General features: G+C 54.9%; 61 protein-coding genes, 1 pseudogene and 2 riboswitches (2 of these 64 only partly in view). Of the genes and pseudogenes, 15 read left to right on the top strand and 47 right to left on the bottom strand.

Features of this window, described 5'->3' with window-relative positions; translation table 11 throughout:
* The 3 genes in view from ACAF76_RS17750 to ACAF76_RS17760 are tightly spaced (at most 11 nt apart) and all read left to right on the top strand, a layout consistent with a single transcriptional unit that may run on beyond the window.
* Positions 1-338, top strand: the final stretch of a protein-coding gene (locus tag ACAF76_RS17750) for an ammonium transporter (RefSeq protein WP_421617009.1). The gene continues 997 nt to the left of window position 1, outside the view; only the last 338 of its 1,335 coding nucleotides appear in the window; the start codon falls outside the window, past its left edge; its stop codon occupies positions 336-338.
* Complete coding sequence (locus ACAF76_RS17755; protein ID WP_421617010.1) at positions 313-1,401, top strand: DUF294 nucleotidyltransferase-like domain-containing protein; 1,089 nt, start codon at positions 313-315, stop codon at positions 1,399-1,401. The genes ACAF76_RS17750 and ACAF76_RS17755 overlap by 26 nt, the downstream gene beginning before the upstream one ends.
* An 11-nt stretch (positions 1,402-1,412) precedes the next feature.
* Entirely contained in the window at positions 1,413-2,147 is a 735-nt protein-coding gene (locus ACAF76_RS17760) for an exonuclease domain-containing protein (protein WP_421617011.1), read from the top strand.
* Positions 2,148-2,225: 78 nt separating this feature from the next.
* On the opposite strand, the gene ACAF76_RS17765 is transcribed toward ACAF76_RS17760, so the two are convergent.
* The 10 genes from ACAF76_RS17765 to ACAF76_RS17810 form a co-directional block, all read right to left on the bottom strand.
* A complete protein-coding gene (locus ACAF76_RS17765) occupies positions 2,226-2,948 on the bottom strand; it encodes an MOSC domain-containing protein (RefSeq protein ID WP_421617012.1) in 723 nt (240 codons plus the stop codon).
* An 18-nt stretch (positions 2,949-2,966) separates the two neighbouring features.
* Complete coding sequence (locus ACAF76_RS17770) at positions 2,967-3,767, bottom strand: NAD kinase (protein WP_421617013.1); 801 nt, start codon at positions 3,765-3,767, stop codon at positions 2,967-2,969.
* 140 nt (positions 3,768-3,907) lie between these two features.
* Positions 3,908-4,309 carry a YugN family protein gene (locus ACAF76_RS17775; RefSeq protein ID WP_421617014.1) on the bottom strand — a complete coding sequence of 134 codons (402 nt, stop codon included), beginning with the start codon at positions 4,307-4,309 and terminating at the stop codon, positions 3,908-3,910.
* Between the two features lie 140 nt (positions 4,310-4,449).
* Entirely contained in the window at positions 4,450-5,349 is a 900-nt protein-coding gene (locus tag ACAF76_RS17780; RefSeq protein ID WP_421617015.1) for a hypothetical protein, read from the bottom strand.
* 102 nt (positions 5,350-5,451) lie between these two features.
* Complete coding sequence (gene thiO / locus ACAF76_RS17785) at positions 5,452-6,552, bottom strand: glycine oxidase ThiO (RefSeq protein ID WP_421617016.1); 1,101 nt, start codon at positions 6,550-6,552, stop codon at positions 5,452-5,454.
* 107 nt (positions 6,553-6,659) lie between these two features.
* A riboswitch (TPP riboswitch) is annotated at positions 6,660-6,775 on the bottom strand.
* A gap of 73 nt (positions 6,776-6,848) precedes the next feature.
* Complete coding sequence (locus ACAF76_RS17790) at positions 6,849-7,091, bottom strand: excisionase family DNA-binding protein (RefSeq protein WP_421617017.1); 243 nt, start codon at positions 7,089-7,091, stop codon at positions 6,849-6,851.
* Positions 7,051-8,430, bottom strand: a complete 1,380-nt coding sequence (locus tag ACAF76_RS17795; protein ID WP_421617018.1) for a glucose-6-phosphate isomerase — start codon at positions 8,428-8,430, stop codon at positions 7,051-7,053. The genes ACAF76_RS17790 and ACAF76_RS17795 overlap by 41 nt, the downstream gene beginning before the upstream one ends.
* A gap of 57 nt (positions 8,431-8,487) precedes the next feature.
* The gene (locus tag ACAF76_RS17800; protein WP_421617019.1) at positions 8,488-8,670 is read right to left on the bottom strand and encodes a hypothetical protein; all 183 of its coding nucleotides are present in this window, start codon (positions 8,668-8,670) and stop codon (positions 8,488-8,490) included.
* Between the two features lie 49 nt (positions 8,671-8,719).
* Entirely contained in the window at positions 8,720-8,884 is a 165-nt protein-coding gene (locus ACAF76_RS17805; RefSeq protein WP_421617020.1) for a hypothetical protein, read from the bottom strand.
* Positions 8,881-9,156: a DUF3886 domain-containing protein gene (locus ACAF76_RS17810; RefSeq protein WP_421617021.1), complete on the bottom strand. Its 276-nt coding sequence runs from the start codon at positions 9,154-9,156 to the stop codon at positions 8,881-8,883. The genes ACAF76_RS17805 and ACAF76_RS17810 overlap by 4 nt, the downstream gene beginning before the upstream one ends.
* 91 nt (positions 9,157-9,247) lie before the next feature.
* On the opposite strand from ACAF76_RS17810, the gene sspK reads away from it, so the two are divergent.
* Complete coding sequence (gene sspK / locus ACAF76_RS17815) at positions 9,248-9,379, top strand: small acid-soluble spore protein K (protein WP_421617022.1); 132 nt, start codon at positions 9,248-9,250, stop codon at positions 9,377-9,379.
* 28 nt (positions 9,380-9,407) lie between these two features.
* Here sspK and ACAF76_RS17820 read toward each other — a convergent pair whose 3' ends face one another.
* Positions 9,408-10,241: a glycosyltransferase family 2 protein gene (locus ACAF76_RS17820; protein ID WP_421617023.1), complete on the bottom strand. Its 834-nt coding sequence runs from the start codon at positions 10,239-10,241 to the stop codon at positions 9,408-9,410.
* Positions 10,242-10,410: 169 nt separating this feature from the next.
* On the opposite strand from ACAF76_RS17820, the gene ACAF76_RS17825 reads away from it, so the two are divergent.
* The 4 genes from ACAF76_RS17825 to ACAF76_RS17840 all read left to right on the top strand — a co-directional run bounded on the left by ACAF76_RS17825 (position 10,411) and on the right by ACAF76_RS17840 (position 13,923).
* Positions 10,411-10,767, top strand: a complete 357-nt coding sequence (locus tag ACAF76_RS17825; RefSeq protein WP_421617024.1) for a DUF3905 domain-containing protein — start codon at positions 10,411-10,413, stop codon at positions 10,765-10,767.
* Positions 10,768-10,885: 118 nt separating this feature from the next.
* Positions 10,886-11,185, top strand: a complete 300-nt coding sequence (locus tag ACAF76_RS17830; protein ID WP_421617025.1) for an iron-sulfur cluster biosynthesis family protein — start codon at positions 10,886-10,888, stop codon at positions 11,183-11,185.
* A gap of 33 nt (positions 11,186-11,218) precedes the next feature.
* Positions 11,219-12,334: a site-2 protease family protein gene (locus tag ACAF76_RS17835; protein WP_421617026.1), complete on the top strand. Its 1,116-nt coding sequence runs from the start codon at positions 11,219-11,221 to the stop codon at positions 12,332-12,334.
* A gap of 245 nt (positions 12,335-12,579) precedes the next feature.
* Positions 12,580-13,923 carry a hemolysin family protein gene (locus ACAF76_RS17840; RefSeq protein WP_421617027.1) on the top strand — a complete coding sequence of 448 codons (1,344 nt, stop codon included), beginning with the start codon at positions 12,580-12,582 and terminating at the stop codon, positions 13,921-13,923.
* 58 nt (positions 13,924-13,981) lie between these two features.
* On the opposite strand, the gene ACAF76_RS17845 is transcribed toward ACAF76_RS17840, so the two are convergent.
* The 6 genes from ACAF76_RS17845 to atoS all read right to left on the bottom strand — a co-directional run bounded on the left by ACAF76_RS17845 (position 13,982) and on the right by atoS (position 20,737).
* Positions 13,982-14,980: a cation diffusion facilitator family transporter gene (locus ACAF76_RS17845; protein WP_421617028.1), complete on the bottom strand. Its 999-nt coding sequence runs from the start codon at positions 14,978-14,980 to the stop codon at positions 13,982-13,984.
* A gap of 50 nt (positions 14,981-15,030) precedes the next feature.
* On the bottom strand, positions 15,031-15,345 hold the full coding sequence (locus ACAF76_RS17850) for a DMT family transporter (protein WP_421617029.1): 315 nt from the start codon (positions 15,343-15,345) through the stop codon (positions 15,031-15,033).
* Positions 15,342-15,695: a DMT family transporter gene (locus ACAF76_RS17855; protein ID WP_421617030.1), complete on the bottom strand. Its 354-nt coding sequence runs from the start codon at positions 15,693-15,695 to the stop codon at positions 15,342-15,344. The genes ACAF76_RS17850 and ACAF76_RS17855 overlap by 4 nt, the downstream gene beginning before the upstream one ends.
* Positions 15,696-15,809: 114 nt before the next feature.
* Positions 15,810-15,908: riboswitch (guanidine-I (ykkC/yxkD leader) on the bottom strand.
* A gap of 88 nt (positions 15,909-15,996) precedes the next feature.
* Positions 15,997-17,322 (bottom strand): short-chain fatty acid transporter, encoded by a 1,326-nt coding sequence (locus ACAF76_RS17860; protein WP_421617031.1) that lies wholly within the window; start codon positions 17,320-17,322, stop codon positions 15,997-15,999.
* A 177-nt stretch (positions 17,323-17,499) separates the two neighbouring features.
* On the bottom strand, positions 17,500-18,912 hold the full coding sequence (locus ACAF76_RS17865; RefSeq protein WP_421617032.1) for a sigma-54-dependent transcriptional regulator: 1,413 nt from the start codon (positions 18,910-18,912) through the stop codon (positions 17,500-17,502).
* Positions 18,884-20,737 carry a two-component system sensor histidine kinase AtoS gene (gene atoS, locus ACAF76_RS17870; protein WP_421617033.1) on the bottom strand — a complete coding sequence of 618 codons (1,854 nt, stop codon included), beginning with the start codon at positions 20,735-20,737 and terminating at the stop codon, positions 18,884-18,886. The genes ACAF76_RS17865 and atoS overlap by 29 nt, the downstream gene beginning before the upstream one ends.
* A 136-nt stretch (positions 20,738-20,873) precedes the next feature.
* Here atoS and ACAF76_RS17875 point away from each other — a divergent pair, with 136 nt between their 5' ends.
* On the top strand, positions 20,874-21,335 hold the full coding sequence (locus tag ACAF76_RS17875; RefSeq protein ID WP_421617034.1) for a low molecular weight protein-tyrosine-phosphatase: 462 nt from the start codon (positions 20,874-20,876) through the stop codon (positions 21,333-21,335).
* A gap of 4 nt (positions 21,336-21,339) precedes the next feature.
* On the opposite strand, the gene ACAF76_RS17880 is transcribed toward ACAF76_RS17875, so the two are convergent.
* The 4 genes from ACAF76_RS17880 to ACAF76_RS17895 form a co-directional block, all read right to left on the bottom strand.
* Positions 21,340-22,146, bottom strand: coding sequence for an alpha/beta hydrolase (locus ACAF76_RS17880; RefSeq protein ID WP_421617035.1), 807 nt, complete (start codon positions 22,144-22,146; stop codon positions 21,340-21,342).
* 201 nt (positions 22,147-22,347) lie between these two features.
* On the bottom strand, positions 22,348-23,193 hold the full coding sequence (gene motB / locus ACAF76_RS17885) for a flagellar motor protein MotB (RefSeq protein ID WP_421617036.1): 846 nt from the start codon (positions 23,191-23,193) through the stop codon (positions 22,348-22,350).
* Positions 23,186-23,989 (bottom strand): flagellar motor stator protein MotA, encoded by an 804-nt coding sequence (motA, locus tag ACAF76_RS17890; RefSeq protein ID WP_421617037.1) that lies wholly within the window; start codon positions 23,987-23,989, stop codon positions 23,186-23,188. Before motA ends, motB begins: the two co-directional genes overlap by 8 nt.
* 111 nt (positions 23,990-24,100) lie before the next feature.
* Positions 24,101-24,832, bottom strand: a complete 732-nt coding sequence (locus ACAF76_RS17895) for a ZIP family metal transporter (protein ID WP_421617038.1) — start codon at positions 24,830-24,832, stop codon at positions 24,101-24,103.
* Positions 24,833-25,017: 185 nt separating this feature from the next.
* On the opposite strand from ACAF76_RS17895, the gene solA reads away from it, so the two are divergent.
* Positions 25,018-26,148, top strand: coding sequence for an N-methyl-L-tryptophan oxidase (gene solA, locus ACAF76_RS17900; protein WP_421617039.1), 1,131 nt, complete (start codon positions 25,018-25,020; stop codon positions 26,146-26,148).
* A 78-nt stretch (positions 26,149-26,226) separates the two neighbouring features.
* Here the strand turns inward: solA and ACAF76_RS17905 are convergent, their stop codons facing one another.
* The 4 genes from ACAF76_RS17905 to ACAF76_RS17920 form a co-directional block, all read right to left on the bottom strand.
* Positions 26,227-27,057 (bottom strand): protein-glutamine gamma-glutamyltransferase, encoded by an 831-nt coding sequence (locus tag ACAF76_RS17905; protein ID WP_421617040.1) that lies wholly within the window; start codon positions 27,055-27,057, stop codon positions 26,227-26,229.
* A 106-nt stretch (positions 27,058-27,163) separates the two neighbouring features.
* Complete coding sequence (gene metA / locus ACAF76_RS17910) at positions 27,164-28,078, bottom strand: homoserine O-acetyltransferase MetA (protein WP_421617041.1); 915 nt, start codon at positions 28,076-28,078, stop codon at positions 27,164-27,166.
* A 163-nt stretch (positions 28,079-28,241) separates the two neighbouring features.
* Positions 28,242-29,504: a Glu/Leu/Phe/Val family dehydrogenase gene (locus ACAF76_RS17915; RefSeq protein WP_421617042.1), complete on the bottom strand. Its 1,263-nt coding sequence runs from the start codon at positions 29,502-29,504 to the stop codon at positions 28,242-28,244.
* A 186-nt stretch (positions 29,505-29,690) separates the two neighbouring features.
* Positions 29,691-31,139 carry a nicotinate phosphoribosyltransferase gene (locus tag ACAF76_RS17920; protein ID WP_421617043.1) on the bottom strand — a complete coding sequence of 483 codons (1,449 nt, stop codon included), beginning with the start codon at positions 31,137-31,139 and terminating at the stop codon, positions 29,691-29,693.
* A gap of 140 nt (positions 31,140-31,279) precedes the next feature.
* Here ACAF76_RS17920 and ACAF76_RS17925 point away from each other — a divergent pair, with 140 nt between their 5' ends.
* Complete coding sequence (locus ACAF76_RS17925) at positions 31,280-31,936, top strand: MOSC domain-containing protein (RefSeq protein WP_421617044.1); 657 nt, start codon at positions 31,280-31,282, stop codon at positions 31,934-31,936.
* A gap of 68 nt (positions 31,937-32,004) precedes the next feature.
* Here the strand turns inward: ACAF76_RS17925 and ACAF76_RS17930 are convergent, their stop codons facing one another.
* The 4 genes from ACAF76_RS17930 to ACAF76_RS17945 form a co-directional block, all read right to left on the bottom strand.
* On the bottom strand, positions 32,005-32,577 hold the full coding sequence (locus ACAF76_RS17930; RefSeq protein WP_421617045.1) for a copper amine oxidase N-terminal domain-containing protein: 573 nt from the start codon (positions 32,575-32,577) through the stop codon (positions 32,005-32,007).
* Positions 32,578-32,591: 14 nt separating this feature from the next.
* The gene (locus ACAF76_RS17935; protein WP_421617046.1) at positions 32,592-33,842 is read right to left on the bottom strand and encodes a M56 family metallopeptidase; all 1,251 of its coding nucleotides are present in this window, start codon (positions 33,840-33,842) and stop codon (positions 32,592-32,594) included.
* A 9-nt stretch (positions 33,843-33,851) separates the two neighbouring features.
* The gene (locus tag ACAF76_RS17940; protein WP_421617047.1) at positions 33,852-34,220 is read right to left on the bottom strand and encodes a BlaI/MecI/CopY family transcriptional regulator; all 369 of its coding nucleotides are present in this window, start codon (positions 34,218-34,220) and stop codon (positions 33,852-33,854) included.
* A 220-nt stretch (positions 34,221-34,440) separates the two neighbouring features.
* Positions 34,441-34,767 carry a DUF1904 family protein gene (locus ACAF76_RS17945; protein ID WP_421617048.1) on the bottom strand — a complete coding sequence of 109 codons (327 nt, stop codon included), beginning with the start codon at positions 34,765-34,767 and terminating at the stop codon, positions 34,441-34,443.
* Positions 34,768-34,946: 179 nt separating this feature from the next.
* On the opposite strand from ACAF76_RS17945, the gene ACAF76_RS17950 reads away from it, so the two are divergent.
* From ACAF76_RS17950 to ACAF76_RS17960, 3 genes are all read left to right on the top strand, one after another.
* Entirely contained in the window at positions 34,947-35,777 is an 831-nt protein-coding gene (locus ACAF76_RS17950; RefSeq protein WP_421617049.1) for an undecaprenyl-diphosphate phosphatase, read from the top strand.
* A 128-nt stretch (positions 35,778-35,905) separates the two neighbouring features.
* Positions 35,906-37,261 carry a TrkH family potassium uptake protein gene (locus ACAF76_RS17955; protein ID WP_421617050.1) on the top strand — a complete coding sequence of 452 codons (1,356 nt, stop codon included), beginning with the start codon at positions 35,906-35,908 and terminating at the stop codon, positions 37,259-37,261.
* 84 nt (positions 37,262-37,345) lie between these two features.
* Entirely contained in the window at positions 37,346-37,807 is a 462-nt protein-coding gene (locus tag ACAF76_RS17960) for an NUDIX hydrolase (RefSeq protein ID WP_421617051.1), read from the top strand.
* Between the two features lie 90 nt (positions 37,808-37,897).
* Here ACAF76_RS17960 and ACAF76_RS17965 read toward each other — a convergent pair whose 3' ends face one another.
* From ACAF76_RS17965 to ACAF76_RS18050, 18 genes and pseudogenes are all read right to left on the bottom strand, one after another.
* The gene (locus ACAF76_RS17965; RefSeq protein WP_421617052.1) at positions 37,898-38,197 is read right to left on the bottom strand and encodes a DUF5316 domain-containing protein; all 300 of its coding nucleotides are present in this window, start codon (positions 38,195-38,197) and stop codon (positions 37,898-37,900) included.
* 13 nt (positions 38,198-38,210) lie between these two features.
* Positions 38,211-38,720, bottom strand: coding sequence for a YfiT family bacillithiol transferase (locus tag ACAF76_RS17970; protein WP_421617053.1), 510 nt, complete (start codon positions 38,718-38,720; stop codon positions 38,211-38,213).
* A gap of 93 nt (positions 38,721-38,813) precedes the next feature.
* The gene (locus ACAF76_RS17975) at positions 38,814-39,614 is read right to left on the bottom strand and encodes a carbon-nitrogen hydrolase family protein (RefSeq protein WP_421617054.1); all 801 of its coding nucleotides are present in this window, start codon (positions 39,612-39,614) and stop codon (positions 38,814-38,816) included.
* An 85-nt stretch (positions 39,615-39,699) separates the two neighbouring features.
* Positions 39,700-39,936 (bottom strand): annotated as a pseudogene (locus tag ACAF76_RS17980) (3'-5' exonuclease); the annotation flags it as partial.
* Positions 39,932-41,296, bottom strand: a complete 1,365-nt coding sequence (locus ACAF76_RS17985) for a M20/M25/M40 family metallo-hydrolase (protein ID WP_421617928.1) — start codon at positions 41,294-41,296, stop codon at positions 39,932-39,934. The gene ACAF76_RS17985 and the pseudogene ACAF76_RS17980, both read right to left, overlap by 5 nt.
* A 156-nt stretch (positions 41,297-41,452) precedes the next feature.
* A complete protein-coding gene (locus ACAF76_RS17990; protein WP_421617055.1) occupies positions 41,453-42,052 on the bottom strand; it encodes a response regulator in 600 nt (199 codons plus the stop codon).
* Positions 42,049-43,188: a sensor histidine kinase gene (locus ACAF76_RS17995; protein WP_421617056.1), complete on the bottom strand. Its 1,140-nt coding sequence runs from the start codon at positions 43,186-43,188 to the stop codon at positions 42,049-42,051. Before ACAF76_RS17995 ends, ACAF76_RS17990 begins: the two co-directional genes overlap by 4 nt.
* Before the next feature lie 71 nt (positions 43,189-43,259).
* Positions 43,260-44,315, bottom strand: a complete 1,056-nt coding sequence (locus tag ACAF76_RS18000) for a fatty acid desaturase (RefSeq protein WP_421617057.1) — start codon at positions 44,313-44,315, stop codon at positions 43,260-43,262.
* Positions 44,316-44,496: 181 nt separating this feature from the next.
* A complete protein-coding gene (locus ACAF76_RS18005; RefSeq protein ID WP_421617058.1) occupies positions 44,497-44,985 on the bottom strand; it encodes a cation:proton antiporter regulatory subunit in 489 nt (162 codons plus the stop codon).
* The gene (locus ACAF76_RS18010; protein ID WP_421617059.1) at positions 44,969-46,222 is read right to left on the bottom strand and encodes a cation:proton antiporter; all 1,254 of its coding nucleotides are present in this window, start codon (positions 46,220-46,222) and stop codon (positions 44,969-44,971) included. The genes ACAF76_RS18005 and ACAF76_RS18010 overlap by 17 nt, the downstream gene beginning before the upstream one ends.
* A 432-nt stretch (positions 46,223-46,654) precedes the next feature.
* Positions 46,655-48,121, bottom strand: coding sequence for an alpha-ketoglutaric semialdehyde dehydrogenase GucD (gene gucD, locus ACAF76_RS18015; RefSeq protein ID WP_421617060.1), 1,467 nt, complete (start codon positions 48,119-48,121; stop codon positions 46,655-46,657).
* Between the two features lie 26 nt (positions 48,122-48,147).
* Positions 48,148-49,641, bottom strand: a complete 1,494-nt coding sequence (locus ACAF76_RS18020; protein WP_421617061.1) for a tripartite tricarboxylate transporter permease — start codon at positions 49,639-49,641, stop codon at positions 48,148-48,150.
* Positions 49,642-49,658: 17 nt separating this feature from the next.
* Positions 49,659-50,114 carry a tripartite tricarboxylate transporter TctB family protein gene (locus ACAF76_RS18025; RefSeq protein WP_421617062.1) on the bottom strand — a complete coding sequence of 152 codons (456 nt, stop codon included), beginning with the start codon at positions 50,112-50,114 and terminating at the stop codon, positions 49,659-49,661.
* 15 nt (positions 50,115-50,129) lie between these two features.
* A complete protein-coding gene (locus ACAF76_RS18030) occupies positions 50,130-51,107 on the bottom strand; it encodes a tripartite tricarboxylate transporter substrate binding protein (RefSeq protein WP_421617063.1) in 978 nt (325 codons plus the stop codon).
* 19 nt (positions 51,108-51,126) lie between these two features.
* The gene (locus ACAF76_RS18035) at positions 51,127-52,296 is read right to left on the bottom strand and encodes a mandelate racemase/muconate lactonizing enzyme family protein (RefSeq protein WP_421617064.1); all 1,170 of its coding nucleotides are present in this window, start codon (positions 52,294-52,296) and stop codon (positions 51,127-51,129) included.
* A gap of 51 nt (positions 52,297-52,347) precedes the next feature.
* Entirely contained in the window at positions 52,348-53,271 is a 924-nt protein-coding gene (locus ACAF76_RS18040) for a dihydrodipicolinate synthase family protein (protein WP_421617065.1), read from the bottom strand.
* A gap of 73 nt (positions 53,272-53,344) precedes the next feature.
* Entirely contained in the window at positions 53,345-54,310 is a 966-nt protein-coding gene (locus ACAF76_RS18045) for a hydroxyacid dehydrogenase (RefSeq protein WP_421617066.1), read from the bottom strand.
* A complete protein-coding gene (locus ACAF76_RS18050) occupies positions 54,297-55,001 on the bottom strand; it encodes a GntR family transcriptional regulator (protein ID WP_421617067.1) in 705 nt (234 codons plus the stop codon). The genes ACAF76_RS18045 and ACAF76_RS18050 overlap by 14 nt, the downstream gene beginning before the upstream one ends.
* 357 nt (positions 55,002-55,358) lie before the next feature.
* On the opposite strand from ACAF76_RS18050, the gene ACAF76_RS18055 reads away from it, so the two are divergent.
* Positions 55,359-55,635: the start of a S66 peptidase family protein gene (locus tag ACAF76_RS18055; protein WP_421617068.1), read on the top strand. 647 nt of this gene lie beyond the right edge of the window; the window shows 277 of its 924 coding nt (coding positions 1-277); it begins with the start codon at positions 55,359-55,361; its stop codon lies beyond the right edge, outside the window.

A 55,635-nucleotide genomic window follows, 5' to 3' on the forward strand; every position in this document is an offset into this window, starting at 1 on the left:
GTGTGGCAGGGATTTGGGGGACATTGGCAAACGGATTGTTTGCTACCCCTGAGCTGGCCGAACAAGTCGGCGTAGGCGGCCCTGGCCTGTTCTACGGCGGCGGTTTTGCACAGCTTGGCGTTCAGGCGCTCGGCATTGTCGCTACGATGGTGTACGTCGGTATCGTCTCCTTTATTATCCTGTATGTACTGAAAGCTGTCATGGGTCTTCGAGTAACAGAGGAGGAAGAGGTGGTCGGCCTTGACATCAGCGAACACGGAGTCTACGGATACCCTGAAATCATGCAGTCCAACAGCAATCAAAAGAGCACAGGTGTCTCCTCTCACACTCTCTCCTGAGCAATTGCACCAAATCAAGCATGCCTCCAGTTTCCAGGAACTCGCTGCCCTGCGGCGACAGCTCCTGGACCTGGGGCACATCCAATCGCTCAAACGATCCGGAGAGCTGGCACCACTAGTGATCGTCGTCAATTTGATTCAAGACAACCTGATTCGGCAGGGTGTACACCTTTCCGTAAAAGAATTGGAGAAAAAAGGATTGGGAGGACCTCCCTCTCCTTTTGCTTTTCTCCAGTTTGGCAGCGGCGGGCGTTGTGAGCAGGCGTTTGTCAGCGACCAGGACAACGGATTGATCTACGAGCTGCCTCCCCACCTGAGCGAAGAAGAACAACAGCAGGTACACGATTACTACAACGTGCTGGCAGCGATGATCGTCCAGGGCCTGGAGGAAATCGGCTATCCCCCCTGCCACGGCAACGTCACCTGCGTGTCCAGGCGCTGGCGAGGCACTGTCGATCAGTGGGTGATGAAGCTGGAGGGCTGGGTCGCCAATCCGACCTGGGAACATGCCCGATACTTGCTGTTGGCTAGCGATGTTCGCGTGCTATACGGGGAGAATAGTTTGCTCATCCCGGTACAGGAGCGGTTTCGCCAGCTTCTGGCCAACAATCCTCTGCTCCTCGACCGGCTCGTCAGCAATACGCTGCACTACCGCGTCCCGCTCGGCCTGTTCGGCAGAGTCATCCCCGAGGTGCAGGGACGGTTCCGCGGGGCGATCAACCTGAAGTACGGCGTGTACCTGCCGATCGTCAATTGTGTCCGGCATTTTGCGCTGGCGCATGGAATCTTTGTCAGCTCTACGCTGGAGCGAATTAGCCTGCTTCGCGAACGCGGTATCTGGAGCACGAGCCTGTGCGACGAAGTAGACAACCTGTTTCGCCAATTGCTCGGGCTTCGCCTGGTTACGCCTCTGCACTGGGAGGACAGCCACTACGCCAGCTACAGCTACATCAAGCTGAAGGAATTGTCACCAGACACGACAACGATGGCACGAAGCGCGATGAAGCTGGCCATACGCCTGCAGCGCATGACAGCAAAGCTGCCGTCTGTCTTTAAGGGTTAGGGGGATTACTCATGGCAAAATGGGAGCTTTTCGGCCGCTTGTGGAACCTCAACAGGGAATCGGCAAGCAGAGCGAGCGAATGGGGAGCAGGCCCCATGGAAGCAGACAAACAGCATCTCGCGTACCTCCGCTCTTTGCACAAAGAAAGGCGCGAGGCAGACGCCGGCATCGACCTGCCGCTTCACGATCTCGAAGTGGTCGTCGTCGACCTGGAAACGACCGGGTTTTACCCCAATCACGGAGACGCGATCATCTCTATCGGGGCCGTGGCGATGCGTGGTGAAAAGCTGCTGCTGGGCGATTCCTTTTATACGCTCGTGAATCCGAACCGAACGATTCCCCCGCATATTACAAAGCTGACCGGGATCTCCAACGAGATGGCGGCAGACGCACCGGACCTCGTCACGTCCCTCTCTCGCTTTTTCCAGTATGTCGGGAATCGACCGCTCGTCGCCCACCATTCCCGGCATGAGCGCGAGTTTTTCCGCTCTGCTTTTTGGAAAATGGGGCGCCGGCCGTTCACCCATCGGACGCTGGATACGATGCTGTTGATCCGCTTGTTGAGCAGCCCGATCGGAAATGGTTCATTGGACGCCTTGTGCGCCATGCACGACATTCCGATCTCCCGTCGTCACCACGCCTATTGCGATGCTGTAGCAGCCGGAACATTGTGGGGGAAGTACCTGGTCAAGGCACAGGAGGCCGGGTATACCAACCTGCGGGAAGTATACGAACAACTGCGGTAGAGCAGGGAACAGGAAAAAGGCTGTAGTGCAGTCACACGGACTGCATTACAGCCTTTTTTTGCGGAGAATACGATTCTCCTAGTCTTCGGACACGTACACACTGTCTCCATGCGACACGGTTCCGGTAGCGACCACGGATGCGTAGACGCCGAACTGATTGCCGTTGCGCTGGTAGCACGCCTTCAGCACAGCCGGGTTTTGCTTTAGCGTGTCAGGGTCGACATTGACGTACATGCAGCGGTCACACGTCCTGTTGACCTGCAGCACTACGTCGCCGATCGTGAGCTGCTTGCCGATCCAGCGCTCCTCTGCAAAAGGCTCGTCTTCCTCCAGCACAATCAGCAGATTGCCGCGAAAACGGCGCGGATCGAGCGGATCGACTCCTGCAATGCGAGAGATTTCGCGTAAAGAGGCGTCCGTCACCACCAAGATGTGGTCTTCCCAGTTCTTCCCGCCTTCTTGCGGCGTGCTTTTCAGCGGAGTGACCGGCCTGCCAGCCGTCTCGCCGACATGTGCGAACAGCGACTCTCCCCAGTTGTGCAGGCTGCCGTCCGGCGCTTGTACGCGAACTGCCGGGTACTGGTCTTGTCCGTCTCCCTGCTCCAGCGTCGCATGATAGCCCAGCAGCGCAGGCACGACGTCGGCACTCAGGTACTTTCCATTGCGCGAATCGTCCAGAAAATAGTGGCTGCGATCGCCGTACAGTCCGAATTGGTCGACCTGGCACTCTGGCAGTTGCTCTCCGCGCATCGCCTTCACCGGGTGACGAAAAATGCCCTGGATGCTCCCCACTTTTTTCACGATATCCCCTCCCCCTTGCTATCCGGTAATAAACGAGTTGCGCACACGGCTCCAAAACGTCAGTTTCTTGTAGCGGGCGAACCGGATTTTTTCGCTGCCTACCCGGCATGTAATCGAGCAGACATCGTTCCAGACCCCTTGTTCGCGGTCGAGTCCGACCATGATTTGCGGGTTCATCACGATCAGCTCCACCTCGTGGTGCTTGGGCAGTACAAGCGAGCTGTTGATCGTCCGGTATGCCTGGTTGTTGATCGAGGCGATCTCAGAAAGCTGGATTGCTTCGATGGACGGATGCACGATCGCGCCATTGACCGCCTTGTTGTACGCGGTACTCCCCGAAGGCGAAGAGACGATCAGACCGTCTCCGCGAAACGTCTCCAGTTCAGTCCCGTTTATGTATACGCACGCCACCAGGGTAGACAGTGAATTGTTGCGCAACACGAGCTCGTTTAGCGCCCACTTGTCGTGCGTCTCCCCGTTTCGCGTCGTGATTTTGCAGGCCACGGTCGGATATTCAGCGATGTACGGCTGCTGTTCTTCCAACAAGATATGGACAAAACGGTCGAGCTCCTCCGGACGCCAGTCCGCGTAAAAACCGAGGTGACCGGTGTGAATCCCGACATACGCTGGCTTGAACCCGTATTGATGGACGGCTTCCAACAGAGTCCCATCACCACCGATGGAAATGACCATGTCAGGCTCGTCATTGGGCCCTTCCACGAAGCTGCACGTATTACTGGCTGCTCCCACCTTTTCCTTCAGAGCCTGTTCCACTTCCCGTGTATAGTCGTCGTTTCGCAATACAGTCGCGATCTTCATGCTGATCTACCCTCACTTTACTCTGTCCAAGCCATATATACGAGCGAAGCACGCGTTTTGGTACAATCGCCTACCCCCATCATACGTGAAAATGGGGAATCTCTCCATAGAAAAAGCGAGCCAAGCATCGGCTCGCCCGCTTACGCAAAACGCCTGTCCAGTTCCTGTACGACCTGTCTGGCTTGCTGAATCCACCTTTCTTCAATTTCAGCATCTTTGTCCACCGGCTCTTGGAACTGGTTCATCGCTGCCGAGATGACAGGCTCGATGTAGCCGATATGGTTCTCGATGCCGGTCCGGTATACGTGCTTGATCACAAAAGGCACGCCCATCTCCAGCCAGGCGTCCAGGCTGTCCAGCTCCCCCTGCAATACTTTGACCGGGATGCGCAGGTAGACCATGCCCTGGTCATCCAATTGCCGGTCGAAGTAACCGGCCTCGTAATCCCAGTTGGACAGGACAAAATCGGGGGCAAGCGCCTCCTGAAAGAACCCGAATGTCCCGCGCGTCCCCGGTAAGTTGCTGTCGTGTATTTCTTTCAAGACGATCCCTGCCTTTCCACATCCTATTGCTAGTGTGCGACAAAGCAGTCCGTTATACTCTTTCGTTTTTGCACAACAAAAAAAGCCTCGCTGCCCGCTTGAACTGTCGGGGTGAGGCTTTTCCTTTGCCGTGCGTCTAATCAGCACAGCGTGATCGTCAAAAGTGTGAACAAAGCGAGCGGAATGACTTTGCGTCTGCGTCTGCGGCGCTTTTTCTTCGGTACGACAAAAGGCTGCACAGGCGGCGGTGGTGGCGGGAATGGCGGAGGCGGCAATGGAGCACCGTGGTACATGTACGGAGAGACAGGCGGATAAGGCGCGTATGGTGCAAAATCCTGATAGGGACTTACCCGACTCGGCGGTTCGTTTCCGGCAAACGGACTGACCATGCCGGGCGGCTCATTTCCGCCAAATGGGCTCACCTGGGCAGGCGATTCCTTGCCGCCAAACGGACTGACCTGGCTCGGCTGCTCTTTTCCGGCAAACGGGCTGACCTGAGCAGGCGATTCCTTGCCGCCAAACGGACTGACCTGACCTTTCGAGTTCTTGCCACCGTACGGATAGGTGGGGCTCGTTTGGTAGCCGTACGGATTCATCTGGTAAAAGCCGTATGGATTCTCCGAACCAAAGCTGTAGCCGGGATAGGAAGGAAAGCCGCCTCCGTGTCCTGGGAAGTACCCGCCACCGAACGGCGGATAGCCGGGATACGACTCATAACCCGGATAGGAAGGAAAGCCGGAAAACGGACTGCCGTAGGGTGAATAGCCGGGACCTGCGCCCCAACCGCCAAAAGGAACGCGCGCGGATACCTCCTGCGTCGTATAGGTCTCCTCTTCTCCGACTTCCTCTTCGATTTCCAGGTACACATTTTGGTCGTCGTAATCGACGATGACTCCTTCAAACACCTGACCGTCAATAGCTTCAATCCGCACTTTCTGGTCGGCGTGTTCCCTGCAAATATTATGGACGGTCTGGCGCATATCCTTTATCAAGCTGACCGTCTGGACATCAGCCCGGTACAGATTTTTATCAGATTCCATGGACACTTCCTCCCCTTCTGGTGTTTCTGTATTACCATATACAGGTGCCTATGGGGAGGTGTCTAGTTTTGAAAGGATGCGCGCCCATTTTGTCGCCAAGGGCTACTCCATAAAGCGGTCTAACGCAAACGGCTGAAGCGCTTCGTCCGTCCCTTTTTCCAGCAGATCAGCCATTCTGACAGCCGTCACCGGGGAGAGCAGGATGCCATTGCGAAAATGGCCGCCCGCGATGAACAGACCCTCCCAGCCGGGGACTTTGCCGAGCAGCGGCTTTCCGTCCGGCGTAGCTGGTCGCAAGCCTGCCCACGCTTCCAGGAATGCGGCACTCTCCAGCGCGGGCACGTACGGCATGACTCCTTGCATGACGCGGGACAGCCCCGACAAGGTCACAACCTGCTGAAAGCCGCAGTCGTCCTCTGTCGCCCCGATGACGATTTTGCCGTCCTTTTTCGGCGTAATGTAGCCGCCGCTGCCAAAAATCACTTTGCGCAGCGCGATGCCCGCCGAGGACACTGCCGCGATCTGCCCGCGCACCGGGCGCACCGGGACAGCTACGTCCAGCAACTCCAGCATGATACCCGCCCAAGCGCCGGAGCAGACGACTGTCTGGTCAGCGAGCAGCGTTCCTGCCGACGTGTGCGCGCCGATGACCCGTCCCGCGCTTACCGCCAGCTTGCTGACGACACAGCCGTCGAGCAGTTGTACCCCTTGCAGGCGACATGCAGTGACCAGGGCTTGCAGCAACAGACGGTTGTTGATATGCCCTTCCTCGGGGGAATAGATTGCCGCAGATACGCTTTCCGTCAACAGCGGTTCAAGCTCGAGCGCTTCCTGGCCGTCCAGCCAGAAGACCGGGTAGCCTGCTTCCTGTTGCCGCCGAAATTTTGCAGCCAGCGCCTCCTCTTCACCTGCCATCGCTACGGTCAGGATGCCGTCTCGCGTGAGCTGCACATCCCGTCCTGTGGACTCTTCCAATGCTTGTACCCACTCCGGGTAAAGACGCAGCGACTCCATCCCGAGCGACAGCATCGGACCAGGCTCGGAAAACTCCTTCAACGGCGCAAGCATCCCTGCCGCCGCAGACGAAGCCTGTCCACCCCACTGCCCCTGCTCCACCAGCGTGACCGCCATCCCCCTCCGCGACAATTCATACGCCAGGCTCAGACCGATAATTCCTCCGCCGATCACCAGACAGTTTCCCATCTCTTCCCTCTCCTTTTTGTTCGACAAGTTGCCGGAAATCATGCAAAAAGCCCGCCTCTCCGACAGGAAAAGGCGGGCTTCATACGCATCGCTTTGACCAACATACGCATTTTTGCTCGCAACCCTATCCCTTCGCCGGCATGATCCGGATCAGGTGCAATGGGTCGACGGCCGTCGCTTCCGTCCTCTCAGCCCCGCTTGTGGGACTCCCCAAGTTGCTTTCACACGATACTGATTGTTTTGACAAACCTAGTATATGACTTGTGCCAAAGGTCTGGCAAGCGCTTTTCCCCGGCCTAGTCCTCGTCCTTGACGTCGTAGCTCTCCGGGATCGGTTCATTTCGCGTGATTTCTTCCCATTCCCGCAGCTTTTGCAGTTCGTCCAGATGAAGCCGGAACTGCTCCTTGTTGATCAGGTATTCATTGCCGTCATGGACCGCGCGGATGCGCCCTTCCCTGATTTTTTCCAGGATGAACGATTCCGGCAAGGCCAGGTACTCAGCCGTCTCGCCAACAGTCAGATACGTCTTGTTTTCCACGAAGCCTCACTTCCAGTTCTGCTTTTTGTTGCTCAAAGCCCGGTTTGCCAAGCAGGGCCAGCATATTTGATTTATACGCCTCCACGCCGGGCTGGTCAAATGGGTTTACGCCCAATACGTAGCCGCTTATCGCGCATGCCTTCTGAAAGAAGTAGAACAGGCTGCCGAGGTGATAGGCGTTGATTTCGGGAAGCTCCACCACGAGGTTGGGGACGCCCCCGTCGACATGCGCCAGGAGTGTGCCTTCGCACGCTTTTTTATTGATAAAGTCCATTCCTTTGCCTGACAAAAAGTGCAAGTCATCCGAGTCTCCCGAATCTTCCCTCACCCACACGTCAAGCGCCGGCTTTTGTACGGCCATCACTGTCTCAAACATCATCCGCGGGCCCTCCTGGATGTACTGGCCCATTGAATGCAGGTCGGTCGTAAATTCGGCTGTCGCCGGAAAAATGCCCTTGCCGCCCTTGCCTTCCGATTCGCCAAACAACTGCTTCCACCATTCGGCAAAGGAACGGAATTGCGGTTCGTAGCTGACCAGCAGCTCGACCGATTTTCCTTGCCGATACAAGAGATTTCGGATCGCGGCATACTGGTAGCAGGCGTTGTCCTGCAGCCTCGGGTTCAGGTACGCAGCCCGCGCATCTGCCGCCCCTTGCATCATCGCCGTGATGTCGGCGCCGCTTACGGCGATCGGCAGAAGCCCGACCGCTGTCAGCACCGAGTACCGACCGCCGATCGTGTCCGGGATGACAAAACTTTCATAGCCTTGCTCCTGCGCCAGTTTGCGCAATGTACCTCTGGAGCGGTCGGTAGTGGCGTAGATGCGTTTTCGTGCAGCATCCGGACCGAGCTTTGCCTCCAGCCAGTCGCGCAGCAGGCGAAACGCTACTGCCGGCTCTGCAGTCGTGCCCGATTTGGAGATGACGTTGATCGAAACGCTTTTTTCGTCCAGTATATCCATCAGATGGGACAAGTAGACCGGGCTTAGGTTATTGCCGACGAAGTAGATTTCCGGAGTCTGCCGCCTGGATTTGGGCAGCAGGTTGTAGAAGCTGTGATTGACGAGATCGAGCGCCGCTTTCGCCCCGAGACAAGAGCCCCCGATGCCAATGACGAGCAGCACGTCGGAATTGGCCTGGATGCGTGCTGCCGCCTGCTGGATTCGCGTAAATTCACCGGGATCGTAGCGGATCGGCCAGTCCAGCCAGCCGAGATAGTCGCTGCCCGGTCCCGTCCGCGCGTGAAGCAGCTCATGCGCATGTCCGACTGCCAGAGCGATCCGGTCCCACTCTCCATCATTGAAAAAAGCAACCGCATTGGAACTGTCAAAACGAACCATAGGCAATTGACCCCTTTTCTGAAGGAAATCAATTCCATTATTCACCGCTAGAGTCCGTCATCCAGGGAACGTATCCGTCACCATCTTCAATAAAAAAAAGAGCGCGATTCCGCCACCTGCTACTCCCCACCAAAACGGTTTGCTGTCCGCTCTTCCCGACTTGTAGATCCCTATCAGCCTCCAGGTGCCAATGGAAACACAAAGGAGACTGATCAGGAGCAAAAGGCTCCCCATGATCATCATCTCCCTCCTTCCTTTCTACAGCTATATGGGGAAGGGAGAGAAAAAATCACTCCTTGGGAGCCTTTTTGCCCAAGCGGTTTACTACCTGTCGCCCGCGCTCCCGGACCTGCTCTTCGCGCACTTGCAGCTGCCGCTTTTTCATCATTCCGTTTTTCGACGTGTCAGGCCTAAGCCCGGGCTTGTCCGGCGTATCTCCATGACCTTGCCTCAACTGTATTTGCCTCCCCCTTTTTTCTCGTAATCGTCGAGGAGCTCCGCAAAGCTCTTGTTGCGCTCCCGCTCTTCCTGCTCGCGCCGCTTCTGCTCCGCTGCTTCCCGGGCCTTCCTCTCGCCTTCCTCCTTCATCTCCCGCTCGAGTTGCTTCAATTTTCCCAACGTGTCCGTATTCAGGATTTCCTTCAGGCTGTTGGCATTTTTTGCGGCTTCGTTCGCCATGCCGCCGGATTGGGTTTGCTGTGGCTGCCGCTTCTTTTGTTTGGCCATTCCAGCATCAGTCCTTTCTGTAGTAAATACTGCCTCGTTCAATTGCTTCGGAACCGGTCATACTAATGCTATAGCAAAGGAGGGGAATACAATGGTGCGCAACAAGGAAAAAGACTTTGGAAAAACAGCAGAGATTCGCGGACCGAAAGCCAAACAAACCGCTGTTCGCTCCGACGGCTCCATCAATAGTGAACCACAAGAAAGACTAAAAGAAAACCGCTAACATCCGCTATGCCGCCAGGTCCGACATTTCAGACCCGGCGGTGCTGTTTTCCCGGGCTGCCATACGGTGTATCGTGCAACACACGCTCTTGCCACAACACGGTGAGCTTGTCGGCAAATTGAAAGCGAAACCCATTCTTCCACAGTCGTTTGCCGATCTCCTGCTCCATTTTTTGCCTTGGCAACGGCTTGAATCCGCCTGCAAGCGTAAGCGCCCGGCGCGAGAAGGAGACGTGGTGCAAACGCAAAAACGTCCAGGGCATGCGATGCCTCCCCAGCTTCAATCCGTACCGCTGCCTTGCCGCCAAACGCTGTCTGGCCTGCTTGCTGGGCAGTCCGATGTGGAACGGAAGTCCGCTTGCGATCTGGTTTTCCTCCAGTAGCGGAATGATTTTCGCAGGCGAATAGGGGCGCTTGATCTGCGGATACTGCTCCAGCCAGGCGCTACATTCGGCATGCTGGCGGGGCGTGAAGCGCGGGTCGTAGACCGAGTAAATCCGCCTGGTGTCCAGACCGAGCAGTACGAGCCTGTTGTCCTGCTGGTGGGCCTGCTGATGGACTCCGACAAAATTGCGCGGAACCATCATGTTGCTGGACAAAAAGATGACGATCTCTCCGCTGCACTGGGCCAGTCCTTCCTCCAACAGCCGGTGCAGCGTCACCCTTTTGTTCATGCGCACATAACGGCATGGATAGTTGGAAGCAAATTGCGCGACCTGAAATGGCGTCTCGTCCGCAGAGGCATTATCCACGACGATCACTTCGAACTGGTCAAACGGCACCAGCTGCAGGTTGAGACTGAACAAGGTGTACAGGAGCTGATCGGCTGAATCTCGCGCAGGAATGACGATGCTGGAAATCATCAGATCCCCTCCCATTCGTGAGACTTCACGTTTACAGTAGCGTATGCGACAGCCTCGATTTTGGGCTGGGCGCACCGGGACAGCAGCGTGGATGCGAGCTGGCAGCGCATAAGCCTCACCCCCGCTACACATGCTAAAGCTGACATCTTCCAGTAGAGGAGGGTACCGTATGGACGATACGGAGCGCAGCGACAAACGCAAGGAAGTAAAAGATGTGTCCCTGGACGGCACACTGCCCCATCAGATCAGCGCACCGGACTATAAGGATTCGAATCGTTCGATCCAAAAACCGTTTGTCAACGAATTCGGCGTAGTGATCGGGGACAGCTTCTACGACTCCCCCGATTCGCCGTTGAACCAGTGGAGCACGGACACAGATCCTTCGATCATGGCTGGTGACCAGTGGGTCCATCCCACGAACGACATCGGCTGGAATACAGAGGAAAACCGCGAACTTTTGGAAGGCGAGGAATTTGGCCACGCCCGCTTTATGCACCCGACGATTGATGTAAGCAAGGAAGATTGACCAAAGCGACCACCCGCCGGCACGAGCCTTGTTGCCGGACGGGTGGTTTTTTTTGAACAAATGGTGCTGCCCGACTTTGTGGTAGAATGGGAGAGAATCACTGGAGAGGAGTCTGTCCATGAGCATCACACTCGAAATCGAACCTGCCTTTTCCCTCGCCTACCAGCGCTATGCCGGTTTTTCCCCGGGCGATACCTTGCGCCTGTACGTGCGCACCAGCGGCCCTGGGACGGGAGGACTGTTTTACGCAATTGAAAAAGACGAACAGATGGAAGACGATGCCCTCTTTGAAGTCGAAGGGCTGCGGTTTGTGATTCGTCCCGGCGACTTTTGGTACTTTCACGGCGGCAAGCTGCACTACAATCCCCAGTACGGAGAGTACGGCTTCTCGTTCACCAACCCGCTGTTGGAGGGATAAGCACGAAGCGTCTGCACGAGTAGGAGGAAACAAATGAAGAAAAAGGGTTCCGTTCTCTTAGCCGTTGGCGCATTTTTGCTGGCTAACCTGAAATGGCTCTTGAGCATATTGAAATTTTCCAAATTCGGCAGCACCTTGCTGTCGATGATGGTCAGCTTGTGGGCGTACGCCATGTTTTACGGCTGGAAGTTTGCGGCAGCGCTCGTCTACCTGATTTTCGTCCACGAAATGGGACATCTGGTCGCCGCCAAGCGAAAAGGCATCGCCACCTCCCCGGCGATCTTCCTGCCCTTCGTCGGGGCGATGATCTCGATGAAGGATTTGCCTCGCGATGCCAAGACAGAGGCGTACCTCGCGTACGGCGGTCCATTGGCCGGGCTGATTTCCTTTTTGCCTGCCCTGCCTCTGTACTGGTGGACAGGCGACCCGTTCTGGCTTCTGGTGGTCCATCTCGGGGCCTTGTTGAACTTGTTCAACCTGCTGCCGATCTCCCCGTTGGACGGAGGACGGATCGTGTCCGTACTCTCGACGAAAATCTGGTTCTTCGGTCTTCTCGGCTTGGGGCTGATGCTGTTCTTCTCCCCCGGTCCGCTGATGGTCATTATCTTCATCATCGGTTTGATTACGTGGTGGAGCCGTTTGCGCGAAAGCTACCAGCACCAGGTGCTCCGCTACGAACAGGAAAAGCTCGTCGCCTTTCGCGAGGAGATCGCCCAATGGCCGCATCTGGAAAACTATGCCGAGAGACGAGTCCAGCTTCACGAAGACGTAACGCGATTCGAGAACATGCCGGAGCAAAAAGGGTTTTTGTTCCCGTTCCTGCAGGATGAAAAGCGTCTTTTGCGGGATCAGAAACGTCTGGACAAGATGTACGCACGCCAACTGAAGGATACCTGGCGCAAATGGGAGCGCGAGCCGGTGCTTTTTGTCGACAGCGACCCCAATCAGCCGGTTCCTTCTGAGGCGTTGACCGAGGCTGACAAGCAGGCTCGCGAGCGCTTGGAAGAAGTAGAAGAGCAGATGCATCGCCTGAGCACGTACTATGAAGCGTCTGCCTCGACCAAGTGGAAGGTGCTGTTTGCCTACCTCGGCCTGGCGGCGGTCCTCTCCGGCTTTTTCGTCTACAGCCAGCAGATCATGTCGCCTTGATGCGAAAAAAGCCGTCCATAGCCTCGGTTATGGACGGCTTTGACCATCTTAGACCTTCTCAGGCCGCAAAAACGTGCGCCATGATTAACTGACGCACTCTCTTCTCCAGTCAGGGGGGAATAACGCCCTCAATTGGCGATAAATCGATTTTGAGCATTTCTGACAAAAAGAGTATGATAGATACGTGTATCTTCCCACATGCAGCAATGGGATATTTTGTAATCCAGAAAGGATGAACGTTTACTTTGGACACCGTTCCGATAGTGCTCAACCTACTGCTAGTTTTTTTCCTTGTTTTTCTGAATGGTTTTTTCGTCGCCGCCGAATTCGCAATCGTCAAAGTACGCCAGACGCGCCTCACGCAACTGGTCAATGACGGCAACAAGCGAGCAAAGTACGCCCAGAAGGTAACGCAGAAGCTCGACGCTTATCTCTCCGCGTGTCAGGTTGGTATCACCCTCGCGTCCCTCGGACTGGGGTGGGTCGGGGAACCGGCGATTGCCCACATGATTGTGGAGCCGTTGCTGGGCCAAACAGGTATCCCGGGTTACATGATCTCGGCAATTTCCTTTGGTATTGCCTTTGCGATCATTACATTCCTGCACATCGTCCTGGGTGAACTGGCTCCGAAATCACTGGCGATTCAGAAAGCGGAAGCAACTTCGCTGTGGGTTGCAGCACCATTGATGTTCTTCTATAAACTGCTTTTCCCGGCGATCTGGTTCCTCAACGGGACTGCCAACGCGCTGATGAGACGACTCGGCTTGGAAGTCATCTCTGAGCACGAAGCGGCCCATACCGAAGAGGAGATTCGCCTGCTGGTCAACCAGAGTCACCAGAGCGGACACATCGACCAGACTGAACTCGCGCTGATGGAGCAAGTATTCGACTTCTCGGAGACGCTTGCCCGCGAGACGATGATCCCGCGCATCGACATGGTTTGCCTGTACACGACCAATACTTTTGCAGAAAACATGGAAATCATCCGCGCCAATCGCCACTCCCGTTTTCCTGTGGCGGACGAGGACAAGGACAACATCATCGGGTTTGTCCACGCATCCGACTTCTATCTGTCTGCCCTGGAAAAAGGGCATGTGGAGCTGGAAAGCCTGATTCGCCCGATCACGACTGTACCGGAATCGATGGAAATCAGTACCGTGCTGCGACTGCTGCAGAAAAAACGCTCGCAAATGGCGATCGTCATCGACGAGTACGGTGGTACAGCAGGACTGGTCACGATGGAAGACATCCTCGAAGAGATCGTCGGCGACATTCAGGATGAATTTGACGAGGATGAGCAGCCTGATATTGAAGTGGTGGAGAATGGACTCTCCGTATCCGGGATGATGATGCTCACCGACCTAAACGACCACCTGCCGTTCGAACTGGAATCGGAAGACGTGGACACGATAGGCGGCTGGCTCTACAGCCAACTGGAAGAAGAGATTGCCGTAGACGCATCGATCTTGCACGAGAACCACTTGTTCATCGTGAAGCAGATGGATAATCACCGCATTACCAGGGTGCTGATCCAGAAAGTTTTGCATGACGACACAAATATGACGGAAGAACTGCTTACCGTCTCCTAATACAAGCAAGCCCCCGGTTGCCACTCGGCAGCAGGGGGCTTTTGTGCGTATGCGTACCTTATCTGCTCTTTTCCTTGCCCCCTGGGGCGGTGTCAAGCGACTCGGGATTCCAACTGATGACGTTGTCGTCCTCGATGATCCCCAGGGTGACGTCGCTGATGTCGGGATCAGAGAGCAGTGTGTCGCGGACTCTGAACTTGATGTCATCCGCTTCTGCGAGCAGCAGTCCTTTGCGCAGTTCGAGATAGCCCTCGATGTGATACGTCCTGCCTTCCTGAACGATGCGCAGCCGATTGATGTCGGTCACATCGGGATCGTCCAATATCATCTTGGATATGCGCATCTCGATTTCTTTGGGCGCTGCTACGCCGATCAGCCCGACCATGTTGTCGTAGCCGACGCGAAAAGCTACGCCGATCATCAGAAAGCCGATCAAAATCGTGGCGATGCCATCCAGAAGCAAAAACGTGGTCATCTCGCTGACTACGACGGCGATCAGCGCCAAGAGAGCACCCAAGGTCGCGACAATGTCCTCGTAGAATACGAGCCGCGTCGGCGGGGCAGCCCGTCCGACGTTGCGGAGGGCGGCTTGCGGGATCGCCCAGCCTTTTGCCTCGACCCGCGCTTCATGGACGATCTCTTTCATCGCTTTGATCAGGATGGAGCCGTCCACAGCGACCGCTACGAGCAAAATCGAGGCATTCAGCCAAAAATGCGTAGCGATGACAGGTTCGTGCAGAAGATGAAATCCTTCCTTGATCGTCTCATACGCCATGATCGTCACGACGATGACGGCAACCATGCAAAAGAGATTGATCACCCGGCCAAACCCGGTAGGAAAACGGCGGGTCGGCTTCTTCTCCCCTAGCACGCTGCCCAAAAAGACGAATCCCTGGTTGATCGCATCGGCGACAGAGTGCATCGCCGAAGCAAACATCGGCCCGCTGCCGCTATAGGCCGCAGCGAACCCTTTGACGATGGCAAGTCCGGTGTTGCCCAGAGCTGCGGTGGCGGAAGACGTATTTCCTTTTTTCAAAGCAGCCCACAATGATCCCACTGCTATCATCCTCCTTGCAATCCATGCATCTGCTGCGACGTCATCCCACTTTATTCAATCAGCTTCAAGCCAATGACAGAAATGACGATCAGCGCGATGCAGAACAGTCTTTTCGCATCCTTCGAATCGCCGTAGTAGAGCATGCCGACCAAGGCGCTGCCCACCGTCCCGACGCCGGTCCAGACCGCGTAGGCAGTCCCCATCGCGATCTCCTGCATCGCGTAGGAAAGCAGGGCAAAACTCAGTCCAAAGCCGCCGATCAGCAGCAGGAAGGATGTGACCGAGCGATTCCTGTTCACCTGGTTGATGCCGATGACGCCCATGACTTCACACAGGCCTGCGAGCACAAGAGAAATCCAGCTCATGCGGCATCCCCCTCTCGATCCGCTCTATCCGGTTGTTCGGCGCTCACCAGCTTCAAGCCGACGATGCCGCACAAGAGCAAGACGATCAACGCTACTTTGCTCCAGCGAAACGGCTCGCCGAAAAAAAGCATTTCACTGGTCACGGTACCGGCTGTCCCCAATCCGACAAACACCGCGTACACAGTACTCGCCGGAAGTTTTTTCGATGCGTGCATCAACACGCCAAAGCTGATGACGATCGCCACGATCGTAAACGCCCATGTCAACACGTCGTCGGCATGCTTCAGCCCCGCTACCCAGCCCACTTCAAAGACGGCGGCGACAACAACCAACATCCACGTTCTGTTCATCGTACTGCTTCCCCTTCCTTCTTCGTATCGTTCCCCAAAACAACATGACAAACCACCAAAGGTCAACACACAAGCCGAACAAAAAAAAGCCCAGGAAGAATACCATGATCGATATCCTCCCGGGCTTTTATCCCTCCGTGACACGGCATCGCCGCGGGTTTTCTCTCGGTCCAGACCGGAGCAAGCCTCCGCGGAACCCTAGAAAACACAAGTGTATCCGATTGTCTGTTGCCTTGAAAATTCCTCTTTATCCTACCAAACCATCTGTCGTTTGGCAATTCCTGCGATGCAGATGAGCGGATCAGAAAATGAGGAAGCCCAGGCTGATAATCGCTCCGGTGACAATCAGCATCATCAGGCAGTAGCCCATGATGTCCCGCGCGCCCAGCCCAGCCAATGCGAGCACCGGCAAAGCCCAGAACGGCTGGATCAGATTGGTCCAGGCATCTCCCCAGGCGATTGCCATCGCTACCTTGGCGTGGGAGACGCCCAGTTCAGTGGCGACCGGCATCATAATCGGGCCTTGCACCGCCCATTGCCCCCCTCCGGACGGAACGAAGATGTTGAGCAGCCCTGCGCTCCAGAACGAAAACAGCGGGAAGGTCGTCGGCGTGGAGATGCTGATAAACCACTGGGAAATGCTTGCAGCCAGTCCAGACGCAGTCATCATGCCAATAATCCCGGCGTAAAACGGAAATTGCACTACGATGCCTGTCGTAGTCTTTACTGCATCGCCCATCGCGTTCAAAAATTTGCGCGGTGTGCCGTGCAGCAAAATGCCCAGGAACAAAAAGCCGAAGATGACGATGTCGAGGTTGAGCAAAAAGCCTTTTTCCATAAAGTACATGACGAGAAAGACGAGACCCATAATCCCGATCAACAGCGAAATGACCCTGCTGTTTTCCAGTTTTGCAGCCGGGCTGTCGCTCTCCAGCGCTTCACTGGCTGCAGCCGTTTCTTCTTCGGCGACGCTTCTTCCTTTGAAATAGACACGGTCTTTTTCCGCCGGCATCATCAACAGACAGATGATCGGCAGCACGAGCATGATCGTAATGACAATCGTCAGGTTCATCGCGGAAAACATCGTCTCTGTCGTCGGGATCACGCCGATGACATCAACCAGGCTGTGACCCTCCGTCGCGACGGTCAACGGTACCGAGCCAGCCAAGCCGCCGTGCCAGACCACAAAGCCGCCGTAGGCACTGGCGACGAGCAGGCGATAGTCGACCTTGTCCACCTGGTTGGCCAGCTCGCGAGCCAACAGCGCACTGATCACCAGACCAAATCCCCAGTTAATCCAGTTGGCGACACAGGAAACGATCGTGACCAACACAATTGCCATTCCTGGCGTTTTCGCCAAAGAAGCCAGGGAACGCAGTCCTTTTTTGCAAATATCGGTGCTGGCCAGTGTATGTCCACAGACGAGGACGAGCACCATCTGCATGGTGAAGCTGAGCAGGCTCCAGAATCCCCCGCCCCAGTAGCTGACCATTTCCATCGGCGTTTTGCCGTTGACGACGATCCCTGCGATAAAAACGAGAAAAGTCAGGAAGATTGCAAACACAAACGCGTCAGGCAAATACCGCTGGATCAGCTTGACGGAAAAGTTGGTAATGCTTTGAAACATGAGGCATACCCCTTTCTGCAACATTGAAAATGAGTTCTGCCTCGTTCATATTGCAAGAGGGATGCCAAACGCAAAAACGAGCTAGCAAACGCGAAACATGTATCCGCTTTCATTTGTGCTAGAGACAGGACTGACTACTTTTTGCACAGTGTGACTCCAGATTGCACACTGTTCCTCCTACTCCTGTTCCTGTCCGACGCTATCCAGTCCGTACAACTGGATTTTATACAGTAGCGCCCGGCGGGAAATCCCCAGCTTTTTGGCTGTCTGCAGCTTGTTTCCCCGCTCGTTTTTCAGCGCGCGGGCAATGACCTCCCGTTCCACTTCCTGCAAAATGTCCCGCATCGTCCTGCCTTCGTAACTGATGGCGTGACCGTGTTGCGATTGCCGGCTGCTTCCTTCTGCCGGACTTGCATGGCCGGGCAGTTGGATATGCTCCGGCTGGATCGCCGCGATGTTCGTCATAATGACGGCTCGTTCGATGGCATGCTCGAGTTGGCGTACATTTCCCGGCCAGTCGTACGCCATCAGCATGTCATGGGCGGCGCGGGACAGGTACAGCCCCTCTTTTCCCGTCTCGCGGCCGTATTTGGCGAGGAAGTGGTTGATCAACAGCGGAATGTCCTCTTTGCGCTCGCGCAGCGGCGGCATCTGGATCGGCACGACGTGCAGGCGGTAGTACAAATCTTCGCGAAACAGTCCCTGGCGAATCCGCTCGCGCAAGTCGCGGTTGGTCGCAGCGATGAGCCGGACATCCACGGGGATCGCTTCCACGCCGCCCAGACGAACGAGGGTGCGTTCTTGCAGGACACGCAGCAGCTTGACCTGCAAGGCCAGAGACAGCTCGCCCACTTCATCGAGAAACAGCGTACCGCCGTCCGCCAGCTCAAACATCCCTTGCTTGCGTCCGACCGCTCCTGTGAACGCGCCCCGTTCGTAGCCGAACAATTCGCTCTCCAGCAGGTTTTCCGGAATCGCGCCGCAGTTGACGGCTACCAGCGGCTTTTGCGCCCGCGGGCTGTTGGCGTGGATGGCCTTGGCGATCAGTTCCTTGCCCGTGCCGCTCTCGCCCTGGATCAACACCGTCGCTTTGGACATGCTGACCTTGCCGACCAGCTTGTACACCTCCTGCATTGCCGGGCTCAAGCCCACCAGCCCGGAGCCCTCCTCCGCGGTGTCCGCCGCTTTTGGCGTCGCCCCCTCCTGCTCGCCCTGCTCCGACTGAGCATGCTGCAACGCTTTGGCGACGACCTGCTTGACCTGGATCAAGTCAAACGGCTTTTGCACGTAATCAAATGCGCCCAGTTTCATCGCTTCCATCACATCACTGGCAGAGCCGTAGGCGGTCATCATCACCACCTTGGGCTTTTTGCCCTCAATGCGATTCATTCTGCGCAGCGTCTCCATTCCATCCAGTTCGGGCATGCGCAAGTCCAGCAGCATCACCTCGGGCTGAAAGCTGCCGATCGTGTCCAATGCTTCTGCTCCGCTGGCTGCCTCGCCGATCTCGTACCCGCTTTTTTGCAAGGTCATGGACAGCGCTTTGCGCACATTCCTCTCGTCATCCACCAGCAATACTTTCTGCGCCATAAGCTCCCTCCTTTTCCTCTGCCTGCACGGGGAGAACAACCGTAAACCGGACTCCCCCGGAAACATTTTCGGCTACGATGTGTCCGCCATACGCCTGCACGATTCGCTGCGAGATCGACAAACCAAGCCCTGTGCCCGTGTGCTTGGTCGTAAAGAACGGCTCAAATACGCGCACCAGATGCTCTTCGGCAATCGCAGGACCGTCATTGGTCACATGGACGCGAACTTGGTCTTCGTCCCACTCTGCGGCGAGTTTCACGTCTCCGCCCGTCGGAGCTGCCTGCAAGGCATTTAGCAAGATATTGAGAAAGACGTGTTTCATCAGCTCGGGCGACGCCATCACCGGCGGCAGCGGCGCGTGTTTGTGGAACAGGACGGCTATGCCTCGCTGTGCTGCGCGCGGCTCAACCAGCTTGCAGGTCTGATCGAGCAGCTTCGTCAAGTCGACCGGGATGTTCGACTCCCTGGACGGGCGTGAGAAGAGCAGCAATTGGTCGGCAAAGCGGTCCAGCCGCTCCACTTCCTCGGCGATAATCCGCGTGTATTCGCGATTTTCGTTTTCTTGGGGCAATTCTTCCTCGATAATCTGCGCGAACGCTTTGATCGAGGTCAGCGGGTTGCGCACCTCATGGGCGATGCTCGTCGCCCACTCTCCGATCACCGCCAGCCGCTGTGCCTGGGCCAGCGTTGCCTCCATCTGCTTCCACTCCGTCCGGTCCTCGACGACGACGATCACGCCCAGCACTTCGTCAGTCGGGCTTTTCCAGATTGAGGTACTCACCTTGAGCGACAGCATGCCTCTTTGCGAGTGGCGGTGCTCCCACTGGACGTCGCGGATCGTTTGCGCGTGCTGGAGCGTCTCCTGGATCAGCTCGATCAGTTGGGCGTTGCGGGAGAATACACAGGTGTACGATTCCCCCCTGGCTGCTTCGCCAGATAACTCCAGCAGGCGGGCGGCCGCTTCGTTCCAGGCCGTCAGCCGCCCACCCTGGTCGAGCGCGATAACCCCGCTGTCCATGCTGTCCATGATCGTCTCTGTATGACTGCGGCTGGCCTGCAGATCGTCAGCCAGCCTGTTGATCGCGCCGCTGATCTGCCCCGCTTCTCCTTTGAGCGCTTTCATCCGATGGGACAGATTGAAGCGCAGCGCAGTCAATCCTTCTTTGATCTCGGTGAGAATAATTTCCAGCCGGTGTACGATCAGGCCGCTGACGGCTGCTGCCAAAATACAGCCGATCCCGAGGATGATCGTGATGCTTTGCCGCATGCCGGCGAGCTGGATGTCGATCTGGGACATCAGCTCATTGGCCCAGACGTATCCGATCACCTGCCCGTCACGGACCAGCGGCAGCATCGCGTTCATAATGTTGCCTCGTACTTGCTCGCCGATGACGACGGCGGGGTCGCCGCTTGCCATCACCTGACGCCCGGGATGATCGGCGCTGATCGACTTGCCCACGTGCAGGCTCTCAACCTCCGGACCGTACGTCAAGATCGCATCGAGACGGGCTGAGTAATAGCCGACACCCACATCGGGATGAGCTTTTGTTATGCGGTTTGTAAGCGGTTCCAGAACGGTGTTTAACAGATGAATTTGCTCTTCTCTCGTCCTCGCCTCCCCGCCCATTTGCCGCAAAAGCTCGTCGTAGTTGTGAATGAGGGCAAAATCCATTTGTTCGGTAATCGCAATCAGCTTTTTTTCCTTTTCATCAAGCAAGGCTTGTTCGGCTGCGCCGAGCAGTACAACACCCGTAATCACAATCGGTAGAACCGTCGCCACGATCACAGAGAGGACGAACCGGAGTCGGTAAAAGTACGCTTTCAATGGGAACACCTCGTCTGCATGGTGGAAAAGCATCTGCTTCGCCGTTGAAAAAGACTGCCGTTCCAGTCGTTTTGTATGCTATTCTATCATACAGTTGACTGCTTGCTAATACGAGATTATGACAGGAGTGAACGAAATGACCCGTGTTCTTTTTGTCTGCTTGGGAAATATTTGCCGATCCCCCATGGCCGAAGCCGTCTTTCGCCACCTCGTCGAACAGGAGGGGCTCGCCGATTCCTTCGAGATCGACTCTGCCGGTATTGGCGGCTGGCACGCCGGAGAACCGCCGCACCAGGGAACGCAGCGCATGCTGAAGGAAAAGGGCATCGCCCACGACTCGCTGCGCGCGCGCCAGATTACAGCGCATGACTTTGCGCACTATGACTACATCGTCTGCATGGATGAGGAGAACTTGTCCGCACTCAAGCGGATGGCGCCGAAAGACAAAAAAATCGCCCGCCTCCTTGACTTTGCTCCGGAAGTCAAGGAAACGAACGTCGAAGACCCGTATTACACTGGCCGGTTCGCCTACGTCTATGATCTGGTCGAGGCTGGCTGCCGGGGACTGCTGGAGTCAATCAGGCAGGACCGCCGCTGACTCCTCACACCGTAACCGTTAGCTGCTCCATCTGACTGCTGACCCAGGCGACCGTACTTGCCATCAGGCGGTTATAGCCTTCCTCTGAGGAAAATGTATGGTCGCCGCCCAGCACGATCCCCGTCTCGCAGCTTCCCTCTTGCCGCAGGCGAAACTGCCGCTCGTACTGAAACATCGCATCCAGCGCGATCACATCGTCACGATTTCCATGCAAGAGCAGAACGTCCCCAGAAAACTTCCGGGCTTCCCGCAGCGGATCGAACAGACCAAGCGAATGGAAAAAGCGCTCCGTCAGCGTATAGCCGAGATAGTCGGTCCGCCCCGTCTGCTGTGCTTGCACATAGCCCTGTTGTCCGACGATCTGGACGATGTCAGTCTGCGGTCGTGCCACTGCCGCCCACAGCACCAACGAACGAATCCGCTCATCCTGACTGGCGGCAAGCGTGGCTACCGCCCCACCGAGGCTGTGTCCGAGCAAAATGATCCGCGTCGGATCGATTTGCTCCAGCCGCGTCGCAAAATCCACAACATCTCGCGTCTGCCTCAGCAGTACATCGAGTCCTCCTGCGCCATACTCTCCTTCGCTCTCGCCGCACCCTCCATAATCAAAGCGCAGCACTGCCAAGCCGTGGCTGGCCAATTCTCTGGCCGCCTTTACAAACAGGCGGTTCACTCCAATCCGGCTGCCGACGAAGCCGTGGCAAATCAGGACGAGTGGGTGGCCCGTGTCGTCTCCCGCTGCTGTTTTTGGTTCATGTAGTGTTGCGGTCAATGTACTCGATCCGCTCTCAATCTGAAGAGTCCGTTCCACACTATCCACCTCTTTACTTTATAGTACCGGATTCTTTGTACCGTATCCCAGTTTAAAAACTTAGTATTCCGAGTTAAATACTATTTTTTATGATTATCCACAAGAAATCCACTCATTGTCAAGAAAAGATGGCGCGGACCATAAAAAAAGAGACTGCCCCTCGCGTCTTTGCCAGACGTCAGGACAGCCACTTTACGTAGATTATGGTTGTGGTTGTGTGGTGTCGTTGTCATTGTTTTCATCGCTGAACGTCGTTGCAGGCGGTGCAGCCAGATCACGCAAAATCGCGACTTCGACACGCCGGTTTTTCGCTCTGCCCTCCGGAGTCGTGTTCGGTGCTACCGGATGGTACTCGCCCATTCCTGTGGCACTGAATTTCGTCGGGTCCAGATTCGGATTTTCCAGCAGCACCTTCAAGAAGTTGACCGAGCGCTTGACGCTCAAATCCCAGTTGGACGGGAACTCTGGACGATTGATCGGCACGTTGTCCGTATGTCCTGTCACCGTTACTTTTTTCGGGTGCGGTACGAGCATGACGGCCATCTCTGCCGCCAGCTTTCTCGCTTCCGGCTTCATATCCGCCTTGCCAGAGTCAAACAGCGCATTGTCCATAATCGTGATCAGCAAACCTTCGTCGGTCAGCTGGGTTTGCAGTTTGTCTCCCAACTGGTTGGTCATAATATAGCCATCCAACTGCCGCTGCAACTGTCTGAGTTCTTCGGTCTCTTTGCGAATTGCTTCTTCCAGCCGTTTCTCTTCCTCTGTCTTTTCCTCTTCTGCTTCATTGGCTCCCTTGTGCAGCGTCTGCTGCTGCATCTCCGGATCGAGCGGAACAGGGCTCGGCTGGTCCAGTACACCCACTCCGCCGTTTAAGGCGATGTTGAATGAACGTACCATCTGGTCAAATTTTTTCGCGTTCATCTCGCTGGAAGCAAACAGCACGATAAACAGCGCCAGAAGAAGGGTGAGCAGGTCAGCGTACGGAATCAGCCAAGACTCGTCCATATGCTCTTCGTGCTGAGCATGTCTCTTCGGTCGTTTAGCCATTTACCGCAGCTCCTTCCTCCTTCTTCTCTTCCTTCAATTCCATACGCTCCTGGTATGGCATGTAGACAAGCAGCTTCTGCTCGATCGCAGCCGGAGACACCCCTGCCTGGATGGAGAGAAGACCCTCTACCATGATTTTCTTGATCTCGATTTCCTGCTTGGATTTGCGCTTGAGCTTGGTCGCAAACGGGTGCCAGAGGACGTACCCGGTGAAAATACCGAGCAAGGTCGCTACGAACGCCGCCGCAATGGAGAGACCCAGCGCGTCGATGTCACTCAAGTTTCCAAGTGCCGCGATCAAGCCTACTACCGCGCCCAATACCCCGAGGGTCGGCGCGTAGCTTCCGGCCTGGGTGAAAATGAGCGCTCCGATTTGATGCCGCTCTTCAATCGCATGGATTTCTTCGTTCAGTACATCGCGGACAAAATCGGGCTCACCGCCGTCAATAATCATTTTCATGCCGTTTCTGAGGAACGGATCTTCAATTTCATCCGAAGTGTTTTCCAGCGCAAGCAATCCCTCGCGGCGAGCGATCGAAGCCCAGTTCATAAATTGGCTGATCAGTTCACGCTTTGCAGGGAGTTTTTGTTCTTTAAAAAGAATTTTAAACAAGGCTGGGACCCGTTTTAATTCCGATAAAGGAAATGCGTTCATCACTGCTGCGACTGTCCCTACGATAATGATCATGAACGCTGCGGAGTTAAGCAGGGCAGCCGGGCTCGCGTGCTTCAAGATCATCCCGACAACGACTGCAACGATCCCAAGTACTATACCTATCACGGTCGATTTTTCCATTGTGACACTCCCTACTTCCGTAATCGAAATCCTATCTATATATGGTTTCGGTATTTTTGCCGCGATTTGTGAGTAGAAGTTGCGGAAAAATCGGTGGTTTTTGTGAACATATCAGCCCAGCCATTGAACGAGCCCGATCATCACGAGCAAGCCGATGATAAAGGAAAAGGTAGAAGACCTCGCGTGTCCGTCTCCATGGCTCTCCGGAATCAGCTCCTTGTAGACGATAAACAGCATCGCTCCGGCGGCAAACGACAGGCCGTACGGAACCAGTCCTTCCACGAGCGCGGTGAGATGAAAGCCGATTACCGCCGCCACAATCTCTACGGCTCCCGTCATGGTAGCGAGGATGAAGGCGGTGACTTTGCCGACCTTCTGGTTAATCAAAAACAAGGCGACGAGAAAGCCCTCCGGCGCATTTTGCAAACCGATCGCAAAGGCGATCATGCCGCCCAGCCCCGGATTGTCGCTGGAATAGCTGACGCCCACCGACAGGCCTTCCGGGATGTTGTGCAACGTAATCGCGGAGAGAATCAGCAGCGCCTGTTTATCCATCGATACGTTGATCCGCGTATGCTCCAGATCGATATGCGGAACCGCGCTTTCCAGCACAGTGAGCACCAGCATCCCGCTGATGACCCCGAGCGCCACGATCGGAAAGGCAGCGTCATCCAACGCCTGCGGAATCAGGCTGAACGTGGCAGCCGCCATCATAATGCCCGCTGTAAAGGCGAGCAAAATATCCCGCCAGCGATGGGTGACGGTTTTGAAAAAGAGAATCGGCAATGCCCCTACTCCGGTGGCCAAAGCCGACAATGAACTGCCGATGAGAAGCTCATCCATATCTTGCTACCCCCACTACTGTTTGCACGCTTTTGGTGGTGTTTGCATTAGTCCTATCTTGTACATCTTACCTGATATCTCTATCATAATCAGTAGGATTTGCAAACATGCCCAAACATGACCCTGCCGCATATCCTCAAGCGCAGCACCAGCATGCACGATACACGCCAGAGGGAGGCATACACATGAAGACATACAATGCAGTCATCGTCGGAGCCGGATCGATGGGAATGGCAGCCGGGTATTACCTGGCCAAAACAGGAGTGCGCACCCTCCTGATCGACGCCTTCGATCCACCTCATACGATGGGCAGCCATCACGGCGACACCCGAATTATCCGCTTCGCCTATGGCGAGGGCAGTGACTACGTACCGCTGGCATTGCGGGCGCAGGAGCTGTGGAACGAACTCGAACAAGAAGCCGGGGAAACGCTGTTCCTGCAAACCGGCGTCGTCAGCGTCGGCAAAAAAGACGATGATTTTTTGCGCGGCGTACGGGAATCATCAGAGCGCTTCAACCTGCCCCTGGAGGCTTTCAGCGCCGCCGGGCTGCACGAGCGCTGGCCGGGCATCACCGTGCCCGATGATTTCTGCGGGTATCTGGAGTCGGCGGCTGGCGTCCTCTACTCGGAACGGTGCATTTCCGCCTACCGCAAGCTGGCCGTCCAACACGGCGCCGACTTGCTCACCAATACCCGCGTCACCGCCATCAAGCCGGACACGGGCGGCGTCACGGTCGAGACAGATAGCGGCAGCTATCGCGGTGAAAAGCTGTTGCTCAGCGCCGGAGCGTGGAACCCCTCCCTGCTGCAATCGCTCGGCCTGCACCTGCCTATCGTCCCGACCCGCAAAACGGTCGGCTGGTTTGCCGCAGACGAAGCATTGTACAGCCAGGAGCGCTTCCCTGCCTTTGTCTTTTCGCTCGAGAATTCGTCCTTTTACGGCTTTCCCGACATCGACGGCACCGGTTTAAAAATCGGGCGGCACGACAGCGGTGAAGAGATCGATCCCGATCGGCTGGACCGCACGTTTGGCACTCATCCTGCCGATGAAGGAGAGCTTCGCTCGTTTCTGGAAACGTACATGCCCAAGGCAGCAGGAGCTCTGCGCCAGGGCAGGGTGTGCATCTATTCGGTGACCCCGGACGAGAATTTCGTGATCGACCGCCATCCCGAGTACCCGCACCTCGTCATCGCTGCCGGTTTTTCGGGGCACGGCTTCAAGTTCGCCAGCGCCATCGGCGAAGTGGCCGCACAGCTTCTGACGGAAGGCAGCTCCTCTTTCGACCTCTCGCTGTTTTCGCTCAGCCGTTTTTAAGCAGTCCAGTCCCGCACGTCCCTGCAATCGGCACAGCCTCGCAGCCCGGATACAGGCTCGAGGCTGCTTTCCGTATTCTCAACATTCTTCGTACAGCATCCCGATCTCTGCGATAATCTTGCTGCTCATCTGCGTAATCTGTCCCCTGATCAGTCCGCCCCTGCCGCGATCGTCGAATTGCGCCAGATAGGAAAAACCCGGGCGGGTTGCCTGGGAGACGAGATAGGCAGAGCGTGCAGCTTGTGGTTTGCGGTGTTCGTTCAAAAAGGAAATCATCGAAGGCGCCGGCCGGATTCCCGCACCGTGTCCGTAGTAGAGCCCCGCTCCCAGGTACACGGCGTTTTCCCCTTGCCACTGTGGTGTCTGCGGATTGTGATCCGGGTTGTCGAAGTACAGAATGTCACCGGGCAAAAACGTATTCGTCGGAATCGTGCGCAACTGCAAATCCTTGTCGTAGCGCCAGTCGTACAGCAGCAAATTCGCAAAAAGCTGTTCAAAGTCCTCCCTGCGGATCGATTGCAGGACAGCGTGGTAGATCAGAATGACCATCGCGGTCGCACATTCGGTCGCGTACAGCCTTCCGTTTCGGAAAATATCGATGATTGCCTCGGAAGGGCGAACGTCGTCGCGCAGTTGAAACCCTCCCTGTTCCGTGCGAATCCAGAACTGCGGGTTGCACCGCGAATGTTCAAAGGTGGAGAAAGCCAACCCGCTCATGTACAAGGCTCGTGATGACTTGATCAGATGGTCACGCAACTTCAGTTCAAACAGCAACAATTCCTCTGACGGATACCGAAACACTTCCGGACTCGCGGCCATCCGGCGAATGATCTCCTGCTGCTCTGCATTCAATCCCCATTCTGTCTGCAGCATGGGGGGATGGACCGGCTGTCCAGCAATCACAATCATGGAGCAACCTCCTCTTTCCTTCACGTCACATTCACACCCATGTATATGCGTATGCCCAGAGTAAGGTGAGAAAAAGAAAAGAGGGGACGCTCATCCCCTCGGCCGGTTAGCTGTTGCCCAAATCGTATGGCGTTTCCTGGTACACGTAGTAGTTGAGCCAGTTGGAGAAAAGCAGGTTGGCATGCGCGCGCCAAGTGACGATCGGCTGCCGTGTCGGATCGTTCTGCGGATAGTAGTTTCGCGGCACTGCGATGTCCAGCCCCTTGTTTACATCACGCATGTACTCGTCCTGCAACGTCGTCGGATCGTACTCCGAATGGCCCGTGACGAAAATCTGCCGGCCGTCCCTGGTGGCGACGATGTAGACCCCGGATTCCTCCGACTCCGACAGAATTTCCAACTGTTCCACTTTTTCGATGTCCTCGCGCCGGTTTTCCGTATGGCGGGAATGTGGCACGTAAAAGTAGTTGTCAAAGCCGCGGAACAGTTTCACATTTTGCTTGTTGAGCGTATGCGGGAAAATCCCGAACATTTTTTCAGGCAGCGGATGCTTGGGCACCCCGAAATGGTGGTACAGCCCTGCCTGCGCTCCCCAACAGATGTGAAGCGTCGAGGTGACATGCTCCATTTTCCAGTCGAGAATCTCCTGCAGCTCCTTCCAGTAGTTGACTTCCTCGAAGTCAAGCTGCTCCACGGGTGCTCCGGTAATCACCATCCCGTCAAACTTCTGCTTCCGTATATCGGAAAAAGTATGGTAAAACGACGAGAGATGCTCCTGCGAAGTGTTTTTCGAGGTATGGCTGGACATGTGCAAAAGCACGATCTCCACCTGCAGCGGGGTATTCCCCAAAAGGCGCAGCAATTGCGTCTCTGTCGTTTCCTTGACAGGCATCAGGTTCAAAATGACAATCCGCAGAGGGCGAATATCTTGCGTGAAAGCCCGGCTCTCCGGCATCACAAAAATGTTTTCGTTGGCCAGCACTTCAGCAGCAGGCAATCCGTCCGGTATCTTGATTGGCATGCAAATCATCCTCCCCGTTCACGGCAGTCTTTATCTGCTTGCGACGTGTATTGTCTCTATTTTACAACAAAACAGATAAAGAGAATACGATTCCGAGTAATTCGGTAAAAATACTCAGAATCCTTCTGCATCCTTGCTTTTCCCCGCAAATAAACGCGTTTCGTCAAATCCAGCCGCGCGCTTCCATCCCTTGTGCGATCCGCAGAAGCGCAATCATGTACGCACCCGTCCGCATATCCACCTCGTACTTGCCTGCCAGGTCGCGAACAGCGCGGTATGCCTCGACCATCGCCGTCCTCAGCTTCTCGTTTACTTCCTCCTCGGACCAGTAGTAGTTCATCAGATTTTGTACCCATTCAAAATAGGAAACGGTGACACCCCCGGCATTGGCCAAAATATCCGGGATGACGAGGACGCCTTTCTTCCGCAGGACCGCATCTGCATCCGGGGTGGTCGGACCGTTTGCCGCTTCGGCGATGACCCGGGCACGAATGCGTTCTGCATTTGCTGCTGTGATCACATTTTCCAATGCCGCAGGAATGAGGATGTCCACGTCAAGCTCAAGCAATTCGGCGTTGGAAATCTGCTGGGCGTCCTCGTATTGCAGAATCGAAGCTGTCTCCTTGAGCTGGCTGACCCGCTCCACGTCGAGACCATTCGGATTGTAGATGCCACCGGTCGAGTCGCTTACCGCCACCACTTTGTAGCCTTGTTCCGCAAGCAGCTTTGCCGCCGTTTTTCCGGCGTTTCCAAACCCTTGGACAGCCACTGCTGTTTCCTGCGGTACCCGTCCGGCATCTTTCATCGCTTCTTCTATCGTGAACACGCATCCGCGCGCGGTCGCTTCGTTGCGCCCCTTGGACCCGCCGACGATCAACGGCTTGCCTGTAATTACGCCGGGCGAGTACGAGCCTTTGAGACGGCTGTACGTATCCATCATCCAGCCCATGATTTGCGGCGTCGTATAGACGTCCGGGGCAGGAATGTCTTTCTCGGGACCTACGATGTCGGCAATCGCCTCCATAAACCCGCGGCTGACCCGTTCGAGCTCCCCTTTGCTGAACTGGCGCGGGTCACAAACGACTCCCCCTTTGCCTCCGCCGTAGGGCAGACCGACTACGCCGCATTTGAACGACATCCACATCGAGAGCGCTTTGACTTCATCCATCGTCACGTCCGGATGAAAGCGGATGCCCCCTTTGGTCGGGCCGAGTGCGTCGTTGTGCTGCGAACGATAGCCCTGAAAAACGCGAATCGTGCCGTCGTCCATCTTGACCGGAAACGTGACAGACAAGACCCTTTTCGGATGCTTCAAAATCTCTGTCACGTGTTTTGGCAAGCCAAGCAGCGATGCCGCCGCATCAATTTGTTGCTGGGCAATTTGAAACGGATTGAGGTTTTCTTTTTCTACACCTATAGCATGCATCTGTGTTTCTCCCTCCACTTTCTCTGTATGAGCCAATATAAAAAATAATTATATACGAAGTTAAAAAATGCTACAACGAGTTTTCCTACTTTTCAGAAAACCGACATCAAGTCAAACTTGGCTGCAGCGCTATAAAAAAAGCCGCCCACGTTGCGTTGTGCAACCAAGCGGCGGCTCTTCCCAATCTTATTTTTCCAGATACGCTTTCATCAGTCTCGTCTTCGTCTCCCAGAGGAGCTCGCTTACGTGCAGGCGGTAGTGCTCCGGATTGAGCATCCGCAAATACTCCGGCCAGAACTGGGCAAGCTGCTCGCGATGAAAGGCGCGGATCTCCTCCAGGCTGGGCAGATCGTAGACGAGCTCGCCATTGACGAAAACAGGGGTCAACAGCGGCTCTGCCCGGTACTTCTTCACCGTTTTGTTCAGGTACGGGTGGCTGGGGTTGATCAGCGCGATCGGCTCGTGGTTGACGACCTTCTGCTCCTCCGGGAAGCACAGGTAATCGGCGATCGCTTTGCCCGTATCGGGGTCTATCAAGCGGTACATGTCCTTGATCCCCGGTGTCGTCACCTTTTCCGGGTTTCCGGATATTTTGATCGTCGGCAGGTAGCTGCCGTCCTCCGCTTCCCTGGCGACCAGCTTGTAAACACCGCCCAGTGTCGGCTGGTCCGCAGCCGTAATCAGTTGCGTGCCCACTCCCCAACTGTCGATGCGTGCGCCCTGTACCTTGAGGTTCATAATCGTATGCTCATCGAGGTCGTTGGAGGCGACGATCTTGACATCGGTCAGCCCGGCTTTGTCCAGCATCTCCCGCGTCTTGATCGACAGATAGGCCAAATCGCCGCTGTCCAGACGCACCGAAGCCAGTCGTTTCCCCTGCTTTTGCAGCCGTTTGCCCAGCTCGATCGCATGCGGCACGCCGCTGTTCAATGTATCGTAGGTGTCGACCAGCAGCGTCACCTGTCCTGGCAGGGCATCCGCGTAGCGCTGGAACGCCTCTTCTTCGCTGTCGTGGCTTTGCACCCAGGAATGGGCGTGCGTCCCTTTTGTGGGGATGCCGAACATTTTGCCGGCCAGCATGTTGGAGGTCGCGTCAAAGCCTGCCAGATAAGCTGCTCGCGTCCCCCACAAGGCAGCGTCTGCTTCCTGTGCGCGGCGTGTGCCGAATTCCATCAGCACGTCGTCTCCAGCGACCTGTTTGATCCGCGATGCCTTGGTCGCGATCAGTGTCTGGTAGTTCATGTAGTTCAGCAGTGCCGTCTCGATCAGCTGGGCTTCCATCATCCGGCCCTCGACGCGAATCAGCGGCTCATTGGGGAACACCAGCGCCCCTTCCTTTACCGAGTAGATCGAACCCTGGAAGCGGAAATTGCGCAGCTCCTCCAAAAACGCCGGGTCGTAATGTTCCTCCTGCTCGCGCAAATAGGCGATATCGCTTTCCTCAAACCGCAAATTGCGGATATAGGCGACTATTCGCTCCAATCCGGCATAGACCGCATATCCGTTGCCAAAGGGGAGCTTGCGGAAAAAGGCCTCAAACACAGCCTTCTTGTTGTGCGTGCCATTGATCCAATGGGCGTACATCATATTGATCTGATATTTATCCGTGTGCAGTACCACTCCTGATGATTGCATCTCAGGTAAGCCTCCTGTCATTTCCTTTCCATCATCATAGCAGAACTGCTCGCTTCTGTCCCAGGCATCGCCACTTTCTTCCTTGCTCCTGCTGCTGTAGTATAGTAGAAAAAATGTGAAAATCATGGAGAGGTCGCCCTATGTCAAAACAAGTGATTGTTTCGCTCAGCAAAGGAACACCAAAACGCAAGCTGTACAACGGTGCCGAATACAGCTCGGGAATCTGGAAAGAAGCGGCGGACTCGCTTCTCGTCGGGTCCGAGCAAATCAGCGGCGACCAGGTGGCAAATCCGCAGTATCACGGCGGACCCGATCGCGTCGTCTGCCTGTATCCGTTTGAACATTATGCCCACTGGCGCCAGAAGCTGGGCGTGGAGCTGCCTGTTTCCGCTTTTGGCGAAAACATTTCCGCGACCAATATGCGCGAAGACCAGGTCTGCATCGGCGACGTGTTCCAGATCGGAGAGGCGATCTTGCAAATCTCCCAGGGAAGGTATCCGTGTGCCACGATCAACAAGCGCAACGAGCAAAATCAGTTGCTCAAGCAGATCATCGAAACGGGCTATACCGGATATTTTTTCCGCGTCCTGCAGGAAGGGCGCATCACCGCTGATGCAGCGATCGAAAAGCTGTCCAGCCATCCCAGGCAGGTGACGGTCGCTGCGATTCATCATCTGTATTTTCACGAAGCCTCCCCGAACCCCGAGACGATCCGCGAGATGCTCAGCGTCGAGGAGCTGGCTGCGCCGTGGCGCAAGAAGCTGGAAGAAAAGCTGTTGCGAATCACGCAGGGATAATCAGAAGCAACCGGATGTCAAGCTCGCTCCTTGCGCTCCCGTGCGTGAGGAGCGAGCCTTGCTTGCATTTACTTGGCGGTAAATGTCGCCGTCCTGGTGCCTGCATCCCAATCGACCTCACTGCCGATGATCTCCGCAAGCGGTCTGACGGGCAAAAAGGTCACGTTGTGTTTCATCATCGGCACGGCTTCGGTCAAAAGCACCGATTGGCCATCTACCGACATCTCCGGTTTGCCGATGTACAGCACAATCTGTTTTCCGTCTTTGGTCAATGTAATCTTTCTTTCGCTTTGTTCCCACTCGACCTGAAATCCGAATGCGTCAGCCATCGCCCGCAGCGGAATCATCGTTCGCCCGTTTTCGATAAACGGCGCCGCTTCCCCTTCCCCTCTCATGTGCAAATACTTCCCGTTGACCCGCACAAGGACGCGGTTTTTCAACGCTTCTTCACACGAAGGAAGGTCTATCTGCACGCGCTGGCCGTCGATCACCACGCCCATTTCCTTCTGCGCTCCGTCGCGGCTTTGGTAGCAGGATGGCATCGGCACTGCTTCCGACCAGAAGAAATTGTCGGCAGCGTGGACAGGACTGGCGATCAAGAGAAGACATAACAGACTGCAAACAAGGCGTTTCCTAGGCATGTCGGGTATCCTCCTTATTTCGTGGCGTATGGTTTGATTCCGTACAGTTCGTTGAGTTTGTCCAAATGCGCTTGCGGTGCCGGGAGACCTTGCTCGTTGTACGCTCTGATCTCGCTTAGCACCTCTTCAATCTGCTGCTGTGTCGCCGCGTCGATCGGTTGTGGCACCGCATGCTCTTTTGCCTGGGGCGGCACTTCGTTTCCAGCCCGATCGTACGATTTGACGGTTCCATCCGGATATTGAACGCTGATTACTCCGGCCCCCTCCGGCAACTCCCTGGGCGGCGCACCGGCATCCTGCGATACGCCCCCGCTTGCCGCATAAGCGGAAGCCGTGCCGATCACGGCGAGGACGAGCGTCGTTGCGACAGCGCGCACCGCTCGCTTTTTGGTCACGTGCTGGCTGTTCAAGATCATTCGGATTCTCCCCTCCAGGTACTTCCGCTCACTGCTGAAAGCGGAGTACAGTCTGACTCGCTGATCCGCCGCCGTCCACAGAACGGTCAGCAGCAGCTCGCAGTAACGCTTTCTTTCCGTGCTGTCCATGGACTGGACCAGCTTCTCGTCACACGACAGCTCGCAGTACCGGTCCACGTCCCGTCTCGCCCAGTACGCCAGCGGATTGAACCAGTGCAGCGCGTTGATACAGACGAGCAAACATTTGAGCCACAGATCGCGGCGCTTGTAGTGCGTCATCTCATGCAGCAAGACGTGGCGGTACTCCTCCGGCGTGAAATCGAGCGCAGCCGGCAGCACGATTTTCGGTCTGAATATTCCGCATAAAAACGGCGTACTGGTATACGGTGACAGATAAACCGGGATGTTTTTGGCGATGCCCAGCTCTTTTCTGCACGCCGCAAGCGCCCGGGCGATTTCCGGATCATCGGCGATCTCGCAGAGCGAGAACACGCGGCGATGCAGCCTGCTGTTCTGTACGAGAATGACGGCGAGGAACACTGCGCTTCCCATTGCCGCGAGATACGGCAATAAATCGAGGAAAGCGAACGCCGCGTAGCCTGCCGCAGCCGGGCTCCCGCCAGGAGCGAGTGTCCCGAGGCTGATCGGCTGCACGTGCGGAAGCTGCAGCCCCAAAAGCGGGACCAGCTTGAAATACGGAAGCAGGAAAAAGCTGTACAGCAAAACGTGAGTGTAGTAGTGCCAGGTAGCGCGAAAATAGCGATGCGTCCACCTCCGGGACAGTCGCAGCAGCACATACAGCCCGCTCGCTGCCGCAGACATGACCAGCAGCGCGTACAAATTGTCCATGCCCGTCACCTACTCTTTCAGCCGTTTCATCAAGGCTTCGATATCTTCCTTGGTCAAATCTCCGCTCTCGCACAGCGCGCTGATCAGACCTGTCACCGAGCCATTGTGGACGTCCTGGATAAACTGCCTAGTCTCGCAGTAGCGGTACTCCTGTTCTGACATGCGCGGCTGGTAGTGATTTGCTTTTCCGACGCGCGTCGCGGAAACGAGCCCTTTTTCCATCAATCGGGCCAAAAACGTAATCACCGTGTTTTGCTTCCATGCCTTGTCTTCGGGTAGTCTGGCAATAATCTGAGCAGTCGTAACGGGGCGATCACTGGCCCAAATAATGTCCATGATCTGCTTTTCCGCTTCCGACATCCGCTGCCACTTTTCCATGCACAAACACCTCCTAAAAACCTACACCGTGTAGTTCAATATAAAACTACATGATGTAGGTTTATATTGTCAACGCATTTTTTTCCAGAAGCAAAAAGCTGAGCGACACAAGGAGCGCTCAGCTTCTCGCCACACACGGTATGGCGTAATGCAAAAGACGGCAAAAACGGCTGTCTTTTCCCGGGAAATCGACATCATCTCTCACGTCGCCTGACCAAAACTAGAAATGCTTGCCGTTGGCGTAGTAGCTTTCTTTCTCAAAGGAGGTAAAGGCTACTTCCACCTCTGGCACTCCCAGGGAGAGCACATGCCTGGTCACAGTCTCCGCGAATTTGTCGCGCACCTCCTGGCCGCGTTCAAACCACGATACCTGAATAAACGGAAACGAATCGACAATTTTGCCTGCAAAAACCCCTGTCGTATGCAGACATTCGATCGTGAAGTTATCGGTTCCGCACTGGCAGATAGCGGCCAATTCCTCTGTGAGCGGCTCACTGATTGCCGCCATTTGTTCTGCCTTGATTCCTCGTACGAGCAAGTGTGGCATTCTCTTTTCTCCTTTGTCTGATTTTTTTTCACGAAAACCGTTACTAATGGTAGAATAAGATCGTCTCTTTCAGAGAGACCACCATCATCGTACCCCACCGCTTTTTCCTTCGGCAACCAACACCAGGAAAAAGCCGCGTGGATGAAGCCATTTTTTGCGGTCTACGGAAAGGAGTAGCCATGAATTTCTGGGAAATGTTTGTCGCATTCGTACTCGGACTAGTAGAAGGACTGACGGAGTTCGCTCCTGTCTCGTCCACTGGACATATGATTATCGTCGATGACATCCTGTTCCAGTCCAAAGAAATGTTTTCACCGCAAGTCGCCAATACGTTCAAGGTCGTCATCCAGCTCGGTTCGATCCTGGCAGCTGTCATTGTGTTCTGGGACCGCCTGCTAAGCCTGGTCGGGCTGAAAAAAATCCCTTCGGAAAGCGGCGACCCGAGACAAAAGCTGCGTCTTTCGCAGGTGATCGTCGGGCTTCTGCCTGCCGGTATACTCGGTGTCTTGTTTGAAGATTACATTGACGAGTATCTGTTCTCCATCGAAACCGTGCTGATCGGACTTGTTGCCGGTGCCATCTTGATGATTTGCGCCGATTTGTTTGGTCCGAAGAAGCCTCCGGTGACGTCCGTCGACCAGATCACGCATGGAAAAGCATTCTTGATCGGGTTGTTCCAATGCGTTTCGCTATGGCCCGGATTTTCCCGCTCCGGCTCCACGATCTCGGGTGGCGTACTGCTCGGATTAAACCACCGTTCCGCTTCTGACTTTACTTTTATTATGGCGGTTCCGATCATGGCAGGAGCGAGCTTTTTGTCGCTTCTGAAAAATTGGCAATACTTTACGGTCGAGGTCATTCCGTTTTTTGCAGTCGGCTTTATCAGTGCCTTTCTGTTTGCCTGGCTGGCGATCCGCTTCTTCCTGAAGCTGATCAACCGGGTCAAGCTGATTCCCTTTGCCCTCTACCGGATCGCAGTGGCGATCATCCTGTATGTGCTCGTTTTCTAGGAACATCGTAAAAAGCGCATGGCTTCGTTTGGGCCAGCGCTTTTTTCGCATTTGACGAATCTTTTGCCTATGACCGGTTTTTCCGGTAAGATTACCGTTAGTGATCTGTGCAAACAGGAGGCATTTTCTTGGTATCTGCAAACAAACGGCGTTTGACGTCGGTGCAAATCATCGTCTTTTTCTACATTGGTCTCATCTTGTTTTCCAGTATCCTGCTGTATACGCCACTCTTTCTTCAGCCAGGGGTCCAGGTCTCCTATATCGACTCCCTGTTTACAGCCGCCAGTGCGATCAGCGTCACCGGGCTCACCGTGCTCTCCATCCATGAAGTGTACAACGAGGCTGGCATTTTATACCTGACTTTGCTGTTTCAGGTTGGCGGCATCGGCATTATGACGCTGGGGACATTTTTCTGGCTGTTGATGGGGCAAAAGATCGGGCTGGAACAGCGCATCTGGATCGCCACGGACCACAACCGCTCCACCCTGTCCGGACTTGTCAGCCTGATGCGGACGATCCTGGTCCTGGCGATTCTGATCGAACTGATCGGGACACTGCTGCTGGCTATGCTGTTTCTCGTCAACGGCTATGAAAGCAATTGGCTGGATGCTCTGTACTACGGCTTTTTTGCTTCTGTCAGCGCCTTTACGAACGCCGGCTTTGACCTCTACGGCAATTCACTGCAAGGCTTTGCCCATGACTACCTGGTTCAGCTCATTGTGATGCTGCTGATTATTTGCGGAGCGATCGGTTTTCCTGTGCTGGTCGAGCTGCGCACGTACTTTGCCTATCGGCGGGCAAAGATGCGCTTTACCTTTTCTCTGTTTACCAAAGTAACGACCGTGACGTTTTTTAGCCTGGTCGGACTCGGGGCTCTGCTGTTCTTCCTGTTTGAACGCGACGCCCTGCTGCAGCAAATGAGCTGGCATGAAGGTCTTTTCTACTCGCTGTTTCACTCCGTCACTTCGCGAAGCGGCGGGCTGACGACGCTGGATGTCGGGTTGTTTTCGACACCGACGCTGGTCATGCTGGCGGGCATGATGTTTATCGGGGCGTCGCCCAGCAGCGTGGGCGGGGGGATTCGCACGACGACGTTCTTCGTGATCATCGCCACTGTGTTCGCCCATATGCGCGGCTTCAAGGATGTGAAGGTGTTTGGACGCGAACTGGTTGACGAAGACATCATGCGCTCCTTCCTCGTCTTTTTCGTCGCGGTCTTTCTCATTTTCACTTCGGCGATGCTGATCGTCTGGCTCGAGGACCTGCCCTTCCATCAGGTGCTGTTTGAGGTCTGCTCGGCTTTCGGAACGACAGGGCTTTCGGCCGGCATCACTGCGGAGATGGGGCCTGCCGGCAAGCTCACCCTGATTTTGCTGATGGTCATCGGACGGGTCGGGATTATCAACCTGTTGCTGTTCCTCAAGCGGCACGACCAGGTGGTGCGCTACCATCATCCGAAGGAACGGATTATGATCGGGCAATAGGAACTTCAGCTCGGCAGAAAACCGGGCTGAAGCTGCCTGTGGCGACTGCTACTGCCAAAACCATACATGGGAGGCATGTGAGCGTTGAATGACTATATCAAAACAATGAGAAAGCGAATCGGCCATGAAACCCTTTTAACGGTTGGCTGTGGAGCAATCATTGAGGATCACGCCGGGCGGATTTTGCTGCAGCAAAAGAAGGACATATGGGGAATTCCGGGTGGTCTGCTGGAAATTGGCGAAACATTGGAGGAGACGGTCAAACGAGAAGTTTTGGAGGAAACGAGCCTCATCATCTACCAGCCAACGCTGTTTGGCATTTATTCGGGCAAAAATGGTTTTGCACAATACGCAAATGGAGATAAGGTTTTTAGCGTGCAGATTATTTTCCACGTCACGAAATACGAAGGAAGCATCCAGGCGAATGAAGAAAGTACATGGCTTCAATTCACTCATCGAAGGGACATCCCTGAAAACCTGAACCCTCACCAGGCTCCATTTATTCGCGACTGGTCACATGGCGTAACACCGCCAGTTATTGGTTGAATGTTTTAGTAAAGGTACAAAGCGATACTTCGAAAAACAGCGGCGGGTCTTGGACGTAATCGTTACGTCTTCGACCGCCGCTGTTTCCTCTCACCCGGAAAACGTGTAGAGCAGAATCACGAAGGCTGCCATGAAATTGGGCAAGCCGACCAAAGCGAGATGGATGGCCCACTTCCTCCTCGTGCGCCTGTCTTCTTTCGACTCGGTCGCATCGTTTGCCCTGATGCGGTCGCCGCTATTCAACGACCCGGTAAAGACGGCAGAAAGAAGGAAACACAGGAGTCCGGCGCTCCCTGACAGTTTGACGATGAAAAAGAGATCGTTCGTAAGCAAATACCCGACTGTCGATAAAAGCAGCAGACCCAGACCCGTCAGGATGGAGACTTTCATTTCATTCCTCCTGTCACGGTTGCAGCGCTTGCCGGATGTGCGCCAGGTGATGCTTGCCGTGCCAGGCGTACATCCCGATGCTTTTTTCAACAGCAATCAGCCCGGATTCGGGATGGTAGAAGAGCAGCTTCCGCTGTTCTGCCGTCAGATGTTCGAGCAAATAGGTCCAGCGCTCGTGCAGACCTTCCAGAAGCTGCAGCGATACAGCAATCGGCAGCCGCGAATCCGGCAGCTTCGCCCATTGATCCTGGTCGTAGGGCTTGATGACAGGCGTCTGTTCCGTCAATGCCAGCCTGATCCGAATGTACGCATTCATGTGACTGTCTGCCAGATGATGCACGATTTCGCGGATCGTCCAGCCGTTTTCGCGGTACGTCTTTTCCAGCAGGGCATCGTCTATATCGCGGACTGCCTCTTTCAACTGCTGGGGAAGCGCACGAATCTCCGCAATCCAGGCGAAGATGTGATCGTCTTCGATCTTCTCCGGACAGGCGAACATGCCAATCGGGTATTTGGTATCCATCGATGGGTGACACTCCTCTCGTTATAAACAAAGGGTGCCCTACCGTCATGCTGACTACAGACACCCTCCTGCTTCCTCATTCACAATGTATGCTTATCGCTGTCGGTACATATCCGGCCTGCGATTGGCGACACTCGGCAGTTTGCCGCGGACGCGCTTGATTCGCTCGGCATCGAGCTCGGCTGTGATCAGGCTTTCTTCCTCACCTGCGCTGGCGACTACGATCCCCATCGGGTCGACGATCATGCTGCGACCGGAAAAAATTCCGCCCACCAGGTCAGCGGCACAGACGTACATCGTGTTCTCGATCGCCCGCGCCCGCACCAGCGTCTCCCAGTGATCCTCTTTCATCGGACCTGCTACCCAGCCTGCAGGGACAAACAAATAGTCTGCGCCTTGCAGCGAGAATTGTCTGGTAACCTCCGGAAAACGCACTTCGTAGCAGACGATCAGCCCGATTTTTCCGAACTCCGTCTCCACGACCCGGTACGGCTCTTCTCCGGCTTTGATGTAGTCCGATTCGATATAGGAGAACGCATCGTACAGATGGGTCTTCCGGTAGGCGTGAATCAATTCGCCGCTCCGGTTGAGAAAGACGGTCGTATTGTAGGCGCGTTCGGTGTCGTCCGGTATCGTTTCGTATACGCCGCACACGACATAGATTCCGTTCTCCTGTGCCGCCTGCGCCAGAGCGCTGACAAACGGCCCATCGAGCGGTTCTGCCACCTCAGACGGACGCACCCCCGTCTTCGGCGTGGCGGCCGCACTGTACATCTCCGGCAAAATGACGAAATCCGCCCCTGCTGTTTTTGCCTTTTTCACATAGGCAATCGCTTTTTGCAAGTTCTGCTCTTTATCCAAACTGGAAGCAAGCTGCGCAATCGATACTTTCACGTTTTCCCCTCCGGTCTTGTTGTGTGGACATGATTGGTTCCTTCAAGTATACATGATTTTGCCGGGGAGAGATGTATCCTTACTATCATTTGGAGAATTGCTGTTTGGATGGGTTCGCCTTTCGTTGCTCGACGATCCTATCCAGATACTTGGTGAATGCCGATTCGCCGCTATAGGTCAAAAACAACCATTCCAAGGCGCGTGTCATGCCGATGTACAGCAGCGAAACTTCTCTCTCCTCCGATTCTTCCAGATGAAAGGGCATATTTTCTACCGTCACGATAAACACAGCCCGAAAATCCAGGCCTTTGGCGCTGTCAATTCGAAGACTTGCTTTTGGCGAATTCCCCAAGCTGCCAGATGAGCTGGGTCGTGCAGCGGATGCCGTTGTAAAAGTTGTCGAGGCCGATGTTTTCGTTCGGCGAATGATTGGCTTCGTCGAAGTTGGCATAAGGGACAATGACAGACGGCGCTTTCAAGATTTGCGTCCAGACGTAATCAGGCAGGCTACCGCCCATGCCGGGTTGCAGTACCGGTTCGATCCCGTATGCGCTGCGGACGGCATCCGTCACTACCCGGACGACCTCGAGGTCACCCGGCGTTCGCGACGGCTTCATCTCACCCAGCTTGCGCACCGTAACCCCGGGAGCGTGCTTGTGCACATGAGCCGAGAACTTGCCAAAAATATCCGCAGGGTCCTGATCGACAACAAGGCGCATGTCCATTTTCAAGGTGGCCTTTGCCGGTATAATCGTCTTCGCTCCTTCGCCGCCGTAGCCGCTTGTGAAACCGGCGATGTTAAACGTCGGCTCCATCGTCAGCTTGTTGTAGTACGTCTCCCCGTCCATCTCCAGCGCGGGATAGCCGATCTTTTCCGCGATTTGCTCACGGTCGTACGGCAGACGGCGGATCAGCTCTCTTTCCGCTTCGGTCGGCTTGCGGATATGGTCGTAAAAGCCTGCGATCAGCACGCGGCCATTTTCATCGCGCATCGTCCGCAACAGTTCGATCAAGGTCCAGGCCGGATTGGGCACGATGTTTCCCTTGTTCCCGGAGTGGCTGTCCCACTTGCCTCCCTGTGCCGTCAGCTCAACGTAGAGCATCCCCCGTACGCCCAACAGGACGTAGGGTGCGCCCGAGTCGTGCATCGGTCCGTCGGCTGTGTAGACCAGGTCCGCTCGCAGCAGTTCTTCATGCTGTTCGACGAAAGAAGCCAGATTCGGGCTGCCTACCTCTTCCTCTCCCTCAAGCACCATTTTGATGTTGATCGGCAGGCTTCCAAACACGTCCAGGTACGTCTTTACCGCGAGAATGTGCGCCATGAACTGACCTTTGTTGTCGCCCGCACCCCGGCAGTAGATCCGGCCGTCCCGGATCGTCGGCTCAAACGGCGGGGAAAGCCACTCTTCCAGCGGGTCCGCAGGCTGCACGTCGTAATGTCCGTAGATCAGCACGGTAAAAGCCTCGGGATCGTGGATCAGCTCTCCGTAGATGACCGGATGTCCCGCCGTCTCGAGAAAGCGCGTCTGTATCCCGCTTTCCTCCATCATTCCTTTTACCAATTCCGCACACTCGCGAATCCCGCTGTTATGCGCACTGATGCTCGCTTGGCGCAGGACGGCAAACAATTGCTCGAGGTACTCTTCCTTGCGCTCCTCCATTACCCGCAATACTTGCTCCACTGCCAACCGGACCACTCCCTTTCCATGCATCGCATGGTTGATAGGCACGACAAAACCGCGTCCAAAACTATAAGAATTATCTGACATTATATCCAAAAACGGAATCCCCCCTCAACCATAATGTTCGTCGAAGGGGGATTGTCTTTTCGTTTGCCGTTATTGGAACCAGCCTTTTTCTTTGATCCGCTTGATCGCTTCGATGCGGTTGCTCACATCCAGCTTGTCGAGAATCGCGGAAATGTAGTTGCGCACCGTGCCTGTCGTCAAATACAGCGCACTGGCGATCTCTTTCGTATTTTTGCCGTCCGCCATCAGCAGCAGCACTTCTTTCTCCCGCTCCGTCAGCGGATTGGACTCGCCGTACGCCTCGTCCATCAGCTCCGGCGAATAGATGCGCCGCCCTGCCATGATGCTGCGAATCGAGCTGGCCAGCTCCTCGCTGGGGCTGTCTTTGAGCAAGTAACCGTGCGCGCCGGCCCGCAGCGCCCGCTCAAAATACCCCGGACGGGCAAAGGTAGTCAGGATCATCACGCGACAGCCCGAGCCTTTCAGTTCTTCGGCGGCATCGAGTCCGCTTTTGACCGGCATTTCAATATCCATGATGCAAATATCGGGCTTATGCAGGGAAACGAGCTTCAACGCTTCTTCGCCGTTGCTCGCCTTTCCCACCACTTGCATGTCTTCTTCCAGATCGAGCAGCGAAGCCAGCGCTCCCAACAGCATCCGCTGGTCCTCAGCAATCACGATACGAATCATCCTTCCACCCCCTGTTCCGGACGTTTCAATGCGTTTGGCACCCGCAAGACGAGCGTGGTCCCCTGATCCGAGAAAATCTCCATGCTGCCGTTCACAAACTCAAGCCGCTCTTGCATCCCGCGCAGCCCGTTTCCCCGTGCGAAGACAGGCTCTGCCGGCAAGCCGATGCCATTGTCCTCTACGGTCACGATCAGGTCGGTACGGGAAGGCTCGATGCGGATCGTGCAAGCTGTCGCCTTGCTGTGCTTGACGACGTTGGTGACCGCTTCTTTCAGGCACATGCTCAACACATTTTCTGTCATCAGCGAGGTATTGCCCAAATCGGGGTCGCCTTCCAGCGTGAACGCAATATCGGCCGCATGGAGTACCTGCCGGATGCGATACACCTCGTCGACCAGATGCGTTCCCCTCATCTCGGTCACCATCTCGCGCACTTCCTTTAGCGCGATCCTGGCTGTCTGCCGGATTTCTTGGAGCTCTGTTTGCGCCCGCTGCGGGTTTTTCGCCAGCAGCTTGGCGGCCAGATCGCTTTTCAGCCCGATCAAGGACAGCTTTTGCCCGAGCGTGTCGTGCAAATCGCGAGCGATGCGCTGACGCTCCTCCTGCTTCACCAGCTCCTGGATGCGCTTGTTGGCGCTCTCCAGCTCGCCCTCCAGCTTGCCCTGCTTGTTCCGGTTGTAGGTGGTCACCGGAAGCAGGATCGCCGCGATGAAGCTGACGAGGATAAAGGGCAGTTGCGAGGCGATATCGGGAATTTTGATCAGGATCAGCCCGAGGTTGATCGTCACGATCATGCTGACGAGATGGATCGTGTATAGCGTAATAAAACCGACCTTGTTTTGTATGTTGCCGATAAAAAAGGCGAGGAACAGCGAAAAGTACACGTATCCGAACAGCAGCGTCATGGTAATGGAAATCACAATCTGCATGCTGGTCCAGAAGTAGACGAGCCAGCCCTTGGACAGGAAGGAACAGACGTAACAGGCGAAAAAACCGAGAATCATAATGATACCGACCACTACCTCCCACGTCGAGGAGGAGCGGAAGATAAAATAAAAGGGCAGGATGTAGAACACAACCCAGACGTACGGACTAAGCCCGGCATTCTTGTGAAAAATCTGATACCACTTTTGCATGCGTTCCACCTTTTTTTCGGCTGCTTCTGCTTTATGGTAAGTGTATCGGAAATCAGACAGGAATGGCAGGTCTATTTTCCTTCCAAGCCGGCTTTTTGGCTGTGAATGGCTTCACTGCGCTGCTTGATCTGGGCATGCAGCCGTCTGCGTTCGGAAAAGCTGACAAATTCTTTTCGGTACTCATCCCAAAGCCGGAAGCGCAGCGCCTTGAAGCTCGTGGACAGTGTGATCGTCGTCGCTTTTTGCAGCGGCGGTGTGGATTCATGCGCCTCTTCCAGGTAGTAGTTCGGGATTTTCGGACTGAGATGGTGCACATGGTGAAAGCCGATATTGCCTGTGATCCACTGGAACAGCTTGGGCAGCTTGTAGTAGGAGCTGCCTTCCACGGCGGCTTTGACGTAGCTCCACTCCTCTTCCTTTTCAAAGTACGTGTCTTCGAACTGGTGCTGCACGTAAAAGAGCCAAATGCCCATCACGGCGGAGAGGTAAAAGATCGGACCCTGGATCAAAAGAAACGCTTCCCAGCCGACAGCCCAGATCATCACCGCGTACAACAGCACGATCAGGACGTTGGTCAGGTAGTTGCCGAGCTTCTCCTTGCGCTTGGCTCCTTTGCGGTTGAAACGGTACTGAAAGACAAAGACGTAGATCGGACCAAGCCCGAACATCACGAGCGGATGGCGATAGATGCGGTATGCCAGGCGCAGCCAGCGAGAAGCTGCTTCGTATTCGGCCACTGTCATAATCCAGATATCGCCGACACCGCGCTTGTCGAGATTGCTGCTGGTAGCGTGGTGGATGGAGTGGGCATTTTTCCACTGCTCATACGGAACGAGGGTCAGTACGCCGGTAATCGTCCCGACGATGTCATTGGCTATGCGGCTAGGGAAAAACGATTGGTGACAACAATCGTGAAAAATGATAAAGGTTCGGATGGTAAAGCCTGCGGCGACTACCAGAATGGGAAGGGTGATCCAATAGGAGACGGAGAGGCTGAGATACGCCACGTACCACAGCACAAAAAGTGGAATCAGGGTGTTGCACAACTGCCAAATGCTTGCCTTTATATTGGTCTGTTCAAAAGGAGCGACCCTTTTTTTCAATTGGGCGATGTTGGATTGATGCAATGGACATTCCCTCCTTGACGGAAAGCTGCGGAACACAACTTCCCAGCACTCATGTTTTTCTAATCTCTATTGTAAGTTTGTGAGCGCTGTGCCATACAGTCATAAACGTCACAGAAGGGGATGACAAATGTCATATAAAAAGGTGCATCTGCCGCTTTCCGCGAACAGATGCACCCTTTTTTCAGCCGTTGACCAATAGTTCCTTTAACAGCTTGACCTGCTTTCTTTCCCCGGCAATAACCAGGGTCATCTCCGGCAACAGCTTGTCGCCCGGACCTGGATTGATTTTTTGGTTGTTCTTTTCCACAATCGCCAAAATGGTCGCTCCCGTGCGCTGACGGACCTCCAATTCGGCAATTGTCTTGTTTATACATTTGAAATGCGGTTCCACTTTGTACCATTCGATAATCAGCTCATCCAGGGCGACTTCGACTGTCTCCAGCGCCTTCGGTTTGTAGAGCATCCCTCCGACGATCGCTGCCACCTGTCTGGCTTCCTCATCTTCCAGTGTGATCATCGATACACTTTCGTCTGCGTCATCCTGATCGAGATGATAAATCTCCCGTCTGCCATCGTCATGGACGACAATCACCATTTTGTCACCTGACTTCGACTCAACCAGATACTTCTTTCCGATCCCCGGCAAATCGGATTCACGAATAATATTCATGTTTTATTTCCTCCTGTTCGGGTTTTGCCTTCTCTTTTTTCTCCTGTTTTTTACTCCACTTCAGCATTTTGTCTAACATTTTGTAGATATGTTTCGACTCTTTTGCCGCCAATGGCCCGATGATTGCCAGAAGCAATACGTACAGTGCGGAAAAAGGCTTCAGAATCGGCATGAGTCCAGCGGCAATCCCTAAATTGGCTACGATAATCGTAAATTCACCTCGCGCCATGACAGTCAGACCAATATTTAATGAAGCCTTGTGCGACAATCCGGCGTTGCGACCGGCAATCATCCCCGAAATCACATTGCCGAAGATCGTCAAAATAGCGGCTCCAAGAGAAAGCCAGAACGCATCTGCCAGAGTAAACGGATCGATGCTCAGACCAAAACTGAAAAAGAAGACAGCCCCAAAAAAGTCTCGAAACGGAATAACCAGTTTTTCTATCCTTTTGCTATGTTCCGTCTCGGACAGAGCCAGCCCCAATAATAAAGCGCCAATTGCTTCTGCTACATGCAAGGTTTCCGAAAATCCGGCAATAAAAAACAGCATGGAGAATACGACAATAATAAAAATTTCGTTCGAATTAATATCCAGGAATTTGTTTAACAGCTTTGTTCCTTTTCGGGCAATAATGAAGAATAATAACATATAACCGATGGAGATCGCCACCGAAAAAACCATCCCGGCGACCGAAGTGGCTCCGCCCAGCAACAAGCCGGACATTACCGACAAAAAGAGAGCCAAGAAAATATCGTCAAACAGGATCATCCCAAGGATCAATTCCGTCTCCGTATTTCCCGTCCGTTTTAAATCAACGAGAACCTTGGCGACAATTGCCGTCGAGGAAACAGAAAGCATCCCGGCAATAATCAATGTTTCATAGACAGGCAGACCTGCGAAAAAACCGTATGCCATCCCCAAGAGGAAATTCAGTACGACGTACACAGTTCCGCCAAACACGATGTTTTGGCCTGATTTGATCAGCTTAGGAACAGAAAACTCCAACCCGAGGTAAAAAAGCAGAAAGAGAACCCCTACACGTCCCATGTAATCTATGACCTGCTTGCTCTCCACGAAAGAAAAATCAAGAATTCCGATTGTCGGTGCATGCGGACCAACCATCATGCCCAGCAGGATAAGAAATGGGATAATGGAAAATTTCAACTTGCTGGCAATGATAGACGCGATCGCGATCAATACCAGCGCGGTGCCAACCTCAAAAATGATGTGCTCCATAACATACCCCCATCAATACAAGCTTTTGTGATCTTGTAAAAAAAGAGGACGATTATTTGACAATAAATCAATCCTCTTTGAACGATATCGTTATTTTGTTTTTTACATATCAATTCCAGTTTATATGAGAGCGCATACAATAGCAAGTATTTTTAGAAAATGTCACATTTTTCGTAAGATGTTGGTAATCGCACCACACTCACGCGAATGCCGTCAGTAGGGGGTGCTTTGCCTGATGCCTGCCTGCCCATCTACTATTATCACGGTGCAGACGGCCAACAAAAAAACAGCGGCTGACTAGACTTTTCAGGTACTAGATTGCCGCTGTTTTTTTGGGGGGCGCGGTACGCGCAGGAGTGTGCAGATCGGCATCAAGCGATCCACACGCCCGCACCATCTCCCGCACCTTTGTTCAAGCAAAAGCTGTTTCGGTTACGGCTTGACGAAGACGGTTTTGACTGCGGTGAAAAATTCGATCGCGGCCTGCCCTTGCTCGCGCGAATGTGAGCTGGACTGCTTCATGCCTCCGAACGGAGCCTGCAGCTCAACGCCCGCAGATTCGGCATTGATCCGCACCAGCCCTGCCTCGATCTCCTGGATGAACGCCAGGATCGAGCCGATGTCCTTGGTAAAGATCGAGGCGCTCAAGCCGTAACGAACGTCATTGGCGATCTCGATCGCCTCCTGCAACGTATCCACCTTGATCAGTGCCAAGACGGGTCCGAAAATCTCTTCCTGCGCGATGACCATGTCCGGTTTTACCTCTTCAAACAGCGTCGGTTCCACGAAGTAGCCATCTGCCAGTCCCGGCGCATCCAGACGCTTGCCGCCGCACAAGAGCGCAGCTCCTTCCGCTTTTCCCTTGTCGATATAGGAGAGTACCGTGCCAAGTTGCTTTTCGCTGACGCACGGGCCCATCCATGTATCGGGCTGCAGGCCGTCTCCCACCTTCAACTGGCGTACTTTGGCTACCAGCTTCTCTTTGAACGCATCGTACACCTTGCTTGCGACGATCACCCGGCTCGTTGCCGTGCATTTTTGCCCGGTCGAGCGCAGTCCTCCACTGATGGTCGCCTCTACCGCCTGATCGAGGTCGGCATCCTCGGCGACAATCACCGGGTTTTTCCCGCCCATCTCCAGTTGGTATTTGGCACCGCGCGCCAGTGCCGCTTGTCCGACCAGCTTGCCGACGCGGTCAGAGCCGGTGAAGGTAATACCCGCGACGTCCGGATGTTCGACGATGCCCATGCCGATCTCCTCGCCATCCCCTGTCACCATGTTCAACACACCGCCGGGCAGCCCCGCCTCATGGAAGCATTCGATCACTTTCGCGGCAGTCACAGCCGCTTCCTGGGCTGGCTTGAATACGACTGTGTTGCCGTAGATCAGCGCCGGAGCGATCTTCCAGACCGGGATCGCCACCGGAAAATTCCACGGTGTGATGACGCCGACCACACCGAGCGGTACGCGGGTGGTAAACATCAGCGCCTCCTGGTCGCTCGAGGGGATCACGTCACCGATCTTGCGCATGCCCTCTCCGGCGTAGTAGCGCAAAATCGCCACGCCGCGTGCCGTTTCTCCCTTTGCTTCGGGAAGCGTCTTGCCCATCTCCCTGGTCAGCGTCTCTGCAATCTCATCCAGCCGCTTCTCCAGGATATCGGCTGCTTTAAACAGGAGGTCTCCTCTGGCGGTACCGGACAGGCTCTTCCATTTTTTCTGTGCCTGCTTGGCCGCCGCTACAGCTTGCGCCAGGTCTTCCCGGTTCGACTTTTGCACATAGCCGACGATCTCCCTGTGGTTGGCCGGGTTGATGCTCGCCTCTACCCCGTTTGAGCTGCTTGCGACCCACTCTCCATTTATATAGTTGCGATACGTCGCAACCTGTTTGTCTGTCGTCATTTCTCATCCATCCTTTCCCATGAAGCCTACAGCGGAACTGTATCTTCTTTTTTGGCAATCTCTTTATATTCCTTGATGATCGTGATGATCAGCATAATCAGCGCAAGCGAGAGAAAAATGGCCGATACCGGTCGGGTGAAAAAGTCCAGCACATTGCCCGAGTACATCAGCGCCCTGCGCGTATACGTTTCCAGAATCGGGGCGAGTACGAACCCAAGGATGAGCGGGGCGATCGGATAGTTGTTCTGCATCATGAAATAGCCGACCGCGCCGAAAACAAGCATCACCCAGACGTCAAACATCGTGCTGTTCGTCGTGTAGGCCCCGACCACTGTGAGCACCAACAGGATTGGATACAAATAATTCGCAGGAACATTCAGTATTTTCGGAAAGAGCCGCATCCCGAACATCTGCAAGAGAAAGACCATGATGATCGCCACCAGGAACCCGATAAATACAGTGTAAACAATATCCGGGTTGGACGTAAACAGCAGCGGCCCTGGCTGGATTCCGTGAATCATAAAGCCGCCCAGCATGATCGCCGTCACCGTGTCCCCGGGAATCCCAAGCGTCAGCATTGGGATCAGCGCTCCGCCTACCGCCGCGTTGTTGGAGGATTCGGAGGCGTAGATGCCCGCTGGATTGCCCTTTCCGAAGCTTTCCGGGTCTTTCGATGCCTGTTTGGCTTGCGCGTAGGCGACGAGGTTGGAGGAGCCGCTGCCCAGTCCGGGCAAGATCCCAAACCCGATGCCGATCAGCGACGAGCGGACCAGATTCCACGTGTTGCCCAGCAATTCTCCCAGGGAAATGCCGAGCCCCGACACCTTGAGATTCATTTCAGACTGCTTTTGGCCTGATCGAATTTCATGGTGAATTTGCGAAAGGGCGAAAAGTCCCATGATTAAAGGCAACAAGCTGATTCCCGCTTTCAGGGCGGTGACGTCAAACGTAAAGCGGGCGGTCCCGTCGATCGGAGAAAAGCCGATCATGGCAATCGCGATGCCGACGAGGCCGGAAGCGATCCCTTTGATCAGATTGCCTTTGGACAAGACGACGATCAACGTCAGAGCAAAGACAGTCAACGCTGCGTACTCGAACGGTCCCATCATCACCGCATACCGCGAGACGATCGGCGAAATCGTGATCAGAGCGAGAAAACTGAAGATTCCGCCGATAAAGGAAGCGGTAATCCCGATCCCCAGCGCGCGAACCGGCTCTCCCTGCTTTGCCATCGGAAACGCGTCAAAGGTAGTGGCGATCGAGGATGGTGTCCCCGGAATGCCCAGCAGTGTGGCAGAAACGAGACCGCCAGACACGCCGCCGTAATACACCCCGATCAACAGGAGAATCCCGGACACAGGGTCCAAACCGAATGTAATCGGGACGAACAACGCTACGCCCATGGTGGAGGTCAACCCCGGGATGGCGCCAAAGATCGTGCCGATGATGACGCCGCCAAGCATGAACAGCAGCGAGACAGGAGAAAAGACGTCAAGCATCGCGGAAAACATGTAATCCATACGGGCTTCTCCTTTCGTTACAATAGACCACTGGGCAAGACTGTACTAAGCAGTTTCACAAACGTCAGGTAGAGACAACCGGTGACTACCACGGATGTCGCCACTCCCCACAGCAGAGTTTTTTTGCTCCGCTCCTTTGCCAGAAACCAGATGGCGAAGGTGATAAACAGGAATGTGCTGATCACAAACCCGAGTACATTCATCAAGATGGTGTAGACGATAAACGACAGTGCGATCACCAGCATGCGCATCGTAGCTTCTTTTTGCCTTGCCTCCTGCGCTGCCGTCTTTCGTTTTGGCCACAGCAAGAGCCCGAGACCGCACAGGAACAGGCCAACCGATACGATTTTGGGGAGAAGCGCTGGGCCTGGGTCGTTTGAAAATTGATGGTAATCCATAGTTGCGGCCAGGTACATGATCATCGCAGCCAGCCCGATCAAGCATGCACCTATCCAGCGATCCGATCTTGTCATGGGCACCCTCCTCCACTAGAAGCCTAATTTCTCACCGATCTGCATGATCCGCTCCAGCTCTGCCTGTGCAGATTGAGCAGCTTCGGCTCCGTTTTTCAAAATGTGCACCTGCCCTGTCTTGGCCAGGCCCTCTACGTAATCCGGATCTTTGGCAAGCTCCTCGGTAGCCTTGTTCCAGGCATCGACGATTTCGTCCGGCAAGTCTTTCGGGCCGTACAGCGTATGCACGATCGGGAAGACGACCTCGTAACCCTGTTCTTTGGCTGTCGGGAAATCGGGAGCTACCGGATCGCGCTCGTCAGCCAATACCGCAATTATCTTGAAATCGCCGGACTCTACGTATTGCATGGCGTTGGATACGCCTGTCACTGCCATGTCGATCTGACCTCCCAGCAGCGCTGCCATCCGGTCAGACTCTGTACCGATATCGAGAATTTGCAGGTCTATTCCCGCTTCTTGCGCCAGCATCGCTCCCATAAAATGGGTCGTTCCGCCCAGTTGTCCGCCGAATTTCAACTGGCCCGGATTTTGTTTGGCCTGTTCGACGAATCCGTTCAGGTCGCTCCACGGCGCCGAAGCGTTCGCGACAAACACCTGGTTGACTCCGCTGAACGTGCCGATCGCGCGCAAGGCCGTGATGTCATCCTCCATCTTTTTTGTCGCTTTGCCTGTGTGCAGCGCCTGGTGGTAGTACAGCAGCTTGTAGCCGTCCGGCTTTGCCGTCATTACGTTGTCAAAGGCAATCGCTCCTCCGCCGCCAGCCTGGTTGACGATGACAAGATCGCCGCCCAGGTATTTTTTCATGTATTCGGCCATTACGCGAGCCGACGCATCGGTCTGTCCTCCGGGGTTGGCGGGAACGAGAATTTCGATTGGCTTTGTCGGATAATCAGCACCTCCGGCAGCCGCTCCCTGGTTCGTCGTCGAGCCGCAGCCAACCAGTACACACAAGGACAGAAACAGACTAAAAGCCAAGGCAACACGCTTTTTCATAGACAATCCCCCCATTTTTTTATTTGGTCTGTGACGTGCGGTCCTGCAACTGATGGACGGAGACTCCCCCTCCCCAGCTCAAATCCTCGACCCGATAGGTGTTGATTTTCTCCGCATCCAGCTCCATGCCAAAGCCGGGAAGCGAACGGTCCGGCACCAACAGGTAACCGCTTTCATATTTGACCGGGTTCTTTACGACATCGCCTACGTACAGCTCAGGTCCGGTCGGATCGGAGGTGTAGTTGAGGTTGACCAGCGAGCTTCCGAGATGGGCCATCGCCGCCGTCCCGATAGACAGCTCCTGTGTCGTTCCGAGCAGGCAGCCTTTTCCCGCTACTTCGGCTGCGGCTGCCGCCTTTTGCGCAGAGCTGAGTCCGCCGATAAAGATCGGAGAAATATTGAAAATATCGATCGAGTCATGCTTGATCATTTCGTATTGCTGGCGGAAGCTCCACACGTGCTCGCTCACCGGCTGGTCGACCTTCATCCGGAAGTTGCGCAAACCTTCAAAATCATTTAGCGCTGCAGGACTTTCGACCATCTCGAAATCGTAGGCAGACAGCCGTTTTACATACGTCGCTGCCGTTTTCCAATCGAGCAGATGGCTGAAGTCGAGGGATTTGATCTTCACCTTGGAGCCAAACTCCCTTTTTACTCCGTCGAGGAAGGCTTCATCTGCCTCGATGTTTTTCCCCACGTAGAAGCGGAAAACGTCAAAGCCTTGCTGAAAGCGCTTGCGAACCACCTCAAGGTTTTCTTCCACTTCCTCCATAAAGCGAAGCCGGAAAATCGGGTAGCAGACTTTCAGTTTTTCGTGGTATCTGCCTCCCAACAGCTCGGCGACCGAGACGTTCAAATACTTCGCGCACACATCGTGCAGAGCAGCATCGATGCCGTTCTTGATGAAGCTGCCTTTTTCGTAGTAGTACATCGCAGCCGGGAAATTGTCGTTGAGCTCCTTGTTGATCAGCGTCAGGTCAAACGGGTTTTTGCCTACGAGAAACGACTTCAACACCGCCTCCAGGTCCCGGATGTCGGGTGCGTACCTCGGGAGATGGGAGAAATCGGACATTTCTCCGATACCGCAAACCCCTTCGTCTGTCATCACTTCCACGATCACATGCTTGTTGACAAAACCGGTATGGCGGGGAATCCCTACGACGGTCAGCTTCAAGTCGGATATTTTCATAATTGCCCTCCTGAAAATTTGATATCTAATATATCAGAGCATTGCAAAAAATTAGTCGGCTGAAACGCGGTTGCGCATCCCCCAGCTTTCGAGAATGTTCTCGACCTCGCGCCTGTCCGCCTCGTTGAGCATGTCTACCGGTTCCCTCGTAACACCCGCGGCAAGCCCGAGCATGTTCATCGCTTCCTTGATGACTACCACGTTGTTGCCGTTGTTGTATTTGGCACGCAAGTCTTCGAACGGAAGCACCTCTTTCCACACCTTCCAGACCGTCTCCTGGTCATTGGACTTTAGTGCCTGAAGCATTTCGAAGGATTTCTCCGGATAGAGGTTTACCAGACCGGACGTAAAGCCTTTGGCTCCTGCCTGAAAGAAGAAGGGCGCCCATTTTTCCGCCGTGCCGCAAATCCATGTCAGATCGGCAATCCCGGAAGTCTCCTGCACCAGCTTGGCGAATCGGGGCAGGTTGTTGATCGCGTATTTTACCGCGACGAATTTCTCCATCGGTGCCAGTTCCTTCAGCACATCGTCACTGAGCGCAGGGTCCTTGAAGTAAATGATCGAGGGGATGTCCAGCGCTTCGATGATCTTGCGGAAATAGGAGGTGGCTCCTTCGTTGGTCACGTACGGGTGAATCGGCTGATGGATCATCACCGCGTCTGCGCCTGCCTGCTCGGCGTGTTTTCCCAACTCGATCGCGGTATCCAGCGAATACCCGATGCCGGCGACGACCAGCGCTCTGCCTTTGACGATCTCGACGGTCCTGCTGATCTCTTCCTTTGCCTCATCGAGCGTCAAGGCGTAGAATTCGCCTGTGTTTCCGCAGGGGACGATCACTTCCAGACCGTGCTCCACCAAATAGTTGATATTGTCCTCGAAGGCAGCCCAATCAATTTTTTTGTTGTCGGGATAGAAGGGCGTAATATTGATCGCGGAGATCGTCTCCAGCTTCTTTCCCAGATCGCGTATACTCATTCGTCACCACTCCTGCTCTCTTTTTCTTGTATTTTGCCAATTGAACCGTTCATGGTCAGGGCGTCAACTGGCATCACTCCTTTCGCGGACGGTTGGCCCAGGAATGAGGCGGTTCGCCTGCGAGCACGCGCACGATTTCCTGCGCTGCGCCTGCCGCCATCGCGACCAGACCTTCCCGGGAGTGCGCCGCCATATGCGGAGTTACGACGACATTGTCCAGGCTCCAAAGCGGATGGTCTGCCGCAGGCGGTTCCTGCTCAAAACAATCCAGTCCCGCTGCCGCAAGATGTCCGCTGCGCAGCGCGGCATACAACGCTTCCTCGTCGATCAGTCCGCCTCGAGCCGCGTTGATCAGGATCGCACCCGGTTTCATCTTCTCAATCGCCGCCGCATCGATAAAATGGTGCAATGTATCGGTATAAGGCAGGTGCAGGGAGAGAAAATCGGACTCTGCCAAAAGCGTCTCCAGCGACTCCTCGCGGCGGATATGGGACAGGCCAGCCGTGTCCTTCAGGTATGGATCGAAGACGGCTACATTCATCCCCAGACCGAGCGCCGCCTTCTCCGCGACCCTGCGTCCGCTGTTGCCAAAACCGATCAGGCCCAATTGCTTGCCTGCCAGTTCGCACCCGATGTACTCGTTTCTCACATGAAAATGTCCTTGCCGCAGCGCCTTGTCTGCTCGGACAATCTGATGGGCCAAAGCAAGCATCAGCCCGATCGTATGCTCGGCGACCGAGTTGCTGTTTGCATGCGGCGTGTTGCACACGTAAATCCCTCGTTCGCTTGCTGCCTGCACATCGATATTGTCGATGCCCACGCCATGCCGGGCGATAACCCGCAAGGAAGGGGCCTTTTCGATAACCTCCCTGTCAATCGTCGCGGTACGCACCAAGATCGCGCTGCATGCAGCCACGCTGTCCAGAATCGTCTGGCGGTCGTGCTGCGCGAGGATGACAGGCTCCAATCCGTGATTCTCCAGTACCTGCACGCCTTCCCTGGCAATCGCCTGCGGGATCAGCACCTTATGCTTCTCCATCTTTGTCCCCCCTCGCCTGCACATTCATGCGCAGCACATTTTCGGTCGTACGCATAATGTGTTTTTTCATGCGCATCTCTGCCAAATCGGGATCACCCTGCCTGATGGCCTCAAAAATTTCCCGATGCTCGACATAACCCTCTTGCACTTCCACTCTGTATTGCAGCGCCCGTTTGCGAAATGCCGTATCGAAAGCGGAAATGTTGAGCAATATGTTATAAATCATCGGGTTTTTGGCAATTTGCCGGATCATCGTGTGAAAGGCTGTATTTTCGTGTACAAGCTGGTCCGGCGCGGTTTCTTTCAGGCTTTCCATCAGGGTTACCTTTTGTTCAAGCGCTTTCAATTCCTCGGGCGTAATCTTGATTGCCGCCAGCCGGGCGCAGAGTCCTTCCAGGCTTGCCCGCAGCATCAGCGTTTCCTCGATCGTCGTGTTGACCAGCTCCGAGACGAAGGTGCCTTTGCGGGGGATGGTTTCCACCAGCCCTTCGTGTCCGAGGATGCGCAGCGCCTCCTTGATCGGGGTCGTGCTCACGCCCATCGCCTGGGACAGCTCCCGCTCCTTCAAGTGGTCACCGGGCTTCAGTTTCCCGCTGATAATCGCTTCCCGCAACGACTCCACAGCGATGTCGCGGATCGATTTTACTTTCTCTGCTTCGATCATGAGAAAATGTCGATTTTCGTTGTTCACGATTTGACCTCTTTCCGAGTTATTACAGATATCTGATATATCAGATATCATAGCAGAGGGAAAGTCTCTCTGCAAGACAATTGTGCGAAAATTTTATCTTTGGATGTCGCGGGATTAGATAGGCAAACGAGCATCCGCTTTCCCCAATAGCTACGCATACCTTCACAGCAAAAATGGCCATCTCTTCGATGACCATTTTTTCATTCTCTCATGCCTGTCCTCAAACAACAGGTGTCGGATTTCACGGGATACGTCCTTGTGTGTTTTGCCCGGCTCGCGTATTCACTTAAAATTCTCAACCCTCATAAACATACCATATAGAATTGTGCACCTATCCATATGTCAGGAGGGAATTGTATGGCGATCAGGCCGCCCCTTTTACGGGCTGGAGATACAATCGGCATCGTGACTTTGGGAAGTCCGCTGGATGCCAGCGTGATCAATGCGAGGATCGAGACGTTGCGAAGCATGGGGTTTCAAGTGGTTGTGGGGAGATCGGTTTATGCCAATACCGGGATTGTCGCCGGGTCGGACGAGGAGCGCGCGGCTGACTTGATGGACATGTTCTTGAATCCGCAAGTCCGCCTGATCCTGCCTACGCGCGGCGGAACGGGAGTCGCAGGCATCCTTCCTC

It is taken from the genome of Brevibacillus sp. TJ4 (assembly GCF_044627595.2).
In the GTDB taxonomy this organism is placed as follows: Bacteria; Bacillota; Bacilli; order Brevibacillales; family Brevibacillaceae; genus Brevibacillus.

What these genes read in the sequence shown, in the direction of transcription:
- ACAF76_RS17760 (WP_421617011.1), top strand. Translation starts at nt 1,413, where the DNA reads ATGGCAAAATGGGAGCTTTTCGGCCGCTTGTGGAACCTCAACAGGGAA.
- ACAF76_RS17770 (WP_421617013.1), bottom strand. Translation starts at nt 3,767, where the DNA reads ATGAAGATCGCGACTGTATTGCGAAACGACGACTATACACGGGAAGTG.
- ACAF76_RS17780 (WP_421617015.1), bottom strand. Translation starts at nt 5,349, where the DNA reads ATGGAATCTGATAAAAATCTGTACCGGGCTGATGTCCAGACGGTCAGC.
- thiO (WP_421617016.1), bottom strand. Translation starts at nt 6,552, where the DNA reads ATGGGAAACTGTCTGGTGATCGGCGGAGGAATTATCGGTCTGAGCCTG.
- ACAF76_RS17795 (WP_421617018.1), bottom strand. Translation starts at nt 8,430, where the DNA reads ATGGTTCGTTTTGACAGTTCCAATGCGGTTGCTTTTTTCAATGATGGA.
- ACAF76_RS17800 (WP_421617019.1), bottom strand. Translation starts at nt 8,670, where the DNA reads ATGATCATGGGGAGCCTTTTGCTCCTGATCAGTCTCCTTTGTGTTTCC.
- ACAF76_RS17810 (WP_421617021.1), bottom strand. Translation starts at nt 9,156, where the DNA reads ATGGCCAAACAAAAGAAGCGGCAGCCACAGCAAACCCAATCCGGCGGC.
- sspK (WP_421617022.1), top strand. Translation starts at nt 9,248, where the DNA reads ATGGTGCGCAACAAGGAAAAAGACTTTGGAAAAACAGCAGAGATTCGC.
- ACAF76_RS17820 (WP_421617023.1), bottom strand. Translation starts at nt 10,241, where the DNA reads ATGATTTCCAGCATCGTCATTCCTGCGCGAGATTCAGCCGATCAGCTC.
- ACAF76_RS17825 (WP_421617024.1), top strand. Translation starts at nt 10,411, where the DNA reads ATGGACGATACGGAGCGCAGCGACAAACGCAAGGAAGTAAAAGATGTG.
- ACAF76_RS17830 (WP_421617025.1), top strand. Translation starts at nt 10,886, where the DNA reads ATGAGCATCACACTCGAAATCGAACCTGCCTTTTCCCTCGCCTACCAG.
- ACAF76_RS17835 (WP_421617026.1), top strand. Translation starts at nt 11,219, where the DNA reads ATGAAGAAAAAGGGTTCCGTTCTCTTAGCCGTTGGCGCATTTTTGCTG.
- ACAF76_RS17850 (WP_421617029.1), bottom strand. Translation starts at nt 15,345, where the DNA reads ATGAGCTGGATTTCTCTTGTGCTCGCAGGCCTGTGTGAAGTCATGGGC.
- ACAF76_RS17855 (WP_421617030.1), bottom strand. Translation starts at nt 15,695, where the DNA reads ATGAACAGAACGTGGATGTTGGTTGTTGTCGCCGCCGTCTTTGAAGTG.
- ACAF76_RS17860 (WP_421617031.1), bottom strand. Translation starts at nt 17,322, where the DNA reads ATGTTTCAAAGCATTACCAACTTTTCCGTCAAGCTGATCCAGCGGTAT.
- ACAF76_RS17865 (WP_421617032.1), bottom strand. Translation starts at nt 18,912, where the DNA reads ATGGCGCAGAAAGTATTGCTGGTGGATGACGAGAGGAATGTGCGCAAA.
- ACAF76_RS17875 (WP_421617034.1), top strand. Translation starts at nt 20,874, where the DNA reads ATGACCCGTGTTCTTTTTGTCTGCTTGGGAAATATTTGCCGATCCCCC.
- motB (WP_421617036.1), bottom strand. Translation starts at nt 23,193, where the DNA reads ATGGCTAAACGACCGAAGAGACATGCTCAGCACGAAGAGCATATGGAC.
- motA (WP_421617037.1), bottom strand. Translation starts at nt 23,989, where the DNA reads ATGGAAAAATCGACCGTGATAGGTATAGTACTTGGGATCGTTGCAGTC.
- ACAF76_RS17895 (WP_421617038.1), bottom strand. Translation starts at nt 24,832, where the DNA reads ATGGATGAGCTTCTCATCGGCAGTTCATTGTCGGCTTTGGCCACCGGA.
- solA (WP_421617039.1), top strand. Translation starts at nt 25,018, where the DNA reads ATGAAGACATACAATGCAGTCATCGTCGGAGCCGGATCGATGGGAATG.
- ACAF76_RS17905 (WP_421617040.1), bottom strand. Translation starts at nt 27,057, where the DNA reads ATGATTGTGATTGCTGGACAGCCGGTCCATCCCCCCATGCTGCAGACA.
- metA (WP_421617041.1), bottom strand. Translation starts at nt 28,078, where the DNA reads ATGCCAATCAAGATACCGGACGGATTGCCTGCTGCTGAAGTGCTGGCC.
- ACAF76_RS17915 (WP_421617042.1), bottom strand. Translation starts at nt 29,504, where the DNA reads ATGCATGCTATAGGTGTAGAAAAAGAAAACCTCAATCCGTTTCAAATT.
- ACAF76_RS17920 (WP_421617043.1), bottom strand. Translation starts at nt 31,139, where the DNA reads ATGCAATCATCAGGAGTGGTACTGCACACGGATAAATATCAGATCAAT.
- ACAF76_RS17925 (WP_421617044.1), top strand. Translation starts at nt 31,280, where the DNA reads ATGTCAAAACAAGTGATTGTTTCGCTCAGCAAAGGAACACCAAAACGC.
- ACAF76_RS17930 (WP_421617045.1), bottom strand. Translation starts at nt 32,577, where the DNA reads ATGCCTAGGAAACGCCTTGTTTGCAGTCTGTTATGTCTTCTCTTGATC.
- ACAF76_RS17935 (WP_421617046.1), bottom strand. Translation starts at nt 33,842, where the DNA reads ATGGACAATTTGTACGCGCTGCTGGTCATGTCTGCGGCAGCGAGCGGG.
- ACAF76_RS17940 (WP_421617047.1), bottom strand. Translation starts at nt 34,220, where the DNA reads ATGGAAAAGTGGCAGCGGATGTCGGAAGCGGAAAAGCAGATCATGGAC.
- ACAF76_RS17945 (WP_421617048.1), bottom strand. Translation starts at nt 34,767, where the DNA reads ATGCCACACTTGCTCGTACGAGGAATCAAGGCAGAACAAATGGCGGCA.
- ACAF76_RS17950 (WP_421617049.1), top strand. Translation starts at nt 34,947, where the DNA reads ATGAATTTCTGGGAAATGTTTGTCGCATTCGTACTCGGACTAGTAGAA.
- ACAF76_RS17965 (WP_421617052.1), bottom strand. Translation starts at nt 38,197, where the DNA reads ATGAAAGTCTCCATCCTGACGGGTCTGGGTCTGCTGCTTTTATCGACA.
- ACAF76_RS17970 (WP_421617053.1), bottom strand. Translation starts at nt 38,720, where the DNA reads ATGGATACCAAATACCCGATTGGCATGTTCGCCTGTCCGGAGAAGATC.
- ACAF76_RS17990 (WP_421617055.1), bottom strand. Translation starts at nt 42,052, where the DNA reads ATGATTCGTATCGTGATTGCTGAGGACCAGCGGATGCTGTTGGGAGCG.
- ACAF76_RS17995 (WP_421617056.1), bottom strand. Translation starts at nt 43,188, where the DNA reads ATGCAAAAGTGGTATCAGATTTTTCACAAGAATGCCGGGCTTAGTCCG.
- ACAF76_RS18005 (WP_421617058.1), bottom strand. Translation starts at nt 44,985, where the DNA reads ATGAATATTATTCGTGAATCCGATTTGCCGGGGATCGGAAAGAAGTAT.
- ACAF76_RS18010 (WP_421617059.1), bottom strand. Translation starts at nt 46,222, where the DNA reads ATGGAGCACATCATTTTTGAGGTTGGCACCGCGCTGGTATTGATCGCG.
- gucD (WP_421617060.1), bottom strand. Translation starts at nt 48,121, where the DNA reads ATGACGACAGACAAACAGGTTGCGACGTATCGCAACTATATAAATGGA.
- ACAF76_RS18020 (WP_421617061.1), bottom strand. Translation starts at nt 49,641, where the DNA reads ATGGATTACATGTTTTCCGCGATGCTTGACGTCTTTTCTCCTGTCTCG.
- ACAF76_RS18025 (WP_421617062.1), bottom strand. Translation starts at nt 50,114, where the DNA reads ATGACAAGATCGGATCGCTGGATAGGTGCATGCTTGATCGGGCTGGCT.
- ACAF76_RS18030 (WP_421617063.1), bottom strand. Translation starts at nt 51,107, where the DNA reads ATGAAAAAGCGTGTTGCCTTGGCTTTTAGTCTGTTTCTGTCCTTGTGT.
- ACAF76_RS18035 (WP_421617064.1), bottom strand. Translation starts at nt 52,296, where the DNA reads ATGAAAATATCCGACTTGAAGCTGACCGTCGTAGGGATTCCCCGCCAT.
- ACAF76_RS18040 (WP_421617065.1), bottom strand. Translation starts at nt 53,271, where the DNA reads ATGAGTATACGCGATCTGGGAAAGAAGCTGGAGACGATCTCCGCGATC.
- ACAF76_RS18045 (WP_421617066.1), bottom strand. Translation starts at nt 54,310, where the DNA reads ATGGAGAAGCATAAGGTGCTGATCCCGCAGGCGATTGCCAGGGAAGGC.